Below are 56,713 nucleotides of genomic sequence, written 5' to 3' on the forward strand. Positions count from 1 at the left end.
GACGAAGCCGAACGACGTCGGATTGGCCACCGTGAGGTTGAAAGTGACGGCCGAGACTGTTGCCGGGATGCCGCTGATCCCGCCGACCTGGAAGGACACCGTGCCGTTCGGTGCCACCGGAGTGCTGTTCCGCGTATCGAGGAACCTGTTTGGCGCGATGGGTTGGAAGGTTCCCGACGCCGTTGCGGTGCCGGCCAGGTAGTAACCGGAAACGTCCGCGATGAGTTGCGTGGTTCCCGAGGACTGGTTGTAGAGCGTGACTTTTCCGTCCGCGCCCACTGGAACGGTGACACTATTGGGGACGATCTGTCCCGTGGCGTAGTTCAGGTTGGAAGCGTTCGGCCGGGCGGTTCCGGACGCGTACGCCGTGACGAAGCCGAACGACGTCGGATTGGCCACCGTGAGGTTGAAAGTGACGGCCGAGACTGTTGCCGGGATGCCGCTGACCCCGCCGACTTGGAAGGACACCGTTCCGTTCGGTGCCACCGGGGTGCTGTTGCGGGTGTCCAGGAACCGGCTTGGCGCCAGCGCTTGGAACTCACCAGGAGCCGATGTGGCAGCCGGGAGGTAGTACCCGGAGACGTCAGCGATCAGTTGCGCGGTTCCCGAGGACTGGTTGTACAGGGTGACCTTCCCGTCCGAACCCACCGGGACCGTGACCAAGTTGGGGACGATCTGTCCCGTGGCGTAGTTCAGGTTGGAGGCGTTCGGCCGTGCGGTTCCCGATGGGTAGGCCGTGACGAAGCCGAACGACGTCGGATTGGCCACCGTGAGGTTGAAGGTCACTGCCGAGACATTCGCGGGGATGCCATTGACGCCGCCGACTTGGAAGGACACCGTGCCCCCTGGCGCCACCGGGGTGCTGTTACGGGTGTCGAGCAGCCTGCTTGGTGTCATCGATTTGAACACGCTGGCCACGGCAACCGAGTCGTACAGCGCGTAGTCATCAGTTATCAGGGTTCCATTGCTCAGCAGGTTCAAGCCCATGCTGATTGCGCTCGCACCTGCCGGAACCGGTGGGGAGGTCCAGGTGGCCTGGGTCCACGCTGTTGCCGCGGCAAAGTTCGGACTTGCGGTCCAGTAATTCCACGTGCCAAGGCCCGTTCGGTAGTAGAGCTCGAATTGCGTCGGAGCCGTCGCCGTGTACCAAGCGGACATTTGATAGATATGGCCGGGCGTAGCGCTCGGCGCACATTGGCCCAGGTCCAAAGTCGGCAGTAGCTTGGCATCGCCGTCAACGTAGCCGGAAATGACCATCTGTTCTGCAACGGACCCCGTGTGGCCCGGGGACACGCTGGTGAAGGTGTGGGTGTTGGTGCCATATGCTCCGATTGCCCAGCAATAGGGGAGTCCGGTGGCCACCGGGCCTGCTGTTTCCAAACTCGGGTTCTGGATCAGGTTTCCGACCGTGATGGGTGGCGGGGCGGCCGGCCCATTGACGAGTGGCTTATCCAGGTCGAGCGCCGGATTTGCGGGATCCGGGAATTGGGCGGCCATCACCTGGCGCACCGTCTTGACGACGATCCTGCCGGCCGTTTGCTCCGTCACCAGCCAATTCACGTACGCCTGGAAGTTGGTGGTCGTGACAGTTAGAGGGTCTGTAGCCGAGTCGAAGTGGTGGAAAGTCAATTGAACCCATCCGCCGCCGGCCTCCGCCTGGGTCACTACGGCCTGCATGTCGGCAACTGCCCACGTGTTGTCTACCTCATCGGGCGCCTTGGTGAAAAAGAGGTCCGCGGTAGGAACGGGCAGCGGTTCAGCAACTTCGGTCAGCGTTGGGGCGGCTTTGCTTTTCAGATCGCCCAGGCCACGTGCGCTGTTGTAGCCGCAGTTGGCGACTTGTTGCTCGACGGCGGGAGTGGCGGAGGCGAACGGGTAGGCGAAATTCGTGACCCGGAAGCCCATAGTGGTCAGGTTGACGCGGTCATTGCATATCTGGCGTGCCACCTCGTTCGCGTCCATCTGGGCAAGGTCGGGGTGCGTGACCGTGTGCCCGGCAATTTCGTTGCCTGCCGATTGAAGTGCAAGTGCCTGGGCGGTCGTCATGTAGGGAGGCGGGCCACCATTAGGATCGGTCGCGTTGAGGTAACCGGAGGGAAGGAAGAACGTCCCAAACATTCCTTTGGAATTCAAATAGTTCGCCGCAGCCACCTGATCAGCGTTGGCGTCGTCAAATGTCAACGTGACGACAAGAGGACCCGCGGCCTGGGCCGGCCGGGTCAAAAGCGCCGCATTGAAGAGCGTCGCCAAAAGGAGCGCGGCTGCGGCCATGGCAAACGCTTTTCGGTGGTTTTTTTGAGCTTCAAAGGAGGGCCTCCGCCCAATGCGGGAGGCCACCATGCACCCGTCTTGCATCTCAAGTCCGTTCGTCGCGCCTGCAACCTGACCGGTGCGACCTTCTGTGCAGTTTTACCCTCAGCACAATTCGGGGTCGCCAGTACTCATTGTGGGCATTCATTTATTATTAACCCGGTTGCGCGTCGATGGCTTAACAGCAAAAGGCGCTTGGCCTTTTGGCCAATGGCGCGCGCCTGATTACTTGACGCTACGAGCGGCCAATCAGGGTGTCAACACTCGTATTTAGTCACCGTCAACACTCGAGTAGTGCCTCAAATCCATCCCGGTTTCGTGCATGCCGTGCCGCGGATAGTCCACGCAAAATCCAGCCGCGGCAGGTTCAGTTGAATCCGGGGACCTCCTTGTCAATCGCCGTGCTGTTCGTGGTTATCCACAACCGCCCAAATCTACTTGGCAGGGAGTCGCAACCTCCCCTAGCCTTAACTTGGTTGAAGGTTTCCGCAGCGCCTGGGCGCATGCTGCATTGGGGGGAACATGGAAGCATTGCGCATCGTCGAGGATGAAGTGCGGGAGCTGATTCGTCGGCGCGGACTGGATCCTTCGAGTCAAGCAGTCGAAATTCACCGGCTCGTCGAGGCCGCCGTGAATGATTACGATGAGCGGGCTCTTCTGGGCCCCTTGCCTCCCTTGGGACGCTTGGACACTGCGCGCAAGTACGTGTTCGACGCCGTTGCCGGCTTCGGGCCGATCCAGCCACTTCTGGATGATCCCACCATCGAAGAGGTCTGGCTCAACGCGCCCAACGAGGTTTACGTTGCCAGGAACGGCGAATCAGAACTTACCTCGATCAGCCTCACCGAGCAGCAGGTTCGCGACCTCGTCGAGCGGATGCTCAAGAGTTCCGGGCGGAGGCTCGACCTCTCCTCACCTTTTGTGGATGCGGCCCTGCCCGATGGCTCTCGGCTCCACGTCGTCATTCCCGACGTCACCCGCCGCCATTGGGCCGTGAATATCCGCAAATTTGTGGTCAAGGCAACCCGGCTCGAGCATCTCGTGGAGTTGGGGACGTTGACGCCCGAGTCAGCCCGGTTCCTGGGAGCCGCGGTCGCCAGTGGATTGAACATTCTCGTCTCAGGAGCCACCCAGGCCGGAAAGACCACAATGCTCAACTGCTTGGCAGCCAATATCGGCTCCCGCGAGCGGGTCATCACCGTCGAAGAGATCTTTGAACTTCACTTCCCGCTACGCGACGTCGTTGGCCTTCAGTGTCGCCAGCCAAACCTTGAGGGCCAAGGCGAAATTCCCCTCCGCCGGCTCGTCAAAGAGGCTCTTCGTATGCGGCCGGATCGTCTCGTGGTGGGCGAGGTCCGGGAAGCCGAAAGCCTGGACATGCTGATTGCGTTGAATTCGGGCTTGCCGGGCATGTGCACCGTCCACGCCAACTCGGCCCATGACGCCGTGACCAAGATTTGCACCTTGCCGCTGCTGGCCGGCGGGAACATCTCAAGTGCTTACTATCTCAAAGCACAGCAAGCGGCGTAGCATGGGCATATGAGCACTACGCCAGCACGGGCAGCTATATATTGCAGGATCTCCAAAGACGGCGAGGGCGCGGGCTTGGGCGTCCAGCGGCAGGAACAGGATTGCCGAAACGTGGCGAAGCGTCTTGGCTTGGAAGTTGCGCACGTATACGCGGACAACGACATCAGCGCATTCAGCGGCAAAGTGCGGCCCGCTTATAGGGAACTCTTGGAGGCAATGGCGGCAGGGCGCGTAAAGGCCGTTATCTGCTGGCACAGTGACCGGTTGCACCGCTCGCCACGGGAGCTTGAGGATTACATCGACGTATCCGAGAAACATGGAGTCACCACGCAGACCGTCAAGGCTGGTGAACTGGATCTCAGCACCGCGTCAGGGCGGGCAGTGGCGCGCACGCTTGGCGCATGGGCGCGTTTCGAGAGTGAGCACAAGTCAGCGCGAATCGTGGCGAAGAAAGTCGAATTGGCGAATGCGGGGAAGTTCAGCGGCGGGCCGGTTCCCTACGGCTGGAAGATCACTGGCACGGGCAACCCCGTCATTGTGAAGGCCGACGCCGACGAGATCCGCAAGGCAATTGCGGCGACGATAAACGGCGAAAGCATCGGCTCCATCGTCAAGGACTTGAACGCGCGCGGCGTGCCGACGAGGCGCGGGCAGCTGTGGACTTCCACGAGTGTCCGGAACCTGCTTTTGCGACCAACGAATGCGGGTCTGACTGCCTACAAGGGCGAGATCATGGAGACGAAATCCACGTTCCCGGCAATCATCACGGAAGATGAATGGCGGGCCGTCGTTGCCATCATCAGCAACCCAGCGAGGCGCATGCAGTCCGATTCCAAGGTCAAGCATTTGCTGGCAGGTCTGTTGCGCTGCGGCAAATGTGGAGCGCCCATGAAAACGTCTAGTCGCGCCGGGGGAACGGGCCGAACCAAGTTCTATTACAAGTGCGTTGTGTCCGGGCCAGGCCACGCATTCCAGACAGCCGAGCCTGTGGAGCATCTAATCTCGGAACTCGTCATTTCCCGGCTGGATCAGCCCGGCGTGATTACCCGCCTTGCTGGGCCGGTGGATCAGGAACGGCAGCAGCTATTGCAAAGTGAATCCGCCGCATTGCGGGCGCGCATGGACGAGGCAGCCGACAGCTTTTCGGATGGGTTGATCACGCGGAAGCAGTTAGAGGCCATCAATGTCCGGGTACTGGCAAAGCTCGACGTAGTTGCATCGGAACTTGCAATTGCTGCCCGCGCCTCCGTGGTCCCTGTGTCCGCTGCGGACAATGTGCGGGCTTGGTGGGAAGCGGCCAGTATTGAGCGTCGCCGCGCCGTCATTGATGCCGTCATGGTGCCGTCTGTCGATCCAATCCGTAAGGCCGCGCCACGGGTGTTTGATCCCGAACGCGTGCGGATCGAGTGGAAATCCTAGACTGACAATAGGTTGTCAATTAGCCGCCTTGGAATTCAACCGGGGCGGCTTTCGCATGCGCTCGCATGGCAGTAGTGCACGACATTTATGCTGGTATAAGACACACAAATAGAGCTTGCTTCCGTCGTAAACGAGTTGGCTCCCCGCGTCAAAAAAAACTTTAGGGTTTTGACAACGTAGGGACAAAAAGTGTTCGTTGATAAAGACATTGCAGATGCGCGGGGCCGCGTCATGCGGGAGTCGAGGCGTAGCGGGAATCCAGCGAAACTCATGGAAGCTCGGGCCGAACTCGCGGCAGCCAAGATCAATCAGTACGTCCGGGAAGTTGTCGCAACCGCGCCGCCGTTGACCGATGAACAGATCGACCGCATAGCCGTGCTTTTACGGCCCACGCCAATAAAGCAGCCCGCGCGAATCAAACGCGTGCGCGGCGTAGTCAGGAGTTCGGGCGGCGGCGAATCCGAATGAAAACAAAGAAGAAAGTCCCTACTCGGGGAACGGTGACGAGTAGGGACCTCCAAAGAAACCAGCCGGACCAGACTGAATTCGATAATCAGTATGCCGTCCTTGTCGCCAAGTTCCCAAACGCCCGGCGAATGGTGGCGTTGCTGTGATGCCGTGGATTCGCTATGACGACGGGTTCTTTGACCAACCGCGATATCTCCAACTTTCATTTGAGGCGAGACATCACCTAACGGCCATGATAGGCACCTGCTCTCGGCTCAAATCGTGGGATGGGTATATCAGTCAGGTTCAAGCGGAACGATGCAGCGATGTTTCGGACCCTGCCGGATGTCTCGCGCAACTCGTGGAAGCCGATTGGATTATGGAATCCGTAGGGGGCGGATACGTCGTCTTGGATTTTGAGGAAAACCACGCACCGCCACCGTGGGTCAGAAACAAGACCGAACGCGACAGGCTCGATAAGCGTCGCAAGACCGCTTGCAGGAATGGCATCCATGCGCATTGTGAGCCGACGAACTGCGACGTTCTGAGAGAGAGTGCGTCCGGTAGTGACGAAAGTCGTCACGAAAGTCGTCACGAAACCCAGGTCAGGTCAGGACAGGCCAGTACAGGAAAAGCTTTAACCGCTTCGGAAAACGAAAAATCGAAAGGCGAAGGCGCGGAGCAATGGAACTAGATCGGAAGAGGGAGCAAGCCGCCGCGCGTCAGAAGGCGTTTCGGGACAGAAGGCGTAACGCTCTGCGTAACGCACACGAGAGTAACGCTAGTAACGCTGAGAGCAACGCTCCGCGTAACGCTAAGCCGTTTTCGGAAGAACGTCGCGCTGAATTACAGGCTGATGACCGTTGCGGGACGTGCGGTGACGGACGACTCACTGAGTGGAATGTTGCCCATGGCATTGATCGCTGCAATGAGTGCCTGTCACGAGATCCCGCATTTCAGATTGAACGGGCAACGCTCCGGAGCGAAGCATCGGTGGCAGGAGTTTGCGTGGATTGTGACGCGCCAGCGGATTCGCCTACCGATCCGGCCCGATGCCGCCCTCATGCATTGTCGAGAATCTTGAGGACGGTCCCTTGGGCCGACGGGAAACTCAATTCGATGAACGGAAAGACGAAATGACTAGCCAAGATACGTCCCGCGCAAGCGTCCATGGAATCGAGCAGATCGACGCCGCGTTAGCCGCTGGCATTGGGCTGCATTACGGCAAGGCCGTGGCGCTGATCTACGTAACCGACGCGGACGGGGCAAAGCACACGTTGGTTTCCGAACCGGGATACGCGCAACTGATGTTGGCAGCATCCCAGGATGGCGCTTTCACCTTGGACGCCGGACCGTACACGCCCATTCCGCTTATCCGTCAAGGCTGGCCTGACGACTGGCAAACACACGACGACGCACCAGCGTGGCGACCATGGATGCCCGAGGCATGACCATGGACGCACACGCCCAAGAGGAGGTGAATTACGTGGCTGTCATTAGCCCAGAAGCAGGGCACGGACAGCGCCGCCGCACCGCGCATAGGCAAGCACACATGAAGGCACCCTCAATGCGTCTACGGGGCAGCAGTGCCCTTGGGACGCCGACGCCGTCCAGGGGACTACCGCCCACACGAGGGGGACACACCACCGGTATGCAGAACGCCGTTTTTTATATGGAGGAAGGACGGACGACCGCGCAGTCTTCCCGAATTTCTCCGCTTTGTAGGGCGAAAAATCCTGTAGGGCGGGTGTGGGGACAAAACGAAGGGAGTAATCAAAATGAGCGATGCATTCAAGCACGGCGCGAGCGGCTACCGGCATCACAACTGCCGCTGTGAGACTTGCCGTGCGGGCCATTCCGAGGCGCAGCGCCGTCGCCGGGCGAAGGTGGACGGCATGCCGTTTGTCCCGGCGAGACCAGGGCTTGCGGTTGTCAGTGCGGCGTTCCCGGCGTTCCCGGCTGATGATCCGCCCGTGGTTGAGCGCGGACCCGCGCCCGAGTCCACGGAGTCCGCTGTTGAGGCTGAAATTGACGCGCTGGCCGTGCGGGCTGGCATCTGGACGAAGGAATGCGCACGCCTTGAATCTCAGGCGATGTCAGCGGCGAGAATCGTTGACAAGGTGATCGCTGACGGGCGCGTGCATTTGGCCCCGGCGCATTACCGGCTTATCACCCAAGCCATGGCTGAACTCAGGGCGATTCTGGCCCCCGCGCGCATTTCGGGGACGCGGAGCGCTGAGGATGAGATTGCAGCCGCCCAGGCGGAGATTGACGCTGAGTTCGGCGGCCCGTTCGGCTCGCCCAACACATTAGGCCATGACGATCATCTGCCCTACACATACCCACCTGACAAAGTGACCAAACGCTGACGCTACGTTGTCAAAACCGATTAGGAGAAGAAAAATGACTACCATTCGAGAACTCATTGCGCGCGAACAGGAATTACTTGCTGTCCAGACGGCGCGCAAGGCCGCGCTGAATGATGCCTTGGCACAATTCGGGAGGCTTGCTAAAGCGGGCGGCGCGGAATTCGTGGAAAGGGCAATCAAGGTGAGGACGGACATTGCTGCCATTGACGCCGGTATTCGACGGAGCGAGGCCAAGCTCGCTGAGCTGGTGGACGAACAGAAAGAGGAAGATCGAATCTTTAAGTTGTCGAATATCAGTCTTCCGGGCGCGGTTGCTCGTTCGGTCGAGGAATGATTATCCGGTAAACTGTTCATTAGGCACTCACGGAGATTCCGGGTAACCGCACTCTGTGACAGCCTATTTGCAGGGCCAAGACACTTCGCCTGTCTTTGGAAGAGTAAGACGCCGCCTCAATTTGGGCCGCGCCGTTCCACTACGGGCAAAGGCCCGCTTTAGGCTTAGGAGCCAAACCAAAATGACCGCTCAAGAGATTCTTGCCCGTCGCAATGCCATTGCCGACGAACTGGCCGAACTCCGTTCCCAAGATGCGCCCAACATGGTTCGCATTACCGCGCTTCGCACCGAAATGTCAGCGCTCGATAAAGAATTGGATGCCACCCCTCGCGCCTACAGCGGCGGGGATGGGGACTATAGCGCGACTGGCCGCGCCGGGGCCGTTCCAGCCGCTTCCAGCCGTGTGCAGCCCGCAACCGGAAAGCGCACGTCCGGCCCCAGGTTCGTGCTGCGGGACCGCCCCGACGTTCCCGCCGTCGTAGCTCGTGGCGAGGCGTTCGGCAATCACCCCCTTGTGCGTGAGGCAGCAGCCGCGCGTAAAGCGACCGACGAGACGGTGAAGGGCGTTTATGGCGGCTCGCTCGCGAACATGGTCCGTACCATTACGGATTCTGGAACGTCCGCTGTCGTCCCTGCCGACTGGGCTACGGACGTAATTGACCTTGCCCGCAACTACAGCGCCGTTGTGAAAGCCGGGGCGCAAATTGTCCCGATGAATGCGCAAATCGTGAATATCGGTCGAGTTACCGGCGATGCCACGGCAGCGTTTAGGACTGAGGGTTCAACAATAAGTCCCAGTGACTTCGCCATGGATAACGTAACGCTTCAAGCCAAAACCATGTCCATCCTCGTGCAGGTGTCGATGGAATGGCTACAGGACTCGATCAACGGCGAGCAATTGGTCCAGCAGGAGATTGCCAAGAAAATGGCCTTGCAATTGGACTACCTTGCTTTGTATGGCGGCATTGTGACTGCGAATGGTTGGGCCGGGATCAACCTGCCCAGCGGGCCGAATCCTCGCGGTGTGGCAGCTACATTGCTTGCAGTCCGTGCTGCGAATGTGCTTGGCACCGGTAACGCGAATGGTCTCGCGCCAACGCGGTTCAACGAATTGATCGACCTTGACTATGCCGTGGAAAACTTGAATGAGCAGCCTACGGCGATGCTTTTGCCGACCAAGCTTTTGCAGACCTACGCGAAGATGACCGATTCCCAGCTCAGGCCGCTCGATAAGATGCAGACCGATTTGCGGGATCTTCCGTTCATTCCGACAAATCAGGTTGCCAGCGCTTACACGCAAGGCACAGCGACCCTGACGGCTGCCGATGCGTTCGTGGGCGACTGGAGCCAGCTCCTAATTGGGCAGCGGCTCGATTTCACTTTGCAGCGTCTGGACCAGCGCTACGGCGAACAGGGCATTGTCGGATTCGTAATGCATTGGCGCGGGGACATTGCCCCTGCAAGGTCCAGCGCATTCGCGGTCTACAAGGCTCTGATCGGAACTCCGTAAATGGTTATGGGTGCGCCTTTCGGCGCGGCATTGAATTACAACTACGGGTCATTTGAGGACAACGATTACGTGGAAGCGGCAGATTCGCGTTTGCCGCTTCCAGCGGACGCGGTTCCAACGCCCAGAATTGATGCCCTCCACGTCATGCATTTGACGGACCCGAACGGCGTTGCCGTGACATTCGTAACCGGAGAGGCTTTGCCGCCTTGGGCGCAACAGTACCGATAAGGAGAGACCATGACTGATTACAATCTGGGCGGAACGTTCCCTTGGGGTGGCCGTCGCCAGCCCGTCGAGCCATTGCAGTTCGCGGACGCCGAGTATGCCGCCAATCCGGTGTTTGAGGATGTCGTGCACGTCGTCAACCCGGAACACCCGGAATTGGGCGAACTCACGTACCTAATGGGCGAAGCAAAACCGAAATGGTATTTGCTGTTGGAAGCCGAGGCCGCGAATGGCCGCGCTGCCGCTGCGGAAGTACAGGCCCAGCCTGGGGCACGCCGCAAGGGCAACAAGGCCGTGACTGCTTCAAAGGAAGGCTTGGCGTGAACGTCTCCGATTACGCACTCTCACAAGAGTCGGAGCGATGGCGGCGAGGTTTTCTCATTTCGGGCCGTTGACCTGCCAGCGCCAACACAGGGAGACCCGCGCCGTCTTCCGTCCCGGTGCGGGTCTCCCTGTGTGTCGAAGCTGTTCCGGATTCGTAGGCGTGTCCGCCCCAGACAAAACGCAGCAGGGCCAATACTGTTGGCTCTGGCAGTCTTGAGTTATCGGAGGAGTCATTTTGAACGGTTTTGAATCACTCGCAGAAGAGCCAAAAGAGAAGGCGCGTCCAGCGTTCGTGCTCCCTGACCCGAGAACGGTCACCGAACTGGACTGGGTGGTCGTACAGATCGCCTCTGACGCCACCAATGGCGCTCTAATCACACTCCAAGAACTGCGAGGCTGGTGGAATGGCAACTCGTATTACGCTGTGCCTGCCGACAAGCGTTGCAGGACGCGCGTCGTCACCCAGGGGCAACAAGGTGAGTACGTGGAGTACGACTCCTCGAAAATCTGAGTGACGTATCCTCAATCTTCACGGCCTCGACGCCCGAGTCGCGAACCACAGGCTTAAGACTCCGGCGATAGGCTGTGGGCGTGGAGCAAAAGACAAGATTGGACTACGCATTCGTCGCGGACTTTGCGCAGGTGAGCGACAACAAGCTAACGGTCGTAGGTGCTAGCTACACCTTCGTGCATACGGACACGCTTCCAACGACGCACATGTTATCCGTGGCAGGTCGGCTACGCGCGCCGCATACCGTACAGAGTGTGCCGCTTCGAATCGAAGTGTTACCGCCCGGCAAAGAGTTTAACATCGGGGTCGATGTGGAACTGGAGGCCGCACCTGGCATGAGACCGTACGCAGGCAAAGTTGGGTTGCTTTTTGCGGTGACTCTGCAGATTCCGCTCCTTACCGCAGGGCTGTACGAGGTACTTATTCATGTTGACGGCGAACGGCAACGGCGACTTGCCTTTGAAGTTCAGGTAGATGAACCGAAGTCGTGACCAGGATCATCTGGACCCGCCACGCGCTTGAACGGCTGGAGGAGCGGGGTATAAGCCGGGATGAAGCCGAAGCTGTACTCTACGACCACCACACGTCGCTGCCTGCAAAATCGAGTGGAACTTGTTACATCGGGGAGACAGCAAGCGGTGATACGCTTCAGGTCTGCATAGTCGGGAACATGCAAGACAGTGCGACCGTTAAAGTTAAGACTGTGTTTGTAAAAGGAGGATGACAAATCCCGTGAATCCAACAATGAGCGTTCGTATCGATCGCGAAGCAGACGCCGCCTACATCGAACTGAGCAAGAACAAGGTAGTACGAACGGTTGAAGTTACCGATGCGATCCTCCTGGATCTTGATGAGTACAACATCGTCGTTGGTGTAGAGGTGCTTGAACTTTCGGCGGAAATCCCGTTCACACGACTCCACACGGAGTTTCACGTCCACTCTGAGGTAGTTGAACTGCTCCGGTTGGTACGTCCGAGCGTGTCCGGCTTCATAAGCTTCACGAGTGGCCGCGACAGCGACACCGTTTCGACGGGTTCAAAAGCGCTCGTGCTCGCCTGAAATCGTCCCAAACCCCCGGCTCCTCGACGGAGCCGGGGGTTTTGCGTTCCCCGGGACTCCCCGCACAAAGCCGACATCGGTCTCAGTTGCCGACAACTGTCGCACCCTATAGCTATCTTTATCTGGGGAGCCGCAATCGGCGGGGACCAACGAAGAATGGGGGAGTCGCAATGGCTACAAGTGCACGGTATGACCAGGAAATCGACTTTGCGGATGCAAAGGCGCATGATGATGCGCTAACCAAGGCACAGACAGCGCTCTTGGAGTCGTTGGCCGCCTCAACAGGAGGCTCGGGGTCCGTGGCACGGAACTTGGCCGAGGCCTATGCCCTGATCAGTGGCCACATTTCAAGCACCAACTCAACTCAGGTCAGGAATGGCTAAGACTCAGATTCGGGAAAGCGATCTAGTGTGTCCGGAGTGCGGAACAGCGCTCAAGGAAGTATGGCGCTTTGGTCCGGATGGCGGAATCACCGGAGGCCAAGAATGGCGTCAGGCCGGGAAACCGACTTGCCCGAGGGGTCACCGCTTGGACTGGACCGCTGAGGGGCAACCGGTTTAGTTTCAGTGAGGCCATCGCCCGTCGAGTGCTTTCCGGCGGGCGATGGTCCTTCTCTTGCTGTGACTTGGAATGATGTGCAAGTGCGTTCGTCGTTCCAACCGTGGCCTCATGCATCGATCTCGTGGTTCATTGCAGCCGCCACGCGGACGGTCGCCGGCAAGTCACCGAGATCCTTTCGCTGGGGCGACGCGTGGAGAACGGCATCATCGAGTCGTCCAAGGTATTCACGATGCAGGACGGCCGGCTCCAAGCCACGTCGAATTCCATGCCGGCCGCCGAGAAATTCGCCCGGGCCGGATTTGACGTCGCCGCGCTCCTGGGGCACTTCTAATGGCGCCGCTGCTAGGCGTTCTCTGCGGGCTGGGTGTCTTCCTCATCTGGTGGTCGGCATGGGAACAAGACCCGCTTGCCGTCAAGGAGCCAAAACCTAAACGCCTTGAGTCCTTGTTGCTCACTGCCGGGATCGAAAAAGTGAGCGGCGGGGGATTCATCGCATCGTGCCTCGGATTGGGCCTTTTCGCCGCACTGGTGATCTACATCATGACCGCGTCGTTCTCGATCGCAGCGTGCTTCGGCTTGTTCGGTATGTGGCTTCCCTTGGCCGTTGTCAGTTGGCGGGCGCGCAAGCGGACCGCCATGCTCCGGGAGCTCTGGCCCGATGTCGTCGACCATTTGCGCTCGGCGATCCGTGCGGGGCTTTCGCTGCCCGAGGCGCTTATCCAGCTCGGAGACAAAGGTCCCGAAGAGCTGCGGGCTCTCTTCCGCGAGTTTGCCGCGGACTACCGTTCCGGCGGCCATTTCGATGCGGCGTTGAGCAAACTAAAGGAGCGTTTGGCCGATCCCGTTGCCGACCGGATCATTGAGGCGCTCAGGCTGACCCGGGACGTGGGCGGATCCGATCTGGGCCGCCTTTTGGGAACTCTTGCCGAGTTCCTTCGTGAGAGCGCGAGGACTCGCAGCGAGCTTGAGGCGCGACAATCATGGACCATCAATGGTGCTCGCCTGGCCGTTGCCGCCCCATGGATCGTCCTGATGTTGCTGGCCAGCCGGCCGGAAGCCGTTGCCGCGTATAACTCGGCGGCCGGAGCCAGCGTTCTTGGAGGCGGATTGTTGGTCTCGGCCTTCTGCTATTGGGTCATGCTGCGCATCGCCGCCCTTCCTGAAGATGAAAGGGTCCTTCGATGACTGGGCTGACTGCCTTGGCTGCATTCTGCGGACTTCTTTTGGGAGCCGGATTGTGGCTCATCTTTGTTCGCATGCCATTCATGCGGACGATTCCGTTCGTGGAGCGCATCGAGCCGCAACTCAGGTCCCAGAACCTCGAATCGCGCCTGCTCTCCGCACCCTCGGACATCGCACCGTTCGGCCCCTTGGAGCGCATCCTGCGGCCGGTTTTTCGCGACGCCCTCGGCTACCTGGCGAAGTTCAACCTGGGGACCACATCCCTCAACAAAAAGCTGGCAAAGGCCGGTTCTGGAAAGTCCGCGCTGGACTTCCGCGCGGAGCAACTGCTGTGGGCCGCCGCAGGCTTCGCCGCGGCGCTCGTCGTGGTGGTCGTGAATGCCACCGGGGGTCGGTTCAGTCCGGTGCCCGCGGTTGCTACGGTCCTGGTTTGTGCACTGGCAGGGTTTCTTTTCCGCGACTACATGCTCCGGGTGCAGATCAAACGAAGGGAAAGGCGGATGCTGGCGGAATTCCCGAGCCTTGCCGAGTTGATGGCTCTTGCGGTGGGTGCGGGGGAGAGCGCCAGCGGTGCCCTCGATCGAGTGTGTCGCACAGCCCGCGGCGAACTGGCGAAGGAGTTTGCCCTGGTGTTGGCCGCCACCCGGGCCGGCACACCCCTGATCGAAGCCCTGCACGAGTTTTCGGGACGAACCGAGCTCGGCCCGCTTGTTCGGTTCGTGGATGGAATTGTCGTTGCCGTCGAACGCGGAACTCCCTTGGCCGATGTTTTGCGGGCCCAAGCTGCGGATGTCCGCGATTCAGCCAAGCGGGAACTGATGGAAGCGGCGGGCCGCAAGGAAATCGCCATGATGGTCCCGCTGGTTTTCGGCGTCCTGCCCCTCACGGTGATCTTCGCGGTCTATCCGGGCTTGGCCGCGTTGGATCTTGGCTTCTAATGACGAATCTCAGTCAAGCCTTTTCACATCCGTCACATGGGCGTCCGCCTGAATACCAAGACAGCACGGATCACAATGGATTCCTGCATAAGGAATTGGGAAAGATGAAATGGGAAAGATGAAATGGGAAAGATGAAATGGGGAAGATGAAATGGTGAAAATGAAAAAGCTCGGACGCGAAGGCCTATCCGCTTCAGGACTCTTGCTGTGGCAGCTGTGGACACTCCCGTCGTCCAGATCAGCGCTTGGAACCAACCTGCACAAGTGTCCGGTCCCCGACGACGATCATCCGGAGCGGGGCGATGTACCAGGTTGGGTCATGATCACCCTGATGTCCGCCGCACTTGTCGCGGGCCTGCTGGCGCTGGCCGGCCCGGCACTGGAAGGACTCTTCAACCAGGCGATGAGCAAGGTCGGAAAGTAAGTCCATGCCGTTCCGCAGCCGGGTAGCGGAAGATGGCAGTGGCGTGAGGGTCGGCAGGGGCGATGAACGCGGCTCCGCCGTCGTGGATTTTGTGCTGGTCGGCGGTCTGTTGACGGTATTCTTCCTCGCTGTCATTCAACTGACCCTCATATTGCACGTGCGCAATACGCTCATTGATGCGGCCTCGTCCGGAGCCCGTTACGGCACTCTCGCCGACAGGACATCGTCCGATGCCCGTGAGCGCACAGCAGAGCTGATCGGAACGGCGCTCAACGCGGACTTTGCCCGGGACATCTCGACATCGGAGGCCAGCTTCCAGGGAATCCGCACCTTGGAGGTGACAGTCCGTGCACCATTGCCAGTTATCGGACTGATTGGTCCCGTAGCAGGGCTGGAGGTAAGGGGCCATGCTGCGACTTCGGGTTGATCCTGGCCGTGCAGCGCTCTCCCGCTTCAGGGAGGTGGTCTGCCTGCCGGCGGCGGAGGGGCCGGCGGCGGAGGGCCGGGAACCTACCGGCCCTCCGTGTGCCTCTGAAACGGGAAGCGCGGTGGTCGAGTTCATCCTCCTGTCCCTCCTACTCATGGTTCCCGTGGTCTATTTCATCGTCACAATTGGACAGATCCAGGGCGGCTCCTTCGCCGTCGTGGGGGCCGCGGACCAAGCCGCCAAGGTCTATGTCATGCAGAAGGACACCTCCCAAGGGCGCGTCGCCGCTGAACAGGCTGCCCTTCTGGCCCTTGCCGACTATGGCCATTCCGCGGAGCGGGCAAATGTCGACATCGCGTGCGACCGCGGCGATTGCCTGTCCGCCGGCGCTGCGGTGACGGTGACGGTCAAGCTCACGGTGCCGTTGCCCATGCTGCCCTTTGGAGACACCCTGAATCTGGACGCCGCGAATCTGAGTGCGTCGGCTACGCAAATCGTCGGGCGGTTCCGGTGAGAGGTCTTCCCGCGAAGACGGACATCCTGCTATCCCGAAAATCAGAGGCGGAAGGCGGCCATTTGATGGTCTTGACCATCGGCTATGTCGTGGTCGCGTTATTGCTTGCAACGGTCGTTGCTGCGGCCTCGGCCATCTACATCGAACATAAGAAGCTCCTCTCCGTGGCGGACGGAGCTTCTGTGGCGGCCGCGGACAGCTATGCCCTCGGCCAAGTGGACAGCGGCGCCGAAACGCCGTCGGCCGTCCTCAACAGCGCGCGGGTAAGAGGTATTACCGAGTCATACCTCAGCCAAAACGGCGCCCATTCACGGTTCGATCAACTTGCCGTCGGCCCGGGTACCGGGAGTCCGGACAACACCACGGCCGAAGTGGTGCTCAGCGCGGTTGCCCATCCGCCCGTCGTCAGCTTTCTGCTTCCCGACGGTGTTCCGATCGAAGCCCGTTCCACTGCGCGTTCCCGGCTGACCCGCTGATTTTCAAGCGTCACACGTCCAGGCTCCGTGCCAAGGCCGTCAACGGATGGCGTACTCTGGAACAACCATGGCTCAGATTGACTTTCCCGCAGAAATCCGCGCGCTTCGCTCCACTTACCGCTCCATCGAACAGGTTTCCGATGTCGAGAAGCTCAAGGAAGAGATCGCAGAACTGAGCGAGCGGGCTGGTGAACCGAACCTCTGGGACGATCCAGCTGCCGCCCAGGTAATTACGTCCAAGTTGTCCCACCGGCAGTCGGAGCTTGAACGCTTGAACAGGCTGACGGGCCGCATCGACGATCTTGAGGTCCTTGTCGAGCTCGGCCAGGACGAGGACGACGACGCCTCCATGGTGGAGGCGGCCACGGAACTCGAATCAATCCGCAAGGCCCTCAAGGAACTTGAAGTGGTTACCCTGCTCTCGGGCGAATACGACGAACGCGAGGCCGTCGTCACGATTCGTGCGGGCGCCGGCGGTGTTGATGCGGCGGACTTCGCCGAAATGCTCATGCGCATGTACCTGCGCTGGGCAGAACGCCATGGCTACCCGACTACCGTGATGGACACCTCGTACGCCGAAGAGGCCGGCCTCAAATCGGCTACTTTCGAGGTCAAAGCGCCGTACGCTTTCGGTACCCTCAGCGTCGAAGCCGGGACGCACCGGCTTGTCCGGATCAGCCCGTTCGACAACCAGGGACGGCGACAGACGTCCTTTGCCGCCGTCGAAGTCATCCCGCTCATTGAGCAGACCGACTCGATCGACATTCCGGACAACGAGATCCGCGTCGATGTCTTCCGCTCTTCCGGCCCCGGCGGGCAGTCCGTCAACACGACGGACTCCGCAGTACGTTTGACCCATATCCCCACAGGGATTGTCGTCTCCATGCAGAACGAGAAGTCCCAGTTGCAGAACCGCGCAGCCGCGATGCGCGTGCTCCAATCAAGGCTCCTCCTCCTGAAAAAGGAGCAGGAAGATGCCGAGAAGAAGGCATTCGCAGGTGACGTGAAGGCATCGTGGGGGGACCAGATGCGTTCGTATGTGCTCAATCCGTACCAGATGGTCAAAGACTTGCGGACTGAGCACGAAGTGGGCAACACGTCTGCGGTGTTCGACGGCGACATCGACGACTTCATTGACGCAGGGATTCGCTGGCGCACAGGTAACCGCAACGCCGAGGGATAAGGCGCCCGGGCTGATTACTTGATTGGGCGACACACCGCGCCAAGCCCGCGATTCCATCGCGGAGCGTGCGTATAGTCGAAGAGCCGGCGCTCAACTTCCCCCAATGAAAGCCCGTGCGCTGGCGGTTGGACTGGTCGAACGTGGCATGTCCGGCGGGGTTCTGAAGAGTCATGATCCGATTTGAGAATGTCACCAAGGTCTACGACCCCAATGCCCGTCCGGCGCTGGATGCTGTCAACCTTGAGATTGACCGTGGAGAATTCACCTTCCTCGTCGGGGCCTCGGGTTCCGGCAAGTCGACGTTTCTACGACTCATTCTGAAGGAAGACCGGGCAACATCCGGTTCCGTCTACGTCGCGGGCCAGAACGTGGCCAACATTTCAAGCTGGCGGGTCCCCAAACTTCGCCGCGGAATCGGTGTCGTTTTCCAAGACTTCCGCCTGTTGCCGCAGAAGAATGTCTTCGCCAACGTTGCCTTCGCCATGCAGGTGATCGGAAAAAGCCGCAGCATCATCCGCGAGACGGTTCCGGAAGTGCTGAAGACTGTTGGGCTTGAAGGCAAGGAACGTCGCATGCCGCATGAGCTGTCCGGTGGTGAGCAGCAGCGCGTGGCCATCGCCCGCGCCGTCGTCAACCGTCCCGGCATCCTGCTGGCGGACGAACCCACCGGAAACCTGGACCCCATTACCTCGATGGGCATTATGGGCGTTCTCGACAAGATCAACCAGAACGGCACCACTGTGGTCATGGCGACGCACGACGACGACATTGTGAACGAGATGCGCAAGCGCGTGGTGGAGCTCCGGAACGGAGTGGTGGTCCGCGATGAGGCAAGGGCCCTCTACACCTCGATGATTCCGGTAGTGGGAGAGTCCCGGCGGATGAAGGACGCGAGCGATGCGGAAATCGACCGCGCGCAGGGGGTCCAGCAGTGAGGCTCGCTTTTATCCTGGGCGAGATCGGCAGCGGTCTGCGCCGGAACCTGTCAATGGTGATTTCCGTCGTCCTGGTGACTTTTGTCTCGCTCACCTTTGTTGGTGCGGCCGGAATGCTGCAGATGCAGATCAACCAGATGAAGGGCTACTGGTATGACAAAGTCCAGGTCGCCATCTTCCTCTGCAACGACTCCTCGACGTCGACCGGATGTGCCTCGGGTGCGGTCACCAAGGAGCAGCAGGCCAATCTGGCCAAAATGCTCGATTCGCCGGCTGTCAAGCAGTACATCACCGACTACCAGTTCGAATCGCAAGCCGATGCGTTCAAGCACTTCAAGGAACAGTTCTCCAACTCTCCGATCGTTGATTCGGTAACCCAGGACCAGCTTCCTTCGTCTTTCCGAATCAACATGAAGGACCCCCAGAAGTACCAGATCATCAGCGAAACGTTCTCGTCCCAGGCCGGGGTGGAGACCGTGAGCGATCAGCGCCAGGTCCTTGAACGGATCTTTGAGTGGATGAACGGTGCCTCTGTGGCGGCAATGGTGGTGGCGGGAGTCATGATCTTCTGTGCAGTCCTGCTTATCACCACGACCATCAGGCTGTCCGCGTTCAGCCGGCGACGGGAGACAGGCATCATGCGCCTCGTTGGAGCATCGAAGACCGTCATCCAACTGCCGTTCATCCTCGAAGGCGTCATCGCCGCCGTCGTGGGTGCAGTCCTGGCCTCAGGCACATTGTGGCTGGTGGCACAGTTCTGGCTCAACGGAGACTTGTCGCGGCAGTTCCTGAACACTCCGTTTATTTCCTCGACCCAGGTACTCGTGATTGCGCCTGTCCTGATAGCGTTGGGCGGTGGCTTGGCCGGGATATCGTCGCTCCTGACCCTCCGCCGATATCTCAAGGTCTAGCCATGAAGAGCACTGATCCCGGGCGAACAGGACAGCCGATGACACGGAAGTACCAGGCTGCGCTGCAGCTGCGCAAAGTGAGCGGCCGGGCGAAGGTCGCCGGTTCCGTGCTGGCCATTGCACTCGCCGCGAGCCTCGGCACCGCGCCCGGGGCGCACGCTGACAATCTCGATGACCAACAGGCTGCCCTCAACGCGGAGTCGGCGCGTGTGCAGCAGTCGCTGGAATTCGTCGACGCCAACATCGCCAAGGCGGCCGGCGACCTTGTGGTCTACCAAGGACAGCTTCCGGGAGCGCAGCAGGCACTCCTCGAAGCCCAGGGCAAGGTTGCCACAGCAGTCAAGGAGGCTGATGCCTTGGCCGCCCGCGTGGATCTGGCGCAGCAGAGTAAAGCCCAGATCACCCAGCAACTGGAAAACGACAAGCAAAAGATCACCGATACCAAGAAGCTCATCGGCCAGATCGCGGCGCAGGCGTATAAATCCGGAGGGGTTCCAACGAACGTCGCTTTGCTGTTCGGATCGAACGACGGCGGCAACCTCACGGAAACCATGGACCTCGCCAACCAAGCGATGCGCAGCCAGAACGCCGCGATGACGAAATTGACGCAGCAGAGCGCGACGAACGTGAACTCCCAGGCCCGGCTCACCGCCGTCGAACAGGAAATCCGCGATCTCAAGGCAAAGGCGGACGCCGCACTTGAGCGTGAGAAGGCAGCCCGGGATGACGCCGCTGCCAAGAAGGCGGAGGTGGACAAACTCATCTCCGACACCACTCGTCTCAACGCCCAGCTTCAAGCAGCCAAACCCGGGATCCAAGCCCAACTCCAGCAAGTGAAGGCGAACCAGGACGCCGTCGCCGCGGAAATCTCGGAACGTGACCGTAAACTGCGCGAAGCTTGGTTGGCCGAACAGCAGCGCCTCGCCGCAGCCGCGGCGGCCGCGGCCCAGGCGCAAAACCAGGCAGCCCCGCAGCCTTTTGTCCCACCGGCGAGCAACCCGCGCTCGAACTTCGGCCTGATTCACCCGGTGCCTGCGAACATCCCGATCACGTCAGGCTTCGGTTGGCGTGCGACGCCGCCTGGAACCATCGATTTCTACGGCCAGGGCGGCTATATGCACACGGGCATCGACTTCGGTGCCCCCTGCGGAACGCCGGTATACGCAGCCGCTGCAGGCACGGTGTTTTCTGCAGGTTGGGGCAACGACGGCGGTGGCAACCGTGTCAAGATATCGCACGGAGTCATCAATGGTGATTCCCTGACCACGGTTTACTACCACAACACCAGCGTGGTGGTTTCCTCCGGACAGCAAGTGAGTCAAGGTCAGCTCATTGCCTATTCAGGTACCACGGGTAACTCCACCGGTTGCCACGTGCACTTTGAAACCTGGGTTAATGGGCAGGCTGTTGACCCGATGAACCTTTTGTAGCCCGCACGACAGGGATCTGCTGGCGTAGACTAGTGTGATTCTTCGACAACCAAGGAGTTCTACCGTGCCCAAGGAAAGTGGCCGTAAGGTAGTGGCCACCAATCGCAAGGCTCGGCATGACTACCACATATTGGATACCTATGAGGCCGGCATTGCCCTCATGGGAACCGAAGTAAAGTCCCTGCGTGAAGGCCATGCATCGATGGTCGACGGTTTCTGCACCTTCTACAATGACGAGTTGTGGATGGAGGGCATCCATATCCCTGAGTACAACCAGGGGAGCTGGACCAACCACGCCGCGCGCCGCCGTCGGAAGCTGTTGCTTCACCGCGAGGAACTCAACAAGATCTCCGGCAAGATCCGCGAGACCGGGCTGACCGTAGTGCCGCTCCAGCTGTACTTCCTGGATGGACGCGCCAAAGTCGAGATCGCCTTGGCTCGAGGCAAGAAAGATTACGACAAGCGGCAGACCCTGCGTGAGCAGCAGGACAAGCGCGAATCGCTACGCGAACTGCGCGAGCGCAACCGCCGTTGATTTCCCCCAAAAGGCCGCCACGCGGGTAGGCAGCCAAAGCGTGTCCCGGAATGTTCGGGTGCCGCGATGCGTTATGATGATTAACCCGGCAGGTTTTTAGGTGGTCGTTTTCGGGCGGTCGTTGTCCTGCGGGGATTGATAACAAAATACGGGGATGATCGGTTTCGACGATGTTAGTCGCGACAGGTGAAGCGGGCCGAGGATGCAGAATTATCTCGTAAACGCTGTCTGCAAACCAATAAGTGCCAATTCTAAGCGCACTGACTTCGCTCTTGCTGCCTAAGCAGTAAGACAGTCCGTCAGCCCGAGGTTGCTATTGCCCCGGATCCTGGCGTCATTTAGATAGCCACTGCTGTTTGCCTTCGTCATCGAGGCAAGCGGGACTCTTAGATGACTGGGCCCGGATCAGCTACTTGTTCGCAGGATAGCTGGGGCCGAGAAAGTCCGACGCGAACTGCGCCCGGAGAAGCCCTGACAACACGACATCGGACGGGGGTTCAATTCCCCCCATCTCCACTTTTTTGTGATGAGTCGAGACATCCTTCATGGATGAGTCGGGTCATCGGTAACACCCCGGTCTTCGGACCGGGGTGTTTTTCTTTGCCCGCGGGAGCATCAGACCACGATGGCCGGCCGTTGCCCGGGTATGTTCACCCGCACCAACTTGGGAGGAAACCGGGAACGCTTTTCACGACAGTGCCCGATTTCAAGTCCACGAGGTCTGTCCGCATGGGAGTCGGTTCGGGGCGGACCGGGTATTGGTCGCCCGCATATTGGGGTGCCGCTGTTTCGACGGCGAGGTAATCGCTGGCCGGTGAGACGCAGGTGTCCAGGATGCGCGACCAGGCAGCGTCAGGCCGGTAGAGCACGCGCGATCCGTTCCGGTCGGTGAGATTGACCAATGAGGTCTCCTTTCCGGCGTCGAACTTTCTCACCACCTGCGCAAACTGCCCCGAACCGTCGAGGACCACGGGCTGGCCCACGGTGGTCGTGGCGCTTTGGTTGTTCTCCGGGGCGGCGCCTCCCGCGAGGGTCGCCGGCGTGAGCGCACCGTTGGAGAGATTGATGGTCGAATACCGTGGCGGGTCGACGCCCACCTTCAGCCCCGGGTCGCTCACCGCAAGCTCGTTCGTCCCGGGGAATCCGAGGATTCCGGCATGCGTGCCCAAAGGGGACACCTTGCCGGAGTCGAGCGGATCGATGAGGAAGATGGATTGGTCGTCTGCCTGCGCCACCAAGGTGGCGGCGCCGGGAACAAAGCGCCAGTCCGTCGCAGTGACCGGACCGTGGATGCCCTGGACAGCCCACGGAGCGGACGACGGTTTGTCGACGTCGTAGACAAAGAGCGTTTTCCAGTACTGGCCAGTGGCAGAAGAAGCGGTGAACGTGAAGCCTATGAGGTGATTGGATCCTGCCGCGTGAAGGTTGGCCACCGTCCCGAGGCTTGGCAAAGGAACAAGCGACGGCGGGCCGCCGGTGAGCGGGACCATCTCAAGTGAGCTGGTGTTGTCATCGTTGACGGTGACGATGGCGAGGGCGGACGGCAGGGCAGCATACTCCTGGATGCGGGGGGCGCTGACAATGACGGTGCCCTGATCGCTTCCGGAGAGGCTTGAGCCGAGGATGGTGTCCGGCTTCTTCAGGCCTGAGTTGTCTTTGCCGGTGTCCCTCTGCAGGGTGTACAGCGAGAAGGCGGCCGGAGTGGCCGAGCGGGCCAGGGCCGAAGTGGAATGGGGGTGCGGTAGCTTCGAAAGGTTTGCTACGGTCAACCCGCCGGCAAGGACGGCAAGGATCGCGATGGCGCCGTAGAGGCGCCGGGCAAAACGGCGTCCGGCCAGTAGCTCTGCTGCGGCAGCAATGGCCGCGGCCCGCTTGGCTGAGACGGGACGGCGCTTAGTAGACATAGGGCTGTGCCGGCTGTGTGGTGGGCTTGATGGAGTCCGGTATCAGAACGATTGACTCCCGGCTGGCCGCATTGGGGTTGGCACGGAAGCTGCTGGTGACGGTGACCCAGCTGTCGGTTTTGTACTCGTTCTGCCAGCCGGGATGATAGACCGGAACACCGATCGGCTGGGCATCGACGGCGCAGCAGGTCACTACAAAACGGGTCACGAAGAATACATTTGGATCTGTCTTGTCCGCGCTGATGAACCCGGTCACGGTGGCAGTCTTGTCGGCAAAAAAGTCCTGCCCCGCGCCGGACCGAAGCAACGATGCCCAGTCCCTCACCGTGAAAGCGGAGTAGTCTCCCTTTCCGGGCAGAGCGGGGGCTTTCAGGGTCAGGGCGGATGCCGAACCGTTGAGGTCCCGTTGCGCGACGGTGGCAGTAGTAAGGGTCGACGGCGGCAGGATGAGTAAGGCGACGACGGCGGCGATGATGGTCAGCACGCTTCCGACCGGCCACAGCCAGCCCCATCGCGAACCGGGCTCATCGGTGTGCTCGTGCCCGTCTTGGGTGCCGGGAGCAAAGGCGAAGGCCGCGAGGGCAAGTACTCCTGCGATCACGGCCATGATGACCGTGAACACGAAATACCGCGGATGGATATACAAGGCAAGCTGCCCTGACACGCCCAGCCAGATCGTTGCGATGAGGCCGATCAGGCTGAGGACCACGCCCTGCCACCGGCCCACGAGCCGCCTAATGACCATAGTTGACCGCCAATCCGAGGACCGCCGCGCAAAGTGCCACCAGCAGGCTGAGCTGAAGGAGGGTTTTCGCGGTGAACGTGGTGCGCATCAGGGCGAGCATTTTCACATCGATCATGGGCCCGAAGACGAGGAAAGCCACAATGCCCCCCGGCATGAAGGTTGCTCCGAAAGACAGGATAAAGAAGGCATCCACGTTTGAGCAGATCGCAACGACGAAAGCCAACACCATCAATGCCAAGACCGACCAGACCGGGTTGCTACCCAAGGCGACCAGCACTTCGCGGGAAACGGCAACTTGGATCAGCCCCGCCATGCCTGCACCAACAAACAGTGCAGGCATCATTGCGCGTGTCTCCTGGGCGAACATCTGCACGCTGCGCCTGATCCTTCCGGCAGAGCCGGCGTGGTGGTCTGCTATTGAACATGTCTCCTGGAACCGGGCGGTCAGCAGCTCACCTGGCCGCGGATGCCGGCTGTAGATCCAACCGACAAGGTTGGCTATGAAGAAGCCGCCCAGGACACGGGAGGCCAGGATGCCGTTGTCCCAACCAAACGCCTGCGCGGTGGTGACGATGGTGACGGGGTTCAGGATGGGTGCCGCGAACAGGAAAGTCATCGATTCCGCAACCGTCAGGCCGTTGACCACCAGACCCCGGGCAAGCGGAACATTGCCGCATTCGCAAACAGGCAGCAGCATTCCCAAAAGCGACAGGACGAGCCTCCGCAGCACCGGGCTCCGCGGCAGGCGGCGGAGCAGCATGCCCTCCGGCAGCCAGACCTGGACAGCGATCGAGAGGACGATCCCGAGGAAAACGAACGGCAGGGACTCGACGACGACGCTGATCGACAGTGTGGCGAAGTCGCGGGCAGCGTTGGGTAGAGCAAAGACCTCCGGCGTTGATGGTGCCAGCACCCGGACGGCCGCGAACAGTGCAATGAGGGCGAGCCCGACGATGAGACCGGCGGCAGACTTCGACGTGAAAGCACGTGACGGGCTTCCGTGCTCGCGTCCCGGCTGTTCGCGTTTGTCGACTGCAGGCAGCGTCACAGTCACTCCTTACTCCTCGGACCCGGTCGGGGACACCGGAAGGGGCTGCGAAAACCGACTGTACACGCCGCTCACGTTCGCGACTAGCCTGTCAGCCCTGCCGGTTTCCGAACCGGGCAGAGCTCCGCTACTCGCTGCGCGGGAGACCCGGACGAAACCGAGTGGCGTGTCCGAAAGACAGGTAGCCGACACTCAAGTCGCTGTGTGGGAACGACAGTATTTTGGGGAGGGTCGATCACTTGTGGGTGTGGGTGGCCGGCAGTGAGAATGCCCGTTCCGGTTTCGTTCGGGCCATATCCGGGCAGGACATGGGGGACGAACCGCATTTGTGAAACGAGTTCGGTCCTATGAAACGATCAAGGCAGAATGACGCGCCAGTCCAAAATACTTCTGTGGGGGCAGACCGGTGGACGGTTGCCTCAGTGCCCGAGCGGGGCCAGCCGTGGAAAATACTCGAGTGGTGGAAAATTCTCAAGTCCCGTGGCACCGCAGCCACGGCCATCGGCACAGTGGTGCTTGTCCTTGCGACATTCTTCAACGCGGTCCTGCTGGCGCCGGCAGCCCAGGCGGCAAGCCTCGTCACTGTGACCCTTACTTTTGATGACGCCCACGTGGATCAGATGGCAGCCGCTGCCTACATGAACTCGAAGGGCCTTCACGGAACATTCTTCACTCCGTCAGGCTTCCTGAACTCTGACTCCCTGCACATGACGACTGCTCAGGCACTCGCGCTTCAGGCAGCGGGTAACGAGATCGGGGGGCACACGGTGACCCACCCCGACCTCGCCCAGGCTGACGCGGGTGAGGTTACCCGTCAGGTTTGCGATGACCGCACAAACCTGACGAACATGGGGTTGCGCGTAACGAACTTTGCGTACCCCTATGCCTCGTCCACCCCGGCCATAGAGACGATTGTCCAAAGTTGCGGCTACAACAGCGCCCGTGGATTGGGTGACATTGCGAGCCAGATCCCCGCATCGGCCGGCATGCCGCTCTCTGAAACCATGCCGCCAGCCGACCCATATCTGACGAAGGCACCGGACCAGATCGACAGCACGTGGACACTTCAGAACCTGAAGGACCTGACCCTCAAAGCCGAGCCCGGCGGCGGCTGGATGCAATACACCTTCCACCACATCAACATCGCGAACAATCCGCTCAACGTGAGCACCGCAAACTTCAATGCCCTCATTGACTTCCTGGTGGCCGAGCAGGCCGCAGGCCGGATCATTGTCAAGACCGTCGACCAAGTGATCGGCGGCACTGTCAAGACCAACCCGGCCGGGCCGCCGCCGCCGGCGCCCATCACCTCCGGAAATCTTCTCCGCAATCCCGGTTTTGAGACCGCCGGCCCCGTCGCCGGAGGGGCGCCTTCGTGCTGGGTTCCGGGAGGCTACGGCAACAACACCTACACCTACAGCACGGTAACCGGGGCCCACACCGGGACTGCCGCCGAACAACTGGTCATGACCACCTACCTGGACGGTGATGCCAAAATATTGCCACCGCTTGATACGGGCCAATGCACCCCGACCGTGACGCCGGGCAAGAGATACACGATGTCGGCCTGGTACAACTCGACGGCGAATACCCAATTCGAGCTCTACTACAGGCTGGGTCAGGGCAACTGGCAGTATTGGACGTCGAGTCCGCTCTATCCTGCCTCCGCGGCCTACACCCAGGTCACCTATACCTCTCCACCGGTGCCTGCCGGCGCCACCGCCATGACCATGGCACTGACCCTTACCAGCCTGGGAACACTGGTTACCGACGACTACAGCCTGACGGAAGCAGTATTGCCGCCCGGCGCGTTCGAGCCGTTGACCCCGATGCGCTTGCTCGACACGAGGACCAGCAGCGGCCCGGTGGCTCCCGACGGGACCGTCTCATTCCAGGTCGCTGGAGTGAACGGCATACCGGCAAGCATCGCCGCGGTGACGTTCAACCTGACGGTCGCGAACTCAACCTCATTCGGGTTCGTCACGGCCTACGCCTCCGGCACCGTGAGACCTAACGCATCGAACCTGAATTATGACACGGGACAAATTATCCCGAATAGCGTCACGGTTCCGGTCGGGGCCGACGGAAAGGTCACGCTGTACAACCGGTCCAGCGGCACGGCACAACTGATAGCAGACGTTTCCGGGTACTACGTCGCAGGAACAGCGGCCGCCGCGGGCGCATTCCAGCCGATCGCGCCAACCAGGTTCCTTGATACCAGGAACACCCCAACGCCCGTGGCTCCGAACGGCACCGTTTCGGTCCAGGTTGGGGGAGTGGGCGGAGTCCCGGCAAACGTGTCGGCCGTGACCTTCAACCTGACGGTCGCGAACTCGACGTCATTCGGGTTTGTTGCCGCCTATGCCTCGGGAACCCTGAGGCCAAATGCATCCAACCTGAACTACGCCACCGGGCAAATCGTCCCGAACAGGGTGACGGTCCCGGTCGGAGCAGACGGAAAGGTCATACTGTACAACCAGTCCAGTGGCACTGCGCAATTGATCGTCGACGTCTCGGGATATTACCTGTCGGGCGTAGCAACGCTCCCGGGTACGTTCGAGCCGATCGCCCCAACGAGGTTCCTTGATACAAGGAACACCACGGCGGTGGCAGGGGACGGAACAATCTCCTTCCAGGTGGGTGGCGTGGGCGGAGTCCCAGCTACTGCCGCTGCGACGATTTTCAACCTTACGGTGGCCAACTCGACGTCCTTCGGTTTTGTCACGGCCTATCCCTCCGGGGCGGCACTCCCGAACGCGTCGAATCTGAACTACGCCACCGGCCAGATTGTCCCCAACAGCGTCACCATTCCAATTGGACCGGATGGCAAGGTCAATCTGTACAACCGCTCCGGCGGCACCGCCCAACTCATTGCGGATGTCTCGGGTTACTTCCTCTAACCACGGCGCACGAACAAACCGTCTCACTGAAAACACCCCGGTCTTCGGACCGGGGTGTTTTTCTTTGACGTTGTGCTTCTTTGCCTCGGATCGTGATCCCGCCGATGATTCGACGTTCCATTCCCGGGTGATCTTAATGGTTCGGACTTCGGGCCGCGGGCTCGTCATCCGAGTTCTCGACGTTGTCCGTTGACCTTCCAGGTTCCCCGTTGCGATGTTTGGCAGTGCTCTTGCGATCAACCAGCCTCAGTCGCCGGTGTCCAAAGACCATCACAACGGCTACCACTGCGGCTCCGATGAGGACCATCACGACCCAAATCCATTGTTGCCCGTCCACGTTCGCCCCAATCTCAGCCCGTCGGCTGCGTCCCGCTTTGTACTACGAAAGGCCGTTGCCCTGCCTGCCTAGGCCGGAAGGCGGGCCCGCTGAGGAGTCAGTCTTTCTCCTGATGGTTTGCGTAGGCGATGCACCGACCCCGGTTTTTGAACTGTGGGTAGTCCACTCAGCAAGCCCCCTTGCCTTATTGGCTGCGACCCCTCGCCGGTCTGAGCCCAGTCGTTGCAATCCGCCCATCTGTTGTCGCATGGACGCTGACCGACACCGTAGGACTGCGGGCGGTTGCCGTCTTGAGTGGTCCCTACTTGTTTTCGGGGATTCGTACGCGACCGCTGTTGCGGTCCGTCGAGTGTGGTTGTTAACCAGTTCAAAGAAGGTAACGACGGCGGCACTCACCGTGTCGGCGTGCAGTGGCAGAGTTCACCCACGGCGTAGGACGGAACGGACTAACCGAAGCAGCGTATTCGTTGATATAGACACCACCGGTTACAGGAGGTGCACGATGAGTACGTTGCCGGAACAAGTTTTTCCCGAGGACATCCCTGACGCCCCGTCAGATGACGAAGCCTTGGACGCCTACTCGCGGACAGTGATGCACGTCGCAGAGACGGTCACGCCGCATGTTGCAGCTTTGGAGATGAGCAGCGCCCGCAGGAACGGCCAAGTCAGGATTGGAAGCGGATCGGCTGTCGTGTTCACGGGGGACGGCTACATGCTGACCAACGCCCACGTGGTCTCGGGTCTCCGCTCCGGGCGGGCAATCTTCGCTGACGGAACCCACACCGACGTCGAACTCGTCGGTGCGGATCCTTTGTCTGATCTCGCCATTGTCCGCGGGCGCCACACGCCGCCGCCGGCCATCCTGGGCAACGCGGAGTCGCTGCACGTAGGCCAATTGGTGATCGCCGTGGGCAACCCGCTGGGGCTGGCAGGATCAGTGACCGCAGGCGTCGTCAGCGGGCTCGGGCGCTCCATCCCGGTCAGGTCCGGACGGCACAGCAGGGTCATCGAGGACGTCATCCAGACCGACGCTGCGTTGAATCCAGGCAATTCCGGGGGAGCCCTGGCCGACACCAAAGGGCGGATTGTGGGAATCAACACCGCCGTGGCCGGTTTGGGCCTCGGACTCGCAGTGCCCATCAACACCACCACCCAGCGGATCATCGCCGCCCTGTTGAAGGACGGCCGGGTCCGCCGGGCATACCTTGGCTTGGTGAGCACCCCTATTCCGTTGGACGCGAGTGCGGTGATCCGGACAGGCCAGAAGGAAGCGCTGCGGGTGGTGGAAGTCATCGCCGAATCTCCCGCGGAGCGGGCAGGACTGCTCGCGGGCGACCTTGTGCTCAGTGCTCAGTCGCGGGCCGTATCCAGTGCCGAGAGCCTTCAAAAACTCTTGTTTTCGCAGGCCATCGGGGAGCCGTTCTTCCTGACGGTCCTCCGGGACGGAAAAATCCACGCAATTGTGGCAGTTCCCAGTGAAATGACTGACGCGGATTCATGAGGAGCCGCGGACCTGATGGAGCCAGTCCGCGAAAAAGCCGGAGCCAAGCTGGCTCCGGCTTTTTTGCTACTTCTTCCGCATCCTCAAATGGGCCACCGGATCCACTGCGGCGTCGGATTCGTGCTTGGCACGCTTCACTGCCCGTTTCTCCTTGATGGACTTGATGCTCTTCTTCGTCTCGTGCTGGTGAGGCGCTTTGTCAGGCATGTCATGCTCCCTAACTACGGATCTTCCCTGCAGATCCTGCAAAGAGGGTCCTGAAAGGCCCTCTCCTTGTAAGCTACGCCTGTTTCACCCGAAATCAACCGACAGCCGGACGGCCTAGTGGCCAGCCTTCAGAGCCGGGACGTCCACGACGCCCACGAACCGGGAGCCGATTCCTTCGTACTCGCTGCGGACTTCGCCGGGCAGGATTCCGGGAACCTCGCTGTTCCGGTGGTGGCCACAGAAGACGTAGGTGAACTCCGGCCACCATTTCTTGGGACGCGCGGCCTCTGTGTAGCCGCACACGACGCAGCTCAAGTGGACCCAGACAGGGCGCTTGCCGGTGCGGTTGGCGCGGGATTGGACGAGCCACTGGGGCGGATTGTCTTGCAGCTCGTTCAGTTCGGCTTGTGAAAGCCTGGAGGGGATGCCGTGGCGTTGGGCCATTTCCATCGAAATATCAAGGGCCAGTGCGGCGTCACGTCTGCTAATCACCATTCAACGATACGGGACTTTCGCCGCGGCAGGATCGGGCAGGAATCCGGACGGGAGCTGACAAGCAGGCGTAGGCTGTGCTCATGACCGACGCAGCGGCCCTGCTGCCAAGCACCCCGCTTCAAAAGCGGGTCCTTGTTGTGGCTATTGTGGCTTCCTTCATCGCCATTTTGGATGGCTTCGTGGTGAACCTCGCGCTCCCGGCGATTGGCCGCGAGCTGGGTGGTGGGCTTGTCATCCAGCAATGGGTGGTGGATGCCTACTTGTTGACCTTGGGCGCGCTGATCCTGGTCGCGGGATCCCTGTCCGACCACTTCGGCCGTGCACGCATCCTGGAATGGGGACTCGCCGGCTTCACCATCACCTCCGTCACCTGCGGCCTCGCCTGGAACGGCGAGGTGCTGGTGGTATCGCGCGCCCTCCAGGGGATCGCCGGTGCCCTGCTTGTCCCGAGTTCGCTTGCCATGATCGTCACGTTCTTTTCCGGTCCCGCGCAGTCCAAGGCAATCGGCCAATGGTCCGGTTGGACCAGCGCGGCCGCCATCGTCGCGCCGCTGATCGGCGGCGCATCGGTCGATCTGCTGTCCTGGCGCGTCATCTTCTTCATCAATGTGATTCCGGCCGTCGCCGTCTGGCCGATCCTCGCCGGGCTGCGGAAGTCCGATGCCGCCACGGACACGAGCAAGAAGATCGACTACCTCGGCGCGTTCCTTGCCATGGTGGGACTCGGTGGCCCTGTCTACGCCTTCATCGAACAAGGGCGCATGGGCTGGGGCAACATGGTGGTCTGGATGCCGCTCGCCCTCGGAGCCGTCGGCCTGGTCCTCTTCCTGGTCCACGAAGCCAGGACCCCTGAACCGATGCTGCCCCTGAGGCTCTTCGGCATCCGAAATTTCGGCTGGGGAAACATTGCCACGCTCGCCATTTACGGCGCCCTGTCATTGGGCTTCTTCGCCGTGGGCATCTACTTGCAGCAGGTGGGAGGGATGAAGGCCACCACGGCGGGCATCGCGTTGCTCCCCGCGACGGTCCTCCTGATGCTCACGGCCTCATTCTTCGGCGGGCTGGCCGGCAAATACGGTCCGCGGTGGTTCATGACGGCCGGACCATTCATTTGCGGAATCGGTTTCCTCATGACCTTGGCCGTCCAGGAGCCCTTGAACTACTGGACGCAAGTGCTGCCCGGGCAGATCGTCTTCGGGATCGGCCTGAGCACCTTGGTGGCGCCCCTCACCGCGGCCATCCTCGGCGCGGTACCCACGGAAGAGGCAGGGATCGGTTCCGCAGTGAACAACGCTGTTGCCCGTATCGCAGGCCTGATCTGCATCGCGTTTGCCGGGCTCATCATCGGCCCGGTCTTCAGCCGCCAAGGCCTCATGAACGCCGTCGTGGTCACGGCCGTGCTGTTCTTCCTCGGGGCGGTGGCATCCGCCGTCGGGATCCGGAACCCGGTGCTGGGCGCTGCTGTAGTGGACTCTCCCGAAGGTCAAGCGCCCGACGACGGCGGGACGGCTGCCCAGCGCGCCTGAACAGCGCCTTCCACAACACGGCTTCGTTAGTGTTCCGCGAGGACGCAGCCGTCGTGTTCGACGTCGGTGGCCACCCAGAGCGCCGAGGCGACCTCATCCGCGAGATCATAGTCGCGGCTGCCCGGACCCTTTCCGATCCGGACCACCAGGGCACCACCGAACGGCTTGCGGCCAATCACCTGGATGGTGGCGTCGAGGTCGATTTCCTCTACGGACAGGTACCGCAGCAACTCCGGGTTTTCGTCGCTGATCCGCGTGATCTTGCCGGAATGGCCGTCGTCGAGCTCGATCATGCGGTGCGCATGCGGCAGGCTCACCGAACCGTCCGCGGCAGGGATGGGGTCCCCATGGGGATCGCGTCCGGGGTTGCCCAGCTTGGTGGCCATGCGATCGATGAAGGTGTCCGAAACGGCGTGTTCGAGCATCTCGGCCTCGTCATGGACTTCGTCCCAGCTGTAGCCCAACTCCCTCACGAGGTAGGTCTCGATCAGGCGGTGGCGGCGGACCATGCCCAGGGCAAGCTGCATTCCCCGGGGGGTCAAGGAAATGGCGCTGTAGGGCTGGTGGTCCACCAGCCCTTGGTCCTTGAGCTTGCGGACCATCTCCGAGACGGAGGAATTGGCGACGCCGAGCCGTTGCGCGAGCTGTGAGGACGTGATGGGTTTGTCCTGCCACTCCGTGAAGGAGTAGATGACCTTGACGTAGTCCTCGATCGAGGAGGAGGGCGCACCGGTCTTCACGGTTCCAAGCCTATCGTGAACCGGCCGCATTAGGCTTTCCGCGCCCGCCAGCTCTGCGTGAGATAGGGCAAGGGGATGACCTCGCCCTCGGCATGGCCCAGATGCTCGAAAAGGTACCACTCGAGATTGCCCGTCACCTTGGCCCGGGTGGTCTCATTCGCCCTCAGGTAGTAACTGCGCGACTTCACGAGTTCGAGGATGTCCGCCGGAGTCACGGGATCCTCCCAACGCGTCGCATGGCTTTCGAGGCCGGCGAACTCCCGGCCCACCACAGGCCGGAAGTCCGGTTTGTGGACATCGCCGGCATGCATGATGCGAGACAAACGATGGACCCAGGGCACCGACGTGTCCAGCTGGTTCCAGATCAAGCCGATCACCCCCTGGGGCCGAAGGATCCGGGCGATCTCGGTGCTGGCGGCGAGGGGATCGCACCAGTGCCAGGCCTGCGCAACGCTGACGACGTCGAATGCTGAGTCCGCCAGTCCAGTTGCCTCGGCCGTGCCCTCCAGGGCGATCACTTGTGGATACGTTTTGCGCAGTTGCGTGAGCATGTCCGTGGAGGGGTCCACTGCGGACACCGCCAGCCCGCGCTCGACGAGGAGCGATGTGAACTTTCCGGTGCCCGCGCCGATGTCTGCCGCGTCCCGCGCGCCTTCCGGCAGCAGCCAGTCAGCTGAATCCGCGGGGTATCCGGGCCGGACACGGTCATAGTGCTCTCCGCCGTCCTGGAAACTCTGACCGAGTTCAAGGCGCCGTTCCTCATAGAGCTTGGGGCCGGCTGACGTGCCTTTGGGTCGCGGGGCCACGCGGAAACTCCTTCGTAGGACAGGAAAAAATACCCTACGAATCTACCGCAATCAGTCGGTGCTGCACGGAGCTGCGCCCGCGGTCCCGGGAGTGTTGGGAGCCCATTCCGGGTAGCTGCGGTGATCGTTCGCGGGCACCCAACGGCCGGCGTCCACCACGTAGTCCCAACCGAGGCCATTGCTCTTGAGCGCCTGGATGCCCGCGATGAGCCGGGTGGCGTCTTCCAAACGCGACCCTACGCCGAAACTGGCCCGGAGGGATCCGGAGGGAAGGCCGAGGCGCTTGAGCAGCGGGTGGGCGCAGAAGCGCCCGTCGCGCAGGCCAATGCCGTGCTCGGCCGCGAGATAGGCCGCCACAAGTCCGGCGTCGTAGCCCTGGAGCGAGAAGTTCACGACGCCGATGGTGTCCTCGGGATCCGTGTCGCTGAAGATCTGGTGCACGGTCACGCCGTCGATTTCCTTGAGGCCTTCGACCAGGTGTGAGCGGATGGCGGCCTCGTGGGCGTGCCATTCGTCGTGGTCGAGGCTGGCGATGACTTGTGTGGCCCGGGCGAGGGTGGCCGCACCGAGAACGTTCGGCGAGCCGCCTTCGTGCCTGGCCGGTCCAGTGGCCCAGCTGACGGAATCGAGGCGTGCCTCCCGGACGGCGCCGCCTCCTGCCAGATGCGGCGTGCCGGCGTCGAGCCAGTCGGGACGGCCCACCAGGACACCCGCGCCGAACGGTGCATAAAGCTTGTGCCCCGAGAAAACCAAGTAGTCGACATCCGCGGCGGCGATGTTGATGCGGCGATGCGGGGCAAGTTGCGCCGCGTCCACCACAATCCGCGCCCCGAATTCGTGGGCCAAGGCAGCTAGTTCCTTGATGGGCAGGATTTCGCCGGTCACATTCGACGCGCCGGTGACAGCCAGGAGGCTGACGCCACCATGGGAGAGGGCTGTGCGGACATTGGCTACGGTCTCCGACAAGGTTTCCGCGGCAACAATGCTTCGGTGGGGGACGCCTTGCCACGGCAGCAGGTTTGCGTGGTGCTCGATGTCCAGGTAAAGGACTTCGTCGTTGTGCTTGCCGTCTGTGACCGGCAGGCAGCCGGCCAGGAGATTGAGGGAATCGGTGGTGTTGCGCGTGAAAATGACGGAATCGTCCGGCCGTCCGCCAACAAAGTCACGGACGATGTTGCGGGCGTTTTCGTAGACGGAGGTGCTGATTTGGGAGGCGTAGCCTGCGCCGCGGTGCACACTCGCGTAGTACGGCAGGATCTCGTTGAGGTACGCGGAAACAACCGTCAGGGCAGGTGCGGATGCGCCGTAGTCAAGGTTGGCGTAGCGGATGTGGCCGCCCTGGATCAGGGGTGCCTGCAACTCCGCGCCGGTGACCGCGGCCAGCGGGCGGGATGCCCGAGGCAGCTGCTGTGCGGTTTCGTGGTGCTGCGAAAGAGCCGTAGAAGTAATTGTGGCTGTGCTCATGGGACCTCACTCAAGAGGGACCCCTGCGTGCAGGGGGTCCGCGCTTGCCGCATCCGTTCCGGACCGGCCGGGTCGTCACCCGGGGCACCCCGCCGCGATGGAGGGTTGCCGGCCAGCAAACCGGGGTTTCGCGCTGGCACTCGTGACCTGTAAAGAGAGTAGGACACCGGCGAGGCGGGTTCCAATGTGACCGCGATTGTTAAGCGGTTTGTTACACCGCCCGAAAAATGTGCCTTCAGCCGAAGAAAAAGCAGCGGACGCCCCCAAAAGGGGGCGTCCGCCGTCGTTTATTCAGTGAACAGGAGGGGACTACAGAAGGTCGTCGAGTTCGGGGTTGAGCCTCTTGAGGACCTCGGAATGGAGGATCGAGTTAGTGGCGACGGCGTTTCCGCCGAAGGGGCCGTCCGCGCCATCCAGGGATGTGAAGCGTCCGCCGGCCTCGGTGACGATCGGCACTAGGGCGGCCATGTCGTAGACCTGGAGTTCCGGTTCGGCGGCGATGTCCACGGCGCCCTCGGCAACGAGGCAGTAGGACCAGAAATCGCCGTACGCACGGCTGCGCCAGACATCGTTCTCGAGGCCCAGGAAGTTGTCCAGCTTCCCGTGCTGCTTCCACTCGGAAAGCTCGGAGTAGGAAAGCGAGGCGTCTTCGAGCCGGGACACGTTGGAAACTTTCAACCGGGTGGCTGCGGCCAGCGACCGGCCCATGTAGGCGCCGGAGCCCTTGGCCGCCCACCAACGCTTGCCGAGCGCCGGAGCGCTCACGAGCCCCACTACTACTTCGCCCTCGTCCACGAGGGCGATGAGCGTAGCCCAGACGGGTACGCCGCGCACGAAGTTCTTGGTCCCATCGATGGGATCGATGATCCAACGCCTCGAGCCGTGGCCCGTGCTGCCGAATTCTTCGCCGAGGACGGCGTCGCGGGGGCGGGAGCGGGAGAGCTGCCCGCGTATTGCTTCCTCGGCGGCTTTGTCGGCATCGGTGACTGGGCTCAGGTCGGGTTTGGTCTCCACCTGGAGGTCCAGCGCCTTGAACCGCTCCATTGTCAGGGAATCGACGGAATCGGCCAGCACATGGGCTAGCCGCAGGTCGTCGTTGTAGCTCGAATCGGGTTGGGTCATGGTTCCAAACTACCGTCTATTCCCCGGTGAGCCGGGGAGGTAGGACGGCATGCGCTGAGTTAGTTGACCGTACCCAGTTCCTTGGCCTCTTGGGCTTCCATACGCGGGTCCGCACCAAGGAGCCTGCGGAGCGATGCGAGGCGGGCGGGGCCGGCCTCGCCCGCGTGGCCTTCGGCGACCCAGGAATCCAGCCCGCATCGAACGGCGGAGGCATCGTGCTTGCAACCCCGCTCGCACCTTTCCGTCCCCGGTTCCAGGTCCGGGAAGGCGTGCAGGATGCGGTCCGGGTTCACGTGGGCGAGGCCGAAAGAACGGATGCCGGGCGTATCGATGATCCAGCTTCCGCCAGGGGCGTCGCTGAGCTTCAGTGCGAGGGCAGAGGACGAGGTGTGGCGTCCGCGCCCCGTCACGGCGTTGACCCCGCCTGTGGCGCGCTCGGCCCCGGTGAGGGCGTTCACCATAGTGGACTTCCCGACGCCGGAATGGCCCAGGAGGACGGTGACCTTGCCGTCGAGGTAGTCCCGCAACTGGCCGACGGCGTCACTGTCGAGGCGGGCGGACAGGCCGTCGTCGGAGCGGGCGTCGATTCCGGAGGCGCCGGCGTCGGCCGTCCGGCTGATGATGATCGGGAAACCGAGGCTCACATAGTTGGCGAGTAGTTCCGTCGGATCTTTGACATCTGCTTTGGTGACGAGCAGCAGCGGCTCGATTCCGGCGTCGTACGCTGCCACCAAGGCGCGGTCGATGAATCCGGTGCGTGGTTCCGGATTGGCTGCCGCAACCACCACCACGAGCTGGTCGGCGTTGGCGACGACGGCCCGCTCGATCGGATCCGTGTCATCGGCACTTCGCCGCAGGAGTGTCTTTCGCTCCTCGACGCGCACGAGGCGGGCGAGGGTGTCCGGTGCTCCGGACACATCGCCGACGAGCGCTACGAAGTCTCCGGGAACCACAGGGGAGCGACGGAGCTCCCGGGCGCGGGCCGCGATGACGATGCGCTCGTTGTCCGAGCTTTCGCCCACGATCGCGGTGTAGCGCCCGCGGTCGACTGTGATGATACGCCCGATCACGGCGTCGTCGTGGCTGGGGCGGTCCTTCGTACGGGGTCGTGTGCCCTTCTTGTTGGGGCGGATCCGGACATCGGACTCATCCCAGGAGCGTGCGTCGCGAGCCATCGTCAGTTGCTTGTCTCCATTGAAACGGTGTCCGCGGCAGCTGCGCCGGCAGTGAGCATCGACGCCCAGATGTGCGGGAATTCCGGCATGGTCTTTGACGTCGTTGCGATGTCTTCAACCTGGACACCCTCGACGGCGAGCCCCAGGATGGCGCCCGCAGTAGCCATGCGGTGGTCGGCGTAGCTGTGCACGACGCCGGCGTGCAGCGCTGCGGGCCGGATCACCAGGCCGTCGCTGGTTTCCTCGGCGTCGCCGCCGAGCCGGTTGATCTCGGCGACCAGCGCCGCCAGCCTGTCCGTTTCGTGTCCCCGCAAATGCGCGATGCCGGTGAGCCGGGAAGGACCGGTTGCCAGGGCGCACAATGCCGCTACGGTAGGAGCGAGTTCGCTGGTTTCGTCGAAGTCCGCTCCCAGGATTTCCGGTCCGCCGGTGACCGTCAGTGTGCCGTTGTCCAGCGTGACGGTTGCACCCATGGTGGCGAGGATGTCCCGCCAAAGGTCCCCGACTTGCGTGGTGTTGGCCGGCCAGTTGGGGATGCGGATGGTTCCCTTCGTGGCCAACGCCGCGGCGAGGAAAGGACCCGCGTTGGAAAGGTCCTGCTCGATCCTCTCGTCGAACGCCTGGATGGTGCCGGGGGCGACCCGCCAATGGTTCGGCACGGAGTCATCCACCTGCACTCCGACGCCGCGCAGGACCGAGACGGTCATGTTGATGTGGTCGAGGCTCGGCACGGGCTTGCCGACATGCTCGAGGTGAAGGCCCTCATCGAACCGGGCGCCGACCAGCAACAGGGCGGAGACGAACTGCGACGAAGCGCTCGCGTCGATCACCAAGTGGCCGCCGCGGACAGAGCCTGTGCCGGAAACCTTGAACGGGAGGGAGTTCGCTGTATGCCCGTCGAGGCCGCTGACTTCCACTCCGAGTGTCCGGAGGGCTTCGATGATGGTGCCCATGGGACGAAGCCGCGCGTGGGGGTCGCCGTCGAACACCGAAGCGCCGTTGCGGAGGGCCGCGAGCGGCGGCACAAAGCGCATGACCGTGCCGGCCAGGCCACAGTCGATGGCGGTCTCCGACGCCGTGGCCGCGGGATCGATGGGGGTGACTTCAAGGTCCGGGCCGTAGTGTCCATCGCCGGGAACTTCGGTGATGGTGGCGCCAAGCTGGCGCAAGGCCTCGACCATCAAGGCGGAATCCCGCGAATGCAAGGGTGCCCGCAGCCTGCTTGGGCCGTTGGCCAAGGCCGCCAGGACCAGATAACGGTTGGTCAGCGACTTCGAGCCGGGAACCGTGACCGTGGCATCCACAGGGTGGCTGGCGAAGGGTGCCGGCCACAGGGGGAGTGCGGGCGCCGTGGCGCTTCCTGAATCGTCGGTCTGCGTGGCGGGGATTCCTGGCATGCTTCCTTATGCTCCAACTGCGTTGTCTACGGCCTTGCGGACGGCCCGGTCTGTCTTCTTGAACTGTTTGCCCGTGGCCTTCTTGGCGTCCATGGCGAGGTGTTCGGCACGCCATGCGAGGCTTGGTTTGCCCGCGGTGTCGACGGCGGCGAGGAAAACGCCACCCGTCAGCGAAATGTTCTTGAGCAACTGGGCGCGGCGGGCGAGCCGGCCTTCCTTGGTGCTGATGTCGGCAGAACGCCACTCGACAAAAGTGTTCAGGACCGAGATGCCGGCAAGCACGCTTGCCGAGAACCGGGAGCATTTGCCGAGTGCCAGCAAGGCGCCGGCGCCCACTTGCGCACCGCCGATGACCCTCGCCAGCGTCTTCTCGTCCGCCGGGAAAGGCAGTGACTCGGAAGCGCGGCGGAGCAGCGGAGAGAGCTGCTTGGCAGTGTCATCCGCGTTCTTGAGCTTGTCCAGCCCTGCGACGACAAAACTGGAAGCCAACATTGGCCTGGCGAGAAAACGGACGAGGGACATGTTTTGCCTCCTGGATGGCGTGCCACGGTGTTCAGGTGGTGCTGCGTTCAAGTGGTGCGGTGTTCACGGGGTGCAGTCGGATCTAGTCTTGCATCTTTGCGGAATATTTGCCCGGAGCTTGCCGTTGTCAGAAGAAGGTGCGGCATGGGCTGGACCTTGGATTGTGGCGTGTGTGTGGTGCCGCGCTTTGTCATGTCGTTTGAGTGGAGATGGTTTTTTGGCCTTGGTTAAGGACCGCGAGGGACACTTGGCGCTTGGGCGGGAGCTGCCAGGGGACTCCCGGAGGGTGACAGTAGACTTGGATGCAATGAGCACCATGGATCCGGCCGCAGCGGCCATGTACAAGGCAGCGACCGAAGTCACGGACGCAACGTCCGACGGCGACGCGACGGTTGAGTCCGACGTCGAGATTGCGGTGGACTTCGCAACGGAGACCCCCGAACAACGGAGGGCGCGCTTCGAACGCGACGCGATGCAGTATGTCGACCAGCTTTATTCGGCCGCCATGCGCATGGCCAGGAATCCGTCCGACGCCGAGGACCTGGTCCAGGAGGCCTACACCAAGGCCTTCTCCGCCTTCCACCAGTACAAGCCGGGTACCAACCTCAAGGCGTGGCTGTACCGCATCCTGACCAATACGTACATCAACCTCTACCGGAAGCGGCAGCGCGAACCGTTGCAGTCGAATTCGGACACCATCGAAGACTGGCAGCTGGCGCGGGCGGAGTCCCATACGTCGGCGGGGCTGCGTTCTGCGGAGGCGGAGGCACTGGACCATTTGCCGGACTCGGACGTGAAGAGCGCCCTGCAGTCCATTCCGGAGGAATTCCGGCTCGCGGTGTACTTCGCTGACGTCGAAGGCTTCGCCTACAAGGAAATATCAGACATCATGAATACCCCGATCGGCACGGTCATGTCCCGGCTTCATCGCGGCAGGAAAATGTTGCGCGATCTGTTGGCGGACTACGCCGCAGAACGGGGAATCAGCGCCGGCGCGGAAGAAAAGGCCTTGGCCGTGGGCGCGGCCACAAGCAAAAAACAGGAGAAAAGGAAATGAGCTGCCAAGGATTGGGCGACTGCGACGATGCTCGGATGCAGCGTATCTACGAGTACCTCGATGGTGCGTTGACCCGCGAGGACATCGCAGAGATCAAGGTGCATCTGGAAGACTGCCCGGAGTGCACCGAGCAATACGACCTTGAGTGCGTCATTCGCACCGTCGTCAAGCGCTCCTGTACGGAAGCGGCTCCTGAGAATCTCAAGAACTCGATCCTGGACAGGATCCACGCTATGAAGTCCGTGGACGTCTAACAGCCTCAAACGGCAAGGGCCCCGGAAACCTGATGGTTTCCGGGGCCCTCCGCATTAAGTCTTACGCTAAGCCGCTGGCTTAGGTGTTGGGACGCTTGCCGTGGTTTGCGCCGCCGCGCTTACGGTCACGACGCTTACGTGCACGCTTGCTCATAGCTGGCCTCCTTAGATTCTTGATACTCAATAAAGCTGCCCTCCAGTCTCCCACATCACGGGGCCGCCCCGCGAACCGTGCCGGCCAACCGCGGAGGGAATCGGGGCACTCAGCCGCGCAGGGAATTCCGGATGGAGATCCTGGCCTGGTCCAGGACAGTGCGCACGGTCTCAAGGGCGACCGGAGTCAGGGCCTTGGAGCCGGCGTGCTGTCGCAGCTCCACCCGGATGTCATCACGGAAGGACTGGACCATCATTTCGGCTTCCTTCAGGATGCGGTGTCCCTCCGGAGAGTAGCTTCCGGCCCACGACTGGAAGTCCGCGGACTTCGCATTGGCTCGCGCGGCTTCGGCAGTCGCCGCCAGGTCTGCACGCAAGCCGCGCATGTTGCTGCGGATGTCGTCTCGGAGATTGTCGGCCAAGCGCCGCACGGAGGCGGAGATGTTGTCCTCGACGTCGGCCAGTTCCTGCCGTCGGCTGTTGAGTTCGGCCAGTCCGGCCGCGGTGATGGAGTAGTTGGTCCGGCGCCCGTCGCTGCTGGTGGCTACGAGTCCTTCTTCCTCGAGTTTGCCAAGGCGCGGATAGATGGTTCCGGCACTGGGCGAGTAGGTCCCGCCGAAGCGTTCGCCGAGGGCCTTGATGAGCTCGTATCCGTGCTTGGGGCCTGATTCCAGGAGCGCCAGCAGGTAAAGCCGGAGGGCTCCGTGGGCAAAGACGGGCGGCATCAGGCTTCCTCTTCTCCGGGTGCTGAGTGCGTTGTTCCGGGGGCTGGCGCACTGCCATGGATGATGGAGGTCTTTCCGGACACGGAATTGGTGCGTGCCACCATGAGCCGCTCGTCAGGGCCAACGATGGTCTGGACCCTTCCGCCTGACTGGGCATAGAGCTGGTCATCGATCATCACGGTGCCACTTGCCGTCTTGGCCACGATGTCCACGCCCACGTCATGCGGAAGGCGGACAGTGACGTCCCCTGAAATGGAGTTGGCTCCGAAATCCTGGGTGTAGCCGTGAAGGTCGAAGCTGAGGTCGCCGCTGACAGTATTGGCCCGGATGTTCTTGAAACGGCCCGAAGCCGTGACTTCGCCCGAGACGCTCTTGGCGGTCATGACGCCGTCGTGGTTTCGGGCGATGACTTCGCCGCTCACGGTGTTGACGTGAAGCTCGCCCCGCGTGCCGTCCGCGAGGACTGACCCGGACACTGTGTTGAGGCGGATATGGCCGGTGACTCCCGACACCATGCCGTCGCCGCCCACGGTTCCTGCTTCGACGTCGACGCCGGCTGGCAGTGCGATGCTAATGACGATCGTGTTGGTGCTGGTGTTGTTGACGGTCCCCATCAGGTTGCGGAACCAGCCCTGGGGGCCGTGCAACTGGTGGCGGACCTCGAGCCGGCCGTCAATGAGGCTGACGCTCAGTGGATCGCCGTCGATCTCCGAGACTTCGATCCTGGTGATCGCCTCGTCGTGCGTGACGACGTCGAAGCGACCCTTGACGATCCCCAGCTTGAGTGAGCGGACGCCGTCGACGTCGATGGTCTGCGGACCGGTAACGGTCCAGTTCTCTTCTGACATGGCCCCTCCATTGCTGCGCTACCATTGTCGCGATATATCGCGTTGATGAATTCACGATATATCGCGATATCGCGCTTGGCAATGGGTCCTGACTGCGGGAGGGGTGCCTCGGGCCCTGGCTATTCCGGCTGGGCGATCCTCAACCACTGGAACCAGCCGCGGTGCAACACGAGCCAGGCCATGAGCCCGTAGCCCGCTTGGCCCGGGGTGCCGCCATTCGCAGCGAGGTCGGTGCGCCACTGTTCGTGGTTGAGCAACGGCGAGAACGTGTCGACGTAGTGGTGGTTGCGGCGGGTGGTGACGTCCGCAAATGCGGCATTGAGTTCCGCGATCCGGCGGTTCTTGGCCGGGTCCAGCGTGGGTGGTGGACCGACGACGAATACTTCGATGTTGCTTTGGGACGCCCCGTCGAGGATATTGGCAAGATTGAGGCGGCTGCGTGCCGTAGAGACACCGAATTCGATGTCGCGGCCGGACAAACCGATCACGAGGCGGTTTTCGTGGACGTTGCTGAAGCGTCTCCCGGCTTCGTCGAGCCAGCGCGCCGCAAGGCCCTCCGTGCCCTCCATGGGGCAGGGAAGCGAGTAGCTCTCCACGGGAACGGAGTCCTGGGGAGTCCGCGCAAGAACCCTTCCGAGCCAGCCCAAGGCCCCGGGGTCACCGAGCCCGGCGAGTAGTTCATCACCAACAGCTGCGATGCGCAGCTTCCTGTCTTCCACGGTTACCTCTTCACCAAACGTTGCGGTCCTTGCACTGTGCCCGGCCGGGCGGCTGGATCACCGGGCACTTGTTCCATTAAACAGAACCGCCCGGCTGGAAGCGGGTATTGAACCTCCAGCCGGGCGGCCTTCTCTTTTGAGGGTTACTTGCGTTCGAATGCCTGCTTGAGCAACGTGGCCTGTTCAGCGCTGTGGCGCTTCATCGAACCGGCTGCCGTAGAGGCCGATGCCGGACGCGAAACGAGCCGGACCTTGCGGTCCAGTGCCTGCGGCAGGTTCAAGCCGATGAACGGCCACGGACCCTGGTTGGCGGGTTCGTCCTGCGCCCAGACGATGTCGGCGTTCGGGTACTTGGCCAGTTCCGCCTCGAGCTGGGCCTGGGGCAGCGGGTACAGCTGCTCCAGGCGGATGATCGCAGTCGACGTGTCGCCGGTCTTCTGCCGGTTCGCCAGAAGATCGTAGTACAGGCGGCCGGAAACCAGGATCACGCGGTCAACGCTCTGTGCCTGAAGGGGCTCGTGTTCGCCGATGACCGGCTTGAAGCCGCCCGTGGTGAAGTCCTCCACCGCTGAAGCCGCACCCTTGAGGCGCAAAAGCTGCTTCGGAGTGAAGATGATAAGCGGCTTGCGCGGACGGCTGTAAGCCTGCCGGCGCAACAAGTGGAAGTGCGAGGCGGCCGTGGTGGGGTTCGCCACGATCATGTTGTCCTCGGCACAAAGCTGCAGGAAGCGCTCGATGCGTGCGGACGAGTGGTCCGGTCCCTGGCCTTCGTACCCGTGGGGCAGCATGAGCACGAGCGAGGAACGCTGGCCCCACTTCTGCTCGGCCGAGGAGATGAATTCGTCGATGATGGTCTGTGCACCGTTGACGAAGTCACCGAACTGGGCCTCCCACAGCACCAAGGCGTCCGGGCGTTCCACGGAGTAGCCGTACTCGAAGCCCATGGCCGCGTATTCGGACAACAAGGAGTCGTAGATCCACAGCTTGGCCTGATCGTCGCTCAGGTTGCCCAGCGGCATCCACTCGCTGCCGTTGGCGCGGTCGTGGAAAACAGCGTGACGCTGAACGAACGTGCCGCGGCGGGAGTCCTGGCCGGCGAGGCGGACGGGGACGCCCTCCATGACGAGCGAACCAAAGGCCGCGATCTCGCCGAAGCCCCAGTCGATGCCGCCTTCGCGGGACATCTGCTCACGCTTCTCCAGGAGCTGCTTGAGCTTGGAGTGGACCGTGAAGCCTTCCGGAATATCGAGGTGCGCCTGGCCGATCCGCTGCAGCATTTCGGCTGAAATGGCGGTGGTGGCCGGCGCGTTGGTGCCGAAGTCCGCCTGCTGGGCGATGGGACGCTCGATGTCCGACACCGCGGCGGAATCCGCCGTGATGATCGGGATAGGCGAAGTCTGTGCAGCATGTGTCTCCGCGAAGACGCGCTCAAGGCGTTCCTGGTAGTCGCGCAGCAACTGTTCGGCTTCGTCCTCGGTGATGTCGCCACGTCCGATGAGGGATTCCGTGTAGAGCTTGCGGACGGAGCGCTTGGCTTCGATGAGATTGTACATGAGCGGCTGCGTCATCGAGGGGTCGTCGCCCTCGTTGTGTCCACGGCGGCGGTAGCACACCATGTCCACAATGACGTCCTTGTGGAAGCGCTGGCGGAACTCGTAGGCCAACTGCGCGATGCGCACCACGGCCTCGGGGTCGTCGCCGTTCACATGGAAGACCGGAGCCTGGATCATCTTGGCCACGTCGGTGGAGTACGTCGAAGAGCGCGACGACGACGGTGCGGTGGTGAAGCCGACCTGGTTGTTCACGATGATGTGGATGGTTCCACCGGTGCGGTAACCGCGCAGCTGGGACAAGTTGAGCGTTTCCGCCACAACGCCCTGGCCGGCAAACGCGGCGTCGCCGTGGACCATGATGGGCAGCACGGGGAACGCCTCGCCTTGGTCCAGCCGGTCCTGCTTGGCCCGGACAATGCCTTCAAGCACGGAGTCAACCGCTTCGAGGTGGGACGGGTTGGCGGCGAGGTAGACCTTGGTCTCATTGCCGTTGTCCGATGTGAACGTGCCCTCGGTGCCGAGGTGGTACTTGACGTCGCCCGAGCCCTGCACCGAGCGGGGGTCCTGGGTGCCTTCGAACTCGCGGAACACCTGGGCGTACGTCTTGCCCGCGATGTTGGTGAGCACGTTGAGGCGGCCACGGTGGGCCATGCCGATCGCGACTTCGTCGAGTCCGTCGTCGGCGGCGTCGGAAATGATGGTGTCCAGCAGCGGAATCAGGGATTCCCCGCCTTCGAGGGAGAATCGCTTCTGGCCCACGAACTTGGTCTGCAGGAAGGTTTCGAAGGCCTCTGCTGCGTTGAGCTTGGATACGATGCGCAGTTGCTCTTCGCGGCTCGGCTTGGAGTACGGGTGCTCCACCTGGTCCTGGAACCACTTGCGTTCTTCGGGCTCCTGGATGTGCATGTACTCAATGCCCGTAGTGCGGCAGTAGGCGTCGCGGAGGACGCCCAGGATGTCGCGGAACTTGAGCATCGGCTTGCCGCCGAATCCGCCGGTGGGCCACTCGCGGTCCAGGTCCCACAGGGTGAGGCCATAGGTCAGCACGTCGAGGTCCGGGTGCTTGCGCTGGACGTATTCGAGGGGGTTCGTATCTGCCATGAGGTGGCCGCGGACCCGGTAGGAGTGGATCAACTGCTGGATCCGGGCAACCTTGTTGATTTCGTCAGCGGGGTCGACCTGGAGGTCGGGGCTCCAACGGACGGGCTCGTAGGGAATGCGCAGCGCTTCGAAGATCTCGTCGTAGAAGTTCTGGGCACCGAGGAGGAGCTGGTGGACGAGCTTGAGGAACTCGCCGCTTCCGGCACCCTGGATGACACGGTGGTCGTACGTGGACGTCAGCGTGAGGATCTTGCTGATGGCGTTCTGGGCGATGATCTTCTCGCTCGCGCCTTGCCACTCGGCCGGGTAGTCGAGGGCTCCGACGCCGATGATGGCGGCCTGGCCCTTCGAGAGCCGGGGCACGGAGTGCACGGTGCCGATGCCGCCCGGGTTTGTCAGGGACACGGTGGTGCCCGCGTGGTCGTCCGCCGTGAGCTTGCCGTTGCGCGCGCGCTTGATGAGGTCTTCGTAGGTGTGCCAGAACTCCGCGAAGTTCATCGTTTCGGCCTTCTTGATGTTGGGAACCATCAGGAGGCGCGTGCCATCGGGCTTGGGCATGTCAATGGCGATGCCGAAGTTGACGTGCGCGGGCTGCACGGCAACGGGCTTGCCATCCACTTCGTCGTAGTACACGTTCATCGACGGGAACTGGGACAGTGCGCGGACCACTGCGTAGCCGATGAGGTGGGTGAAGGAAACCTTGCCGCCACGGGCACGGGCAAGGTTGGAATTGATGACAACGCGGTTGTCGATCAGGAGTTTGGCAGGAACGGCCCTGACGCTCGTGGCGGTAGGAACCTCAAGGCTCATGACCATGTTGGACGCAATGGCCTTGGCCGGACCACGGAGGACGGAGACGACGTCCTCTTCCGGCGGGGTGGGAGCTTTGGTGCTCTTGGGAAGCTGTGCCGGGATCGGCTGGGACTGGCTGCCGTCGGATGGCTTCTGCGCGCCGTCCTTGGCGACAGTGGCCGGTGCCTTCTTGACCGGTGCCGCGGGAGCAGCCGGAGCAGGTGCGGGGGCGGCAGGGGGAGCTGCCGGGGCAACCACGGGCGCGACCGGCGTCATTGCCGTTGCGGCGGCCTGTGCCACGACAGGAATTTCGCGAGTGGGAGGGTTGGCAGGGGCTGCTGATGTTCCGTTGGAAGAAGTGCCGTCAGCGGTATCGAAGGACTCGAAAAGCGGCCACCACTTGGCGTCGACCGAATTCTTGTCCTGTTGGTACCGCTCGTACAGTTCGTCAACGAGCCACTCGTTTCCGCCAAATTCCTCGGGTAGACGGTGGCTTGGCTGCTCTGGCACTTGAAATACGCCTCTTCCATGAGTGTTGATTTCCAGCTGGCCCGGGGACTGCAGGGGGGTGCAAGGCGAGCCAGGGTCCGGGTCCCGCGAACTCAGACCCTAGCCAGTCTAGTGACGAGCGGCGGCTATCTGCCAATAGTGGTGACCTAAATCATGCTGAAGGCGGGATGGCCCGGCTTTTGCGTCCGCAGGGGGGTCTTCTTTCCCGGGATTTTCTGGTCGTTTGCTGCGTCGCAGAGCCCGGCTTAGGCCGGTGAAGTCGCGTGAAGCCGCGTCTCGGCCGGACTGTAGACTTGAATTCTTATGGACAGTAATTCTAGGTGCCGGCCTGGGAGCTGCAGGGGAAGCCGTTCGGCAATCTCCGCGCAGCGCACCCGCCGAGCCGGCAATACCCGTACACATGCCCATCGCACTCCGGATCTCCTGGCCGGCCGGTCGGCGGATCGCTCATCCGCTGCGTCCGACCAACCCCCGCCGGGCCAACCAGCCTGTAGCCCTCCTGGTGCCCTGCTCCTGCCCTCCGCACGATCCGGCGGCCTCTAATGGAGTGGCTTTTCCTTCTCGCCGGCGTGCTCCTGATTCTGGGCACCGGCTTCTTCGTAGCCGTCGAGTTCTCACTCGTGGCACTCGACCAGTCAACGGTCCAAAGAGCGGTCGACGGCGGCGACCACGCCGCCGAGGCGTTGCTCAGATGCCTCAGATCCCTTTCTACCCAGCTCTCGAGCTGCCAATTGGGGATCACCCTCACCACCTTGCTGACCGGCTTCGTCATGGAGCCATCGGTCGGCTCCCTCTTGCACGGACCGCTTCTTTGGGCCGGGCTGCCTGAGGCTGCTGCCCAGTCCTTGTCGCTCATCCTGGCCATGGCCTTCGCTACCGGCTTGTCGATGCTGATCGGCGAACTCGTTCCCAAGAACATGGCCCTGGCCTTGGCATTTCCGCTCGGCCGGGCGCTGGCCCGCCCGCAACTGATGTTCACGGCCGTGTTCAAGCCCGCAATCATTGTGCTCAATGGCTTCTCGAACAAGGTGCTCAACCTTGTGGGACTCGAGGCCAAGGAGGAGATCTCTGGCGCGCGCTCGCCTTCTGAACTGGCCTCCCTGGTGCGCCGTTCGGCAGAGCTGGGAACCCTCGACGCCGGGACGGCCAACTTTGTTGCCCGGACCCTGAATTTCTCGGCGCGTACGGCGGCCGACGTCATGACCCCGCGCATCCGCATGGAAACCATCGACGCCGACCAGCCCGTGTCGGACATCATCGAAGCGGCCCGGCGGACCGGGTATTCGCGCTTCCCGGTCATCGGCGAATCGGCCGATGACATCCGGGGCGTGGTGCACATCAAGAAAGCCGTGTCAGTCCCGTCGGAACGCCGGAGCCGGCTGGAGGCCGGAGCCATCATGTCCGAAGTCCTGAGCGTTCCCGAGACCATCCATCTTGACGCCCTGCTTTTGGAACTCCGCGAGGGCAACCTGCAACTCGCCGTCGTGCTTGACGAGTACGGCGGAACTGCGGGGATCGCCACCCTTGAGGACCTGGTGGAGGAAATCGTCGGCGAGGTGGCGGATGAGCACGACAGGGTCCGGCCCGGATTGCTGCAGAGCGCCTCGGGGGATTGGTATTTTCCCGGACTATTGCGTCCGGACGAGGTCAGTGAACAGATCCCGGGCCTCACGGTTCCCGACCACCCCGCCTACGAAACCGTGGGTGGCTACGTCATGAGCCAACTTGGCCGGATCGCGATGGTCGGCGACGTCGTCGAGGCCGGCGGCGGCACGCTGGCCGTCACCCGGATGGACGGCCGCCGGATCGACCGCATATGTTTCCACCCCACGGCGCCCGACACTGGCGGTGACGCCGACGACGGTGACGGCACCGGCGAAATTGGCACAGCGGAAAGCGATTCGAACGGATGGCAAAGCAGGAAGCAGGCCAGCAAGCGGTTGAGCAAGGGGTCCGGCGGTTCTGCAGGCGATGCCGTAGGCAACCCCGTGGCCAAAACCAGCCGTAAAGGACGTGCCGCATGAGCGACTGGGCAGGAATACTGTGGCTCGTGGTGCTGTTGATCGGCAACGCCTTCTTTGTCGGCGCCGAGTTTGCCGTAATGTCTGCGCGCCGCAGCCAGATCGAGCCTTTGGCCCAACGCGGGTCAAAACGCGCGCAGACCACCCTCTATGCGATGGAACACGTCTCGCTGATGTTGGCGTGTGCCCAGCTTGGCATCACGGTGTGTTCTTTGCTGATTCTGCTCGTGGCCGAGCCTGCCATCCACCATTTGCTGGGGGCACCGCTGGAGTCCGTGGGCGTCCCGGTTGAATTGGCGGACGTCATCGCGTTTGCGGTTGCCTTGCTCGCGGTCACCTTCCTGCATGTCACCTTTGGCGAGATGGTCCCCAAGAACATCTCTGTTTCGGTCGCAGACAAGGCGGCTTTGCTTCTGGCGCCGCCGTTGGTCCACGTGGCCCGCTTCGTGAAGCCCGTCATCTGGACGCTGAACTGGCTGGCCAACCGCATCCTTCGCTTGATGAAGATCGAGCCCAAGGACGAGGTGACCTCCTCCTTTACCCTCGAGGAAGTGCAGTCCATCGTGCAGGAATCGACCCGTCACGGGCTGGTGGACGACGACGCCGGCCTGCTGAGCGGCGCTTTGGAGTTTTCCGAGCACACCGCTGCGCACATCATGGTGCCGCTGGACAAACTCGTCACGCTCAAGCCTGGCTCGACGCCGCGGCAACTCGAGAAAGCGGTCAGCCGCACCGGTTTCTCACGCTTCCCCGTGTTGGACGACGACGGTGAGCTGACCGGCTACCTTCACATCAAGGATGTGCTTTCCATTCCCGAGGAAGGGCGCCGCTATCCGATCGCGGAAAGCCGGATCCGGTCCCTCGTGAACCTCGCACCGGAGGACGAGATTGAAGATGCGATGGCCGTGATGCAGCGGACCGGCTCGCACCTGGGTCGCGTGGTGGGGACGGGCGGTGCGACTCTGGGGGTGTTGTTCCTGGAAGACGTCATCGAACAGCTTGTGGGCGAGATCCGCGACGCCACCCAGGCCAGGGGAATCCGACGGCTGGGCGGAACGGAATCAGCGTAACCTCCTGCTGGCCTCCAACGGGGCCGGCAGGAGCCGCCCAAAATTCTAAATAGGAATCATTCCCATTTGCGGGTACACTCATGGAGTCCCCTGTTGTGCTTGATTCGGTAGATCCGAGGTTTTCCGTGCGTCGTGCCGCCGCCCGCCTTTCCCTTGCCGCCCGCCTTTCGCTTGCCGCTTCCGCGGGCCTGGCAGTCCTGCTTTCCGCATGCGCGGCACCCGCCGCGACGGCGCCGTCGTCGTCCTCCGGGGTGATCGACGTGGTGGCCTCAACCAGCGTGTACGGCGACATCGCCAAGAGCGTCGGCGGTGACAAAGTGTCAGTCACCTCCATCATCAGCAAGACCAGCCAGGATCCGCACTCCTACGAGGCAAGCACCCAGGACAAGCTGGCCGTCTCCAAGGCCCAATTGGTGATCGACAACGGCGCGGGCTACGACGACTTCTTCAGCAAGCTGGCCGATGACAGCAAGGTCGCTGCGGACAAGACCCTTACCGCCGTCAACGTCTCCGGGCTCCTTCCCGCGGCCACGGCCGGCACATCTCCCTCAGCGGTGCCGGAAGGGTTCAACGAGCACGTCTGGTACAACTTCGACGCGATGGCGAAAGTGGCCGATGCTATCGCTGCGAAGCTCGGAAGCCTGAACCCCGCCGATGCCAAGACCTTTACCGCCAATGCCAACAAGTTCAAGTCCTCGCTGACCGGACTCAGCGCCAAAGTCGCAGCGATCAAGGCTTCCAAGGGTTCCGCTCCGGTAGCGGTTACAGAGCCCGTACCGGGGTATTTGCTTGAGGCTGCGGGCTTGGAGAACAAGACGCCCGAGGAATTCAGCCATGCCATTGAGGTCGGCTCGGACGTTCCGCCGGCAGCGGTCAAGGAAACGAGCGATCTGATTGCCTCGAAGTCGGTTCGCTTCCTCGCGTACAACGAGCAGACCGCCAGTGCTGAGACGGAAAAGCTGAAGGCCGCGGCAACTGCTGCCGGCGTCCCGGTGATCGCTTTTACCGAGACACTTCCCGAGGGCAAGGACTACGCTGCCTGGATGACGGACAATGTGGGCAACGTTGCTGCTGCCCTGAACAAGTAAAGGCCTATGCAGATACGAACAGACGGGCCCCGCAATCGTCCTAAGATATACAGGGCGGCTGCGGGGCCCTCCCTGTTCATCCAAGTGCAGGCCGGCAGCGACATCTCTTCGCGAACCCCATGGATCGAGGATTCTTTTTGACACCGGTAGTGAGCCTTCGCGGCGCGGGCCTCCAGTTTGGCCAACGGGCCCTCTGGAAGGACCTCGACGTGGACATCCAGGCGGGTGAGTTCTTCGCTGTGCTCGGCCCCAACGGCAGCGGCAAGACCAGCTTCCTCAAAGTCCTCCTCGGTTTGCAGCAGCTTCACTCGGGGACGGTGACCGTGGCCGGACAGGCCGTGGAACGTGGCAGCCGGAAAATCGGCTATATCCCGCAGCAGAAGTCCTTTGCTCCGGATACGCCCTTGCGCGCCAGGGACCTCGTGGCCCTCGGCGTCGACGGCCACCGTTGGGGCCTGCGGATCAAGGCCAAGGCCGTCAATGAGCGCGTCGACGCCCTCCTGGACTTGGTGGGGGCGAGTGACTACGCCCGCGTACCGCTTGGCCAATTGTCCGGTGGCGAGCAACAGAGGCTCCGGGTTGCACAAGCCCTTGCCGCGGAGCCTGAACTCCTGCTCTGCGACGAACCGCTGCTGTCTTTGGACCTGCACCACCAGCAGGCCGTAAGTGCCCTCATCAACCAGCAATGCCACGAGCGGAACAGCGCCGTGGTGTTCGTGACGCACGAGATCAACCCGGTCATCGACTACGTAGACCGCGTCCTCTACCTTGCCGGCGGCAGGTTCCGCGTGGGAACACCGGAAGAGGTCATGACCACCGAGGTCCTGTCCGAGCTGTACAACAGCCGCGTTGAGGTCATCCGCGCGAACGGCAGGATCGTCGTCGTCGGCCTTCCGGACGCGACGACGCACTACCACGATGACGCCCACGCCGGTGTGGAGGAAGGTCACTAAATGGATCTCGGAAGCATCCTGCACACCATCTTCAACTTTGAAAACTATGGCGAACTGCTGGCCCTCGTCCAGAATTCCATCTGGGCCGGTGCGGTCCTTGGCCTGCTCGGCGGGCTCATAGGCACTTTTGTCATGAAGCGGGACCTCGCCTTCGCGGTGCACGGCATTTCGGAGTTGTCCTTCGCCGGTGCCTCCTTTGCCCTGCTTATCGGGGTGGACATCATTTTCGGTTCGCTCGCGGGATCCGTTGCGGCTGCGCTGCTTCTGGGACTCATGGGCGTCCGGGCGCGGGACAAGAACTCGATCATTGGCGTCATCATGCCGTTCGGGCTAGGCCTGGGCATCTTGTTCCTGGCCCTCTACCAAGGCCGGGCGGCCAACAAGTTCGGGCTACTAACCGGCCAGATCGTCTCAGTCGACACTGTCCAGCTCCAGGTCCTGGCAGGCACGGCCGTGGTGGTCATGCTCGCTCTGGCCGCGATATGGCGCCCGCTCAGCTTCGCCAGTGTGGATCCCGAGATGGCGGAAGCCAGGGGAGTGCCTGTCCGCGGCCTGGCAATTGCCTTCATGGTGTTGCTCGGCGTCAGCGTTGCCTTGTCCATCCAGATAGTCGGCGCGCTTCTGGTGCTGGCCCTCCTGATCACGCCCGCGGCTGCTGCCCTGCGGGTCACCACGTCGCCGCGGCTCGTGGTCTTGTTGAGCGTGGTCTTTGCGATCACGGCCACTGTGGGCGGCATCCTCCTGGCGCTCGGCAGCAGGATTCCCATCAGCCCGTATGTCACCACGTTGTCGTTCCTGATCTATGTGGTGTGCCGGGTCATCGGCAACGTGCGCGTCAAACGGGGGATCAACGGCCGGATCGTCCGTCCCCACGCTGCCGTGGGCCAGGCAGTGGAAGACCAGGCGGTAGCCGGCTAGAGCAGGCCCGCGGCCTTCTTGGCAGTGCACTCGGGGCAGAGCCCGAAAATCTCCACCGTGTGCGCCACTTCGGTGTAGCCGTTCTCGGCAGCCACCCGGGCTGCCCACGTCTCCACCGCCGGAGCTTCCACTTCGACGGCCTTGCCGCAATTGCGGCACAGCAAATGGTGGTGGTGGCCTGTGACCGCGCAGCGGCGGTAGACGGCTTCGCCATCGGCATTTCTCAGGACATCGATCAGGCCGTCGTCGGCAAGTGACTGCAGGATGCGGTAGGCCGTGGCCAAGGACACCGAGACGCCTTGGTTCTGGAGGAGCCGGTACAGTTCCTGGGTGCTCACGAAATCGTCGAGTTCGTCCAGTGCGGCGCTGACGGCCAGGCGTTGCTTGGTGACGCGCTGCTCTTTGACGGCGGGATCCTTGGCGGCCGGAAGCGGCTCGGCTGAGGGCCCGGACGTGGCGGCATGGGCGCCCTGTGACATTCGTGGACTCATTTCGATGTGGATGTTCGCAAACACCAACGTTACCAGCCGGCCACGCTTGGACGCCGGTTCGTGGACACCATCGGAGGCCCGCCCCTAGGCTGGCTCCATGAAGCTCACCAAGTTCACCCACGCTTGTGTCCGCCTGCAAAAGGACAGCCAGGTCCTTGTGATCGACCCCGGGACTTTTTCCGAGTCCGAGGAAGCCCTTGCGGGCGCCCACGCGGTGCTGATCACCCATGAGCACGCCGACCACGTGGACGTGGACGCCGTCGTCGGAGCCCTCAAGGGAAACCCAGGGCTGCAGGTGCACGCACCCTCCGGTGTCGCGTCCCGACTTGCCGAGAAGGCGGGCGACGACGGCGAGCGTGTACACGCCGTCGAACCCGGCACCTCTTTTGAAGCCGGTGGTTTCGCGATCCGTTCCTTCGGAGGGCAGCATGCCCTCATCCACCCGCAGATTCCGGTGGTGGCCAACATCGGCTACCTCGTGGACGAAAATGTCTTCCACCCCGGGGACTCATTCGTCGTCCCCGATGGCATCGACGTGCAAACCCTGCTGGTGCCCATCCACGCGCCGTGGTCAAAGGTGGGGGAAGTGGTTGACTTCGTGATCGCGGTCCGCGCACCCCAGGCCTACCCGGTCCACGATGGCCTGCTCAACGAACTCGGACGCGGTTTGGTGGAAGGCCACGTAACCCGGATCGGTGCGAAGTACGGTACCCGCTATGCGAGGTTGTCGCCGCTCGAGTCGGTGGAGGTCTAGCTCAGTCTGCGCCGCTCACATACTGCGCGGCCACGTGCCCGTCTCGAAGAAGTCGGCCAGTACGGCCTCATACGGGGCGGGATCCAGGCCGCGCTCAGCGAGCCAGTCCGGGTTGTAGTAGCTGCCCGCGTAGCGATCACCGGCGTCGCACATGAGTGACACGATGCTGCCGCGCTTTCCCTGGGCCACCATCTCGGCAATCAGTTGGCAAACACCCCACAGGTTGGTTCCCGTGGAGGGCCCGGCGTGCAGCCCGGCCAGCCTGCGCAGGTGCCGCATGGCGGCCACAGAAGCGGCATCGGGGACCTGGATCATGGTGTCGATGACGGCCGGGACGAAGCTGGGTTCCATGCGCGGCCGTCCGATGCCTTCGATCCTGGATGGCATTCCCGTCGAGTAGTCCGAGACGCCGTCGCGCCAGCCGGGGTAGAACGCGGAATTTTCAGGATCGACCACGGCCAGCCGCGTTGAGTGGCAGTGGTACCGCAGGTACCGGCCGATCGTGGCGCTGGTGCCGCCGGTGCCGGCGCCCACCACGATCCACTCGGGCACCGGATGTTCTTCGAGGGCGAGTTGCTCGAAAATCGATTCCGCAATGTTGTTGTTGCCGCGCCAGTCGGTGGCGCGCTCAGCAAAGGTGAATTGGTCCATGTAGTAACCGCCGGACGTCCGGGCAACCTCCTCGGCCATTGCGTAGACCTCAGAGGCGTGATCCACAAGGAGGCAGGCGCCACCGAACTCTTCGATGAGGGCGATCTTTTCCGGGCTGGTGGTCCGGGTCATCACAGCGATGAACGGAAGCCCGATCAGCCTGGCGAAATATGCTTCGGACACCGCGGTACTCCCGCTGGAAGCCTCCACGATGGTGGTCCCTTCAGTGATCCATCCATTGACCAGGCCGTAGAGGAAGAGCGAGCGGGCCAAGCGATGCTTGAGGCTACCCGAACGGTGCGTGGACTCGTCCTTGAGGTAGAGCTGGACACCCCAGTGTTCGGGGAGCGGCACTGCGTAGAGGTGCGTGTCCGCCGAGCGGTTGTTCTCGGCTTCGATTCGTCGGATTGCCTCGCTGGCCCATGCCCGGTCCTGGTTGCGTAGAGTGCTCACCGATCCAGCCTACCGGCGGAGGCTGCCGCCCAAGGATAGGCTGGTAGCCGGTCGGCAGCTGCACGGCGGCAGCGTCGCAATCGTTTGGTAGACACAGCAAAACAAAGGAGATTTGATGGCCACGATCATTGACGCAGCCGCACTCAAGGACCGCATGGATGCGGGCAAGCGGACTGTGTTGCTCGACGTCCGGTGGGTGTTGGGCGATCCGCACGGCCATTCGCACTTCCGCCAAGCCCACATTCCTGGCGCGGTCTATGTGGACCTCCATCACGAACTCGCCGATCCCACGGCCGAGGGCCAGGGGAGGCATCCGTTGCCGTCCACCGCTGCTTTGCAGCGGAGCGCCCGTGCCTGGGGGATCAACGACGGCGATACCGTGGTTGCCTACGACGACAGCGGCAGCACGGCCGCGGCACGGTTGTGGTGGCTGCTGCGGGACGCCGGTTTCCATTCCGTCTTCCTGCTCGACGGTGGACTGGGTGCCTGGCGCGCCGCAGGCCACCCGCTGGCGCAGGACGAGCAACCGCCGGTTCCGGGCGACGTCGTGCTTGGACACGGCCACATGGATGCCATCAGCATGGAGGACGCGGCTGACTGGCACAGCCGTGGAATCCTTCTCGATGCCCGGGCGGGGGAGCGCTACCGGGGCGAAATCGAACCCATTGATCCCCGCGCGGGACACATTCCCGGCGCGCTGAGCGCCCCCACCAGCGGAAACCTCGGACCGGACGGCACGTTCCTCCGCGCAGCGCAGCTCCGCAATAGATTTGCTGCCCTGGGCATCGACGAAGGCAGCAAGGTAGCGGTTTACTGCGGCTCCGGGGTGACGGCAGCCCACGAAATCGCCGCCCTCGAAATCGCCGGATTCAGGGCAGCCCTCTTCCCGGGCTCCTTTTCGCAATGGTCCTCGCTCGACGCCAACCCGGTTGTCACCGGTGCAGCGCCGCTAGGCACTCCGGGCCCATGAGTCATGGGTCCGGTGACGCCGGAGGGGTACGGCAGCGCGGAGTGGCAGAAAAACCGCCCGCAGGGGTAGCGTCGAGGCATGACTCCCGGACGCCCCGTTCCTCCGCCCCTTGGCAAGCCTCTCGTCGTGAGTGACGAGACCGCGGAGGCCAGCCCCGCTCCACCCGTGGCCGCGAAAGGCATGCCGACC

At 62.3% G+C, this 56,713-nt stretch carries 56 protein-coding genes, 1 other RNA gene, 2 pseudogenes and 1 riboswitch (1 of these 60 cut by a window edge); of the genes and pseudogenes, 39 read left to right on the forward strand and 20 right to left on the reverse strand.

Features of this window, described 5'->3' with window-relative positions; translation table 11 throughout:
* The coding region (locus tag AC3WJU_RS00005) for a polysaccharide deacetylase family protein (RefSeq protein WP_492258849.1) at positions 1-2,271 on the reverse strand (2,271 nt) is incomplete at its 3' end.
* Between the two features lie 561 nt (positions 2,272-2,832).
* Here AC3WJU_RS00005 and AC3WJU_RS00010 point away from each other — a divergent pair.
* From AC3WJU_RS00010 to ssrA, 26 genes and pseudogenes are all read left to right on the forward strand, one after another.
* Positions 2,833-3,813, forward strand: a pseudogene (locus tag AC3WJU_RS00010) (TadA family conjugal transfer-associated ATPase); the annotation flags it as partial.
* A gap of 36 nt (positions 3,814-3,849) precedes the next feature.
* A complete protein-coding gene (locus AC3WJU_RS00015) occupies positions 3,850-5,259 on the forward strand; it encodes a recombinase family protein (protein ID WP_492258850.1) in 1,410 nt (469 codons plus the stop codon).
* A 189-nt stretch (positions 5,260-5,448) separates the two neighbouring features.
* A complete protein-coding gene (locus tag AC3WJU_RS00020) occupies positions 5,449-5,727 on the forward strand; it encodes a hypothetical protein (RefSeq protein WP_492258851.1) in 279 nt (92 codons plus the stop codon).
* A gap of 1,115 nt (positions 5,728-6,842) precedes the next feature.
* A complete protein-coding gene (locus AC3WJU_RS00025; RefSeq protein WP_492258852.1) occupies positions 6,843-7,157 on the forward strand; it encodes a hypothetical protein in 315 nt (104 codons plus the stop codon).
* Between the two features lie 327 nt (positions 7,158-7,484).
* Positions 7,485-8,075: a hypothetical protein gene (locus AC3WJU_RS00030; RefSeq protein WP_492258853.1), complete on the forward strand. Its 591-nt coding sequence runs from the start codon at positions 7,485-7,487 to the stop codon at positions 8,073-8,075.
* 34 nt (positions 8,076-8,109) lie between these two features.
* Complete coding sequence (locus AC3WJU_RS00035; RefSeq protein ID WP_492258854.1) at positions 8,110-8,409, forward strand: hypothetical protein; 300 nt, start codon at positions 8,110-8,112, stop codon at positions 8,407-8,409.
* Positions 8,410-8,590: 181 nt separating this feature from the next.
* Complete coding sequence (locus AC3WJU_RS00040; RefSeq protein ID WP_492258855.1) at positions 8,591-9,919, forward strand: phage major capsid protein; 1,329 nt, start codon at positions 8,591-8,593, stop codon at positions 9,917-9,919.
* Between the two features lie 237 nt (positions 9,920-10,156).
* Positions 10,157-10,468: a hypothetical protein gene (locus tag AC3WJU_RS00045; protein WP_492258856.1), complete on the forward strand. Its 312-nt coding sequence runs from the start codon at positions 10,157-10,159 to the stop codon at positions 10,466-10,468.
* Between the two features lie 235 nt (positions 10,469-10,703).
* On the forward strand, positions 10,704-10,979 hold the full coding sequence (locus AC3WJU_RS00050) for a hypothetical protein (RefSeq protein ID WP_492258857.1): 276 nt from the start codon (positions 10,704-10,706) through the stop codon (positions 10,977-10,979).
* An 80-nt stretch (positions 10,980-11,059) separates the two neighbouring features.
* Entirely contained in the window at positions 11,060-11,470 is a 411-nt protein-coding gene (locus AC3WJU_RS00055) for a DUF6941 family protein (RefSeq protein ID WP_492258858.1), read from the forward strand.
* Positions 11,467-11,703 carry a DUF4258 domain-containing protein gene (locus AC3WJU_RS00060; protein WP_492258859.1) on the forward strand — a complete coding sequence of 79 codons (237 nt, stop codon included), beginning with the start codon at positions 11,467-11,469 and terminating at the stop codon, positions 11,701-11,703. The genes AC3WJU_RS00055 and AC3WJU_RS00060 overlap by 4 nt, the downstream gene beginning before the upstream one ends.
* Before the next feature lie 20 nt (positions 11,704-11,723).
* The gene (locus AC3WJU_RS00065) at positions 11,724-12,038 is read left to right on the forward strand and encodes a DUF2283 domain-containing protein (RefSeq protein WP_492258860.1); all 315 of its coding nucleotides are present in this window, start codon (positions 11,724-11,726) and stop codon (positions 12,036-12,038) included.
* Between the two features lie 170 nt (positions 12,039-12,208).
* Positions 12,209-12,421: a hypothetical protein gene (locus AC3WJU_RS00070; RefSeq protein WP_492258861.1), complete on the forward strand. Its 213-nt coding sequence runs from the start codon at positions 12,209-12,211 to the stop codon at positions 12,419-12,421.
* A 254-nt stretch (positions 12,422-12,675) separates the two neighbouring features.
* Positions 12,676-12,930, forward strand: a pseudogene (locus tag AC3WJU_RS00075) (CpaF family protein); the annotation flags it as partial.
* A complete protein-coding gene (locus tag AC3WJU_RS00080; RefSeq protein WP_059387576.1) occupies positions 12,930-13,784 on the forward strand; it encodes a type II secretion system F family protein in 855 nt (284 codons plus the stop codon). The pseudogene AC3WJU_RS00075 and the gene AC3WJU_RS00080, both read left to right, overlap by 1 nt.
* Positions 13,781-14,719, forward strand: a complete 939-nt coding sequence (locus tag AC3WJU_RS00085) for a type II secretion system F family protein (protein ID WP_492258862.1) — start codon at positions 13,781-13,783, stop codon at positions 14,717-14,719. Before AC3WJU_RS00080 ends, AC3WJU_RS00085 begins: the two co-directional genes overlap by 4 nt.
* Positions 14,720-14,879: 160 nt before the next feature.
* Positions 14,880-15,143: a hypothetical protein gene (locus AC3WJU_RS00090; protein WP_307053579.1), complete on the forward strand. Its 264-nt coding sequence runs from the start codon at positions 14,880-14,882 to the stop codon at positions 15,141-15,143.
* A gap of 4 nt (positions 15,144-15,147) precedes the next feature.
* Positions 15,148-15,570, forward strand: a complete 423-nt coding sequence (locus tag AC3WJU_RS00095; RefSeq protein WP_284988453.1) for a TadE family protein — start codon at positions 15,148-15,150, stop codon at positions 15,568-15,570.
* Positions 15,571-15,691: 121 nt separating this feature from the next.
* Positions 15,692-16,084 (forward strand): hypothetical protein, encoded by a 393-nt coding sequence (locus AC3WJU_RS00100; protein ID WP_441432450.1) that lies wholly within the window; start codon positions 15,692-15,694, stop codon positions 16,082-16,084.
* A gap of 65 nt (positions 16,085-16,149) precedes the next feature.
* Positions 16,150-16,560: a pilus assembly protein TadG-related protein gene (locus tag AC3WJU_RS00105; protein WP_059387582.1), complete on the forward strand. Its 411-nt coding sequence runs from the start codon at positions 16,150-16,152 to the stop codon at positions 16,558-16,560.
* A gap of 67 nt (positions 16,561-16,627) precedes the next feature.
* Positions 16,628-17,743 (forward strand): peptide chain release factor 2, encoded by a 1,116-nt coding sequence (prfB, locus tag AC3WJU_RS00110; protein ID WP_284988451.1) that lies wholly within the window; start codon positions 16,628-16,630, stop codon positions 17,741-17,743.
* 170 nt (positions 17,744-17,913) lie between these two features.
* Positions 17,914-18,678 (forward strand): cell division ATP-binding protein FtsE, encoded by a 765-nt coding sequence (gene ftsE / locus AC3WJU_RS00115; protein ID WP_059387583.1) that lies wholly within the window; start codon positions 17,914-17,916, stop codon positions 18,676-18,678.
* On the forward strand, positions 18,675-19,589 hold the full coding sequence (gene ftsX, locus AC3WJU_RS00120) for a permease-like cell division protein FtsX (RefSeq protein WP_059387584.1): 915 nt from the start codon (positions 18,675-18,677) through the stop codon (positions 19,587-19,589). Before ftsE ends, ftsX begins: the two co-directional genes overlap by 4 nt.
* A 38-nt stretch (positions 19,590-19,627) precedes the next feature.
* Positions 19,628-21,019, forward strand: a complete 1,392-nt coding sequence (locus tag AC3WJU_RS00125; RefSeq protein WP_284988449.1) for a M23 family metallopeptidase — start codon at positions 19,628-19,630, stop codon at positions 21,017-21,019.
* A 64-nt stretch (positions 21,020-21,083) separates the two neighbouring features.
* Positions 21,084-21,554, forward strand: coding sequence for an SsrA-binding protein SmpB (gene smpB / locus AC3WJU_RS00130; protein ID WP_028264808.1), 471 nt, complete (start codon positions 21,084-21,086; stop codon positions 21,552-21,554).
* A 150-nt stretch (positions 21,555-21,704) separates the two neighbouring features.
* Positions 21,705-22,073: a transfer-messenger RNA gene (ssrA, locus tag AC3WJU_RS00135) on the forward strand.
* Between the two features lie 131 nt (positions 22,074-22,204).
* Here the strand turns inward: ssrA and AC3WJU_RS00140 are convergent.
* Genes AC3WJU_RS00140 through AC3WJU_RS00150 form a run of 3 tightly spaced genes read right to left on the reverse strand, consistent with a single transcriptional unit; the run spans position 22,205 to position 25,245 of the window.
* Positions 22,205-23,458: a hypothetical protein gene (locus AC3WJU_RS00140; RefSeq protein ID WP_492258863.1), complete on the reverse strand. Its 1,254-nt coding sequence runs from the start codon at positions 23,456-23,458 to the stop codon at positions 22,205-22,207.
* Complete coding sequence (locus AC3WJU_RS00145) at positions 23,448-24,203, reverse strand: TIGR03943 family putative permease subunit (RefSeq protein ID WP_059387585.1); 756 nt, start codon at positions 24,201-24,203, stop codon at positions 23,448-23,450. Before AC3WJU_RS00145 ends, AC3WJU_RS00140 begins: the two co-directional genes overlap by 11 nt.
* Complete coding sequence (locus AC3WJU_RS00150) at positions 24,193-25,245, reverse strand: permease (protein ID WP_492258940.1); 1,053 nt, start codon at positions 25,243-25,245, stop codon at positions 24,193-24,195. Before AC3WJU_RS00150 ends, AC3WJU_RS00145 begins: the two co-directional genes overlap by 11 nt.
* Positions 25,246-25,643: 398 nt before the next feature.
* Here AC3WJU_RS00150 and AC3WJU_RS00155 point away from each other — a divergent pair, with 398 nt between their 5' ends.
* A complete protein-coding gene (locus tag AC3WJU_RS00155) occupies positions 25,644-28,151 on the forward strand; it encodes a polysaccharide deacetylase family protein (RefSeq protein WP_492258864.1) in 2,508 nt (835 codons plus the stop codon).
* Between the two features lie 839 nt (positions 28,152-28,990).
* The gene (locus AC3WJU_RS00160; protein ID WP_492258865.1) at positions 28,991-29,989 is read left to right on the forward strand and encodes a S1C family serine protease; all 999 of its coding nucleotides are present in this window, start codon (positions 28,991-28,993) and stop codon (positions 29,987-29,989) included.
* Between the two features lie 66 nt (positions 29,990-30,055).
* Here the strand turns inward: AC3WJU_RS00160 and AC3WJU_RS00165 are convergent, their stop codons facing one another.
* Together AC3WJU_RS00165 and AC3WJU_RS00170 are read right to left on the reverse strand one after the other, a co-directional pair.
* On the reverse strand, positions 30,056-30,196 hold the full coding sequence (locus AC3WJU_RS00165; protein ID WP_172465476.1) for a hypothetical protein: 141 nt from the start codon (positions 30,194-30,196) through the stop codon (positions 30,056-30,058).
* Between the two features lie 114 nt (positions 30,197-30,310).
* Positions 30,311-30,691, reverse strand: a complete 381-nt coding sequence (locus AC3WJU_RS00170) for a hypothetical protein (protein WP_492258866.1) — start codon at positions 30,689-30,691, stop codon at positions 30,311-30,313.
* A gap of 74 nt (positions 30,692-30,765) precedes the next feature.
* On the opposite strand from AC3WJU_RS00170, the gene AC3WJU_RS00175 reads away from it, so the two are divergent.
* Complete coding sequence (locus AC3WJU_RS00175; RefSeq protein ID WP_492258867.1) at positions 30,766-32,217, forward strand: MFS transporter; 1,452 nt, start codon at positions 30,766-30,768, stop codon at positions 32,215-32,217.
* A 26-nt stretch (positions 32,218-32,243) separates the two neighbouring features.
* Here the strand turns inward: AC3WJU_RS00175 and AC3WJU_RS00180 are convergent, their stop codons facing one another.
* The 7 genes from AC3WJU_RS00180 to AC3WJU_RS00210 all read right to left on the reverse strand — a co-directional run bounded on the left by AC3WJU_RS00180 (position 32,244) and on the right by AC3WJU_RS00210 (position 39,443).
* On the reverse strand, positions 32,244-32,957 hold the full coding sequence (locus AC3WJU_RS00180; protein ID WP_492258868.1) for a metal-dependent transcriptional regulator: 714 nt from the start codon (positions 32,955-32,957) through the stop codon (positions 32,244-32,246).
* A 29-nt stretch (positions 32,958-32,986) separates the two neighbouring features.
* Positions 32,987-33,763, reverse strand: a complete 777-nt coding sequence (locus AC3WJU_RS00185) for a class I SAM-dependent methyltransferase (protein WP_492258869.1) — start codon at positions 33,761-33,763, stop codon at positions 32,987-32,989.
* A gap of 51 nt (positions 33,764-33,814) precedes the next feature.
* Entirely contained in the window at positions 33,815-35,227 is a 1,413-nt protein-coding gene (locus AC3WJU_RS00190; protein ID WP_492258870.1) for an aminotransferase class V-fold PLP-dependent enzyme, read from the reverse strand.
* Between the two features lie 35 nt (positions 35,228-35,262).
* Positions 35,263-35,375, reverse strand: a riboswitch (SAM riboswitch).
* Between the two features lie 161 nt (positions 35,376-35,536).
* Positions 35,537-36,349 carry a histidinol-phosphatase gene (gene hisN / locus AC3WJU_RS00195; RefSeq protein ID WP_078108436.1) on the reverse strand — a complete coding sequence of 271 codons (813 nt, stop codon included), beginning with the start codon at positions 36,347-36,349 and terminating at the stop codon, positions 35,537-35,539.
* Positions 36,350-36,408: 59 nt separating this feature from the next.
* The gene (gene rsgA, locus AC3WJU_RS00200) at positions 36,409-37,524 is read right to left on the reverse strand and encodes a ribosome small subunit-dependent GTPase A (RefSeq protein WP_284988440.1); all 1,116 of its coding nucleotides are present in this window, start codon (positions 37,522-37,524) and stop codon (positions 36,409-36,411) included.
* A 2-nt stretch (positions 37,525-37,526) separates the two neighbouring features.
* Entirely contained in the window at positions 37,527-38,921 is a 1,395-nt protein-coding gene (gene aroA / locus AC3WJU_RS00205; protein WP_492258871.1) for a 3-phosphoshikimate 1-carboxyvinyltransferase, read from the reverse strand.
* A 6-nt stretch (positions 38,922-38,927) separates the two neighbouring features.
* Entirely contained in the window at positions 38,928-39,443 is a 516-nt protein-coding gene (locus AC3WJU_RS00210; protein ID WP_059387593.1) for a DoxX family protein, read from the reverse strand.
* Positions 39,444-39,660: 217 nt separating this feature from the next.
* Between AC3WJU_RS00210 and AC3WJU_RS00215 the strand changes: the two genes are divergently transcribed.
* Both AC3WJU_RS00215 and rsrA read left to right on the forward strand, forming a co-directional pair.
* Positions 39,661-40,500: a sigma-70 family RNA polymerase sigma factor gene (locus AC3WJU_RS00215; protein WP_059387594.1), complete on the forward strand. Its 840-nt coding sequence runs from the start codon at positions 39,661-39,663 to the stop codon at positions 40,498-40,500.
* Positions 40,497-40,754, forward strand: a complete 258-nt coding sequence (gene rsrA / locus AC3WJU_RS00220; RefSeq protein WP_028264789.1) for a mycothiol system anti-sigma-R factor — start codon at positions 40,497-40,499, stop codon at positions 40,752-40,754. Before AC3WJU_RS00215 ends, rsrA begins: the two co-directional genes overlap by 4 nt.
* A gap of 79 nt (positions 40,755-40,833) precedes the next feature.
* Here the strand turns inward: rsrA and AC3WJU_RS00225 are convergent, their stop codons facing one another.
* The 5 genes from AC3WJU_RS00225 to AC3WJU_RS00245 all read right to left on the reverse strand — a co-directional run bounded on the left by AC3WJU_RS00225 (position 40,834) and on the right by AC3WJU_RS00245 (position 47,155).
* Positions 40,834-40,908 (reverse strand): 50S ribosomal protein bL37, encoded by a 75-nt coding sequence (locus AC3WJU_RS00225; RefSeq protein ID WP_369299106.1) that lies wholly within the window; start codon positions 40,906-40,908, stop codon positions 40,834-40,836.
* Positions 40,909-41,017: 109 nt separating this feature from the next.
* Entirely contained in the window at positions 41,018-41,632 is a 615-nt protein-coding gene (locus tag AC3WJU_RS00230; RefSeq protein WP_059387595.1) for a PadR family transcriptional regulator, read from the reverse strand.
* Complete coding sequence (locus tag AC3WJU_RS00235; RefSeq protein ID WP_492258872.1) at positions 41,632-42,480, reverse strand: DUF4097 family beta strand repeat-containing protein; 849 nt, start codon at positions 42,478-42,480, stop codon at positions 41,632-41,634. The genes AC3WJU_RS00230 and AC3WJU_RS00235 overlap by 1 nt, the downstream gene beginning before the upstream one ends.
* Positions 42,481-42,599: 119 nt before the next feature.
* Positions 42,600-43,199 (reverse strand): GDSL-type esterase/lipase family protein, encoded by a 600-nt coding sequence (locus AC3WJU_RS00240; protein ID WP_492258873.1) that lies wholly within the window; start codon positions 43,197-43,199, stop codon positions 42,600-42,602.
* Positions 43,200-43,342: 143 nt separating this feature from the next.
* The gene (locus tag AC3WJU_RS00245; protein ID WP_492258874.1) at positions 43,343-47,155 is read right to left on the reverse strand and encodes a multifunctional oxoglutarate decarboxylase/oxoglutarate dehydrogenase thiamine pyrophosphate-binding subunit/dihydrolipoyllysine-residue succinyltransferase subunit; all 3,813 of its coding nucleotides are present in this window, start codon (positions 47,153-47,155) and stop codon (positions 43,343-43,345) included.
* A gap of 542 nt (positions 47,156-47,697) precedes the next feature.
* On the opposite strand from AC3WJU_RS00245, the gene AC3WJU_RS00250 reads away from it, so the two are divergent.
* The 5 genes from AC3WJU_RS00250 to AC3WJU_RS00270 all read left to right on the forward strand — a co-directional run bounded on the left by AC3WJU_RS00250 (position 47,698) and on the right by AC3WJU_RS00270 (position 53,205).
* Positions 47,698-49,179, forward strand: a complete 1,482-nt coding sequence (locus AC3WJU_RS00250) for a hemolysin family protein (protein ID WP_492258875.1) — start codon at positions 47,698-47,700, stop codon at positions 49,177-49,179.
* Entirely contained in the window at positions 49,176-50,246 is a 1,071-nt protein-coding gene (locus AC3WJU_RS00255) for a hemolysin family protein (RefSeq protein ID WP_059387599.1), read from the forward strand. Before AC3WJU_RS00250 ends, AC3WJU_RS00255 begins: the two co-directional genes overlap by 4 nt.
* A gap of 95 nt (positions 50,247-50,341) precedes the next feature.
* Positions 50,342-51,334 carry a metal ABC transporter solute-binding protein, Zn/Mn family gene (locus AC3WJU_RS00260; RefSeq protein ID WP_492258876.1) on the forward strand — a complete coding sequence of 331 codons (993 nt, stop codon included), beginning with the start codon at positions 50,342-50,344 and terminating at the stop codon, positions 51,332-51,334.
* A 119-nt stretch (positions 51,335-51,453) separates the two neighbouring features.
* Complete coding sequence (locus AC3WJU_RS00265; RefSeq protein WP_370872698.1) at positions 51,454-52,287, forward strand: metal ABC transporter ATP-binding protein; 834 nt, start codon at positions 51,454-51,456, stop codon at positions 52,285-52,287.
* The gene (locus AC3WJU_RS00270) at positions 52,288-53,205 is read left to right on the forward strand and encodes a metal ABC transporter permease (RefSeq protein ID WP_492258877.1); all 918 of its coding nucleotides are present in this window, start codon (positions 52,288-52,290) and stop codon (positions 53,203-53,205) included.
* On the opposite strand, the gene AC3WJU_RS00275 is transcribed toward AC3WJU_RS00270, so the two are convergent.
* Positions 53,202-53,684 (reverse strand): Fur family transcriptional regulator, encoded by a 483-nt coding sequence (locus AC3WJU_RS00275; RefSeq protein ID WP_492258878.1) that lies wholly within the window; start codon positions 53,682-53,684, stop codon positions 53,202-53,204. The two genes, AC3WJU_RS00270 and AC3WJU_RS00275, sit on opposite strands and share 4 nt — an antisense overlap.
* A 109-nt stretch (positions 53,685-53,793) precedes the next feature.
* On the opposite strand from AC3WJU_RS00275, the gene AC3WJU_RS00280 reads away from it, so the two are divergent.
* Positions 53,794-54,450 carry an MBL fold metallo-hydrolase gene (locus AC3WJU_RS00280; RefSeq protein ID WP_284988431.1) on the forward strand — a complete coding sequence of 219 codons (657 nt, stop codon included), beginning with the start codon at positions 53,794-53,796 and terminating at the stop codon, positions 54,448-54,450.
* Between the two features lie 15 nt (positions 54,451-54,465).
* On the opposite strand, the gene cds1 is transcribed toward AC3WJU_RS00280, so the two are convergent.
* Complete coding sequence (gene cds1 / locus AC3WJU_RS00285; protein ID WP_492258879.1) at positions 54,466-55,554, reverse strand: L-cysteine desulfhydrase Cds1; 1,089 nt, start codon at positions 55,552-55,554, stop codon at positions 54,466-54,468.
* A gap of 115 nt (positions 55,555-55,669) precedes the next feature.
* Between cds1 and AC3WJU_RS00290 the strand changes: the two genes are divergently transcribed.
* Positions 55,670-56,524, forward strand: a complete 855-nt coding sequence (locus AC3WJU_RS00290) for a sulfurtransferase (protein WP_306960954.1) — start codon at positions 55,670-55,672, stop codon at positions 56,522-56,524.
* A gap of 78 nt (positions 56,525-56,602) precedes the next feature.
* Positions 56,603-56,713 carry the beginning of an NAD(P)-dependent alcohol dehydrogenase gene (locus tag AC3WJU_RS00295; protein WP_492258880.1) on the forward strand. The gene runs 1,071 nt beyond the window's last position, so the window shows 111 of its 1,182 coding nt (coding positions 1-111); its start codon is at positions 56,603-56,605; its stop codon lies beyond the right edge, outside the window.

The organism is Arthrobacter sp. FW306-1B-F12A (assembly GCF_058781865.1).

What these genes read in the sequence shown, in the direction of transcription:
- AC3WJU_RS00025 (WP_492258852.1), top strand. Translation starts at nt 6,843, where the DNA reads ATGACTAGCCAAGATACGTCCCGCGCAAGCGTCCATGGAATCGAGCAG.
- AC3WJU_RS00255 (WP_059387599.1), top strand. Translation starts at nt 49,176, where the DNA reads ATGAGCGACTGGGCAGGAATACTGTGGCTCGTGGTGCTGTTGATCGGC.
- AC3WJU_RS00190 (WP_492258870.1), bottom strand. Translation starts at nt 35,227, where the DNA reads ATGAGCACAGCCACAATTACTTCTACGGCTCTTTCGCAGCACCACGAA.
- AC3WJU_RS00210 (WP_059387593.1), bottom strand. Translation starts at nt 39,443, where the DNA reads ATGTCCCTCGTCCGTTTTCTCGCCAGGCCAATGTTGGCTTCCAGTTTT.
- AC3WJU_RS00035 (WP_492258854.1), top strand. Translation starts at nt 8,110, where the DNA reads ATGACTACCATTCGAGAACTCATTGCGCGCGAACAGGAATTACTTGCT.
- AC3WJU_RS00165 (WP_172465476.1), bottom strand. Translation starts at nt 30,196, where the DNA reads ATGCCTGACAAAGCGCCTCACCAGCACGAGACGAAGAAGAGCATCAAG.
- AC3WJU_RS00290 (WP_306960954.1), top strand. Translation starts at nt 55,670, where the DNA reads ATGGCCACGATCATTGACGCAGCCGCACTCAAGGACCGCATGGATGCG.
- AC3WJU_RS00275 (WP_492258878.1), bottom strand. Translation starts at nt 53,684, where the DNA reads ATGTCACAGGGCGCCCATGCCGCCACGTCCGGGCCCTCAGCCGAGCCG.
- prfB (WP_284988451.1), top strand. Translation starts at nt 16,628, where the DNA reads ATGGCTCAGATTGACTTTCCCGCAGAAATCCGCGCGCTTCGCTCCACT.
- AC3WJU_RS00090 (WP_307053579.1), top strand. Translation starts at nt 14,880, where the DNA reads ATGAAAAAGCTCGGACGCGAAGGCCTATCCGCTTCAGGACTCTTGCTG.
- AC3WJU_RS00170 (WP_492258866.1), bottom strand. Translation starts at nt 30,691, where the DNA reads ATGGTGATTAGCAGACGTGACGCCGCACTGGCCCTTGATATTTCGATG.
- AC3WJU_RS00030 (WP_492258853.1), top strand. Translation starts at nt 7,485, where the DNA reads ATGAGCGATGCATTCAAGCACGGCGCGAGCGGCTACCGGCATCACAAC.
- rsgA (WP_284988440.1), bottom strand. Translation starts at nt 37,524, where the DNA reads ATGGCTCGCGACGCACGCTCCTGGGATGAGTCCGATGTCCGGATCCGC.
- AC3WJU_RS00235 (WP_492258872.1), bottom strand. Translation starts at nt 42,480, where the DNA reads ATGTCAGAAGAGAACTGGACCGTTACCGGTCCGCAGACCATCGACGTC.
- AC3WJU_RS00085 (WP_492258862.1), top strand. Translation starts at nt 13,781, where the DNA reads ATGACTGGGCTGACTGCCTTGGCTGCATTCTGCGGACTTCTTTTGGGA.
- AC3WJU_RS00125 (WP_284988449.1), top strand. Translation starts at nt 19,628, where the DNA reads ATGACACGGAAGTACCAGGCTGCGCTGCAGCTGCGCAAAGTGAGCGGC.
- AC3WJU_RS00095 (WP_284988453.1), top strand. Translation starts at nt 15,148, where the DNA reads ATGCCGTTCCGCAGCCGGGTAGCGGAAGATGGCAGTGGCGTGAGGGTC.
- AC3WJU_RS00160 (WP_492258865.1), top strand. Translation starts at nt 28,991, where the DNA reads ATGAGTACGTTGCCGGAACAAGTTTTTCCCGAGGACATCCCTGACGCC.
- AC3WJU_RS00230 (WP_059387595.1), bottom strand. Translation starts at nt 41,632, where the DNA reads ATGCCGCCCGTCTTTGCCCACGGAGCCCTCCGGCTTTACCTGCTGGCG.
- AC3WJU_RS00065 (WP_492258860.1), top strand. Translation starts at nt 11,724, where the DNA reads ATGAGCGTTCGTATCGATCGCGAAGCAGACGCCGCCTACATCGAACTG.
- aroA (WP_492258871.1), bottom strand. Translation starts at nt 38,921, where the DNA reads ATGCCAGGAATCCCCGCCACGCAGACCGACGATTCAGGAAGCGCCACG.
- rsrA (WP_028264789.1), top strand. Translation starts at nt 40,497, where the DNA reads ATGAGCTGCCAAGGATTGGGCGACTGCGACGATGCTCGGATGCAGCGT.
- AC3WJU_RS00250 (WP_492258875.1), top strand. Translation starts at nt 47,698, where the DNA reads ATGGAGTGGCTTTTCCTTCTCGCCGGCGTGCTCCTGATTCTGGGCACC.
- AC3WJU_RS00080 (WP_059387576.1), top strand. Translation starts at nt 12,930, where the DNA reads ATGGCGCCGCTGCTAGGCGTTCTCTGCGGGCTGGGTGTCTTCCTCATC.
- AC3WJU_RS00265 (WP_370872698.1), top strand. Translation starts at nt 51,454, where the DNA reads ATGGATCGAGGATTCTTTTTGACACCGGTAGTGAGCCTTCGCGGCGCG.
- AC3WJU_RS00070 (WP_492258861.1), top strand. Translation starts at nt 12,209, where the DNA reads ATGGCTACAAGTGCACGGTATGACCAGGAAATCGACTTTGCGGATGCA.
- ftsE (WP_059387583.1), top strand. Translation starts at nt 17,914, where the DNA reads ATGATCCGATTTGAGAATGTCACCAAGGTCTACGACCCCAATGCCCGT.
- AC3WJU_RS00140 (WP_492258863.1), bottom strand. Translation starts at nt 23,458, where the DNA reads ATGTCTACTAAGCGCCGTCCCGTCTCAGCCAAGCGGGCCGCGGCCATT.
- AC3WJU_RS00145 (WP_059387585.1), bottom strand. Translation starts at nt 24,203, where the DNA reads ATGGTCATTAGGCGGCTCGTGGGCCGGTGGCAGGGCGTGGTCCTCAGC.
- hisN (WP_078108436.1), bottom strand. Translation starts at nt 36,349, where the DNA reads ATGACCCAACCCGATTCGAGCTACAACGACGACCTGCGGCTAGCCCAT.
- AC3WJU_RS00105 (WP_059387582.1), top strand. Translation starts at nt 16,150, where the DNA reads ATGGTCTTGACCATCGGCTATGTCGTGGTCGCGTTATTGCTTGCAACG.
- AC3WJU_RS00280 (WP_284988431.1), top strand. Translation starts at nt 53,794, where the DNA reads ATGAAGCTCACCAAGTTCACCCACGCTTGTGTCCGCCTGCAAAAGGAC.
- AC3WJU_RS00270 (WP_492258877.1), top strand. Translation starts at nt 52,288, where the DNA reads ATGGATCTCGGAAGCATCCTGCACACCATCTTCAACTTTGAAAACTAT.
- AC3WJU_RS00040 (WP_492258855.1), top strand. Translation starts at nt 8,591, where the DNA reads ATGACCGCTCAAGAGATTCTTGCCCGTCGCAATGCCATTGCCGACGAA.
- AC3WJU_RS00015 (WP_492258850.1), top strand. Translation starts at nt 3,850, where the DNA reads ATGAGCACTACGCCAGCACGGGCAGCTATATATTGCAGGATCTCCAAA.
- AC3WJU_RS00045 (WP_492258856.1), top strand. Translation starts at nt 10,157, where the DNA reads ATGACTGATTACAATCTGGGCGGAACGTTCCCTTGGGGTGGCCGTCGC.